The 48,514-nt window shown below is 73.1% G+C and carries 35 protein-coding genes and 3 tRNA genes; 18 read left to right on the top strand and 20 right to left on the bottom strand.

Features of this window, described 5'->3' with window-relative positions; translation table 11 throughout:
- Positions 1-127: 127 nt before the first annotated feature.
- Positions 128-1,771: a M4 family metallopeptidase gene (locus ACFWI4_RS19370; protein ID WP_387197541.1), complete on the bottom strand. Its 1,644-nt coding sequence runs from the start codon at positions 1,769-1,771 to the stop codon at positions 128-130.
- A 176-nt stretch (positions 1,772-1,947) separates the two neighbouring features.
- Here ACFWI4_RS19370 and cutA point away from each other — a divergent pair, with 176 nt between their 5' ends.
- From cutA to ACFWI4_RS19355, 3 genes are all read left to right on the top strand, one after another.
- The gene (cutA, locus tag ACFWI4_RS19365) at positions 1,948-2,274 is read left to right on the top strand and encodes a divalent-cation tolerance protein CutA (RefSeq protein WP_385397056.1); all 327 of its coding nucleotides are present in this window, start codon (positions 1,948-1,950) and stop codon (positions 2,272-2,274) included.
- Positions 2,271-2,747 carry a gamma-glutamylcyclotransferase family protein gene (locus ACFWI4_RS19360; RefSeq protein ID WP_387197538.1) on the top strand — a complete coding sequence of 159 codons (477 nt, stop codon included), beginning with the start codon at positions 2,271-2,273 and terminating at the stop codon, positions 2,745-2,747. Before cutA ends, ACFWI4_RS19360 begins: the two co-directional genes overlap by 4 nt.
- 74 nt (positions 2,748-2,821) lie before the next feature.
- On the top strand, positions 2,822-3,013 hold the full coding sequence (locus ACFWI4_RS19355; RefSeq protein WP_387197535.1) for a twin-arginine translocation signal domain-containing protein: 192 nt from the start codon (positions 2,822-2,824) through the stop codon (positions 3,011-3,013).
- A 144-nt stretch (positions 3,014-3,157) separates the two neighbouring features.
- Here the strand turns inward: ACFWI4_RS19355 and ACFWI4_RS19350 are convergent, their stop codons facing one another.
- A complete protein-coding gene (locus ACFWI4_RS19350) occupies positions 3,158-3,889 on the bottom strand; it encodes a vancomycin high temperature exclusion protein (protein ID WP_387197532.1) in 732 nt (243 codons plus the stop codon).
- A 433-nt stretch (positions 3,890-4,322) separates the two neighbouring features.
- On the opposite strand from ACFWI4_RS19350, the gene ACFWI4_RS19345 reads away from it, so the two are divergent.
- The 5 genes from ACFWI4_RS19345 (at position 4,323) to ACFWI4_RS19325 (ending at position 11,718) form a co-directional block, all read left to right on the top strand.
- Positions 4,323-5,138: a sirohydrochlorin chelatase gene (locus tag ACFWI4_RS19345; protein WP_387197619.1), complete on the top strand. Its 816-nt coding sequence runs from the start codon at positions 4,323-4,325 to the stop codon at positions 5,136-5,138.
- Between the two features lie 127 nt (positions 5,139-5,265).
- On the top strand, positions 5,266-6,747 hold the full coding sequence (locus ACFWI4_RS19340; RefSeq protein WP_387197616.1) for a deoxyguanosinetriphosphate triphosphohydrolase: 1,482 nt from the start codon (positions 5,266-5,268) through the stop codon (positions 6,745-6,747).
- 93 nt (positions 6,748-6,840) lie between these two features.
- Complete coding sequence (locus ACFWI4_RS19335) at positions 6,841-8,106, top strand: NAD(P)/FAD-dependent oxidoreductase (protein ID WP_385397046.1); 1,266 nt, start codon at positions 6,841-6,843, stop codon at positions 8,104-8,106.
- 166 nt (positions 8,107-8,272) lie between these two features.
- The gene (gene dnaG / locus ACFWI4_RS19330) at positions 8,273-10,177 is read left to right on the top strand and encodes a DNA primase (RefSeq protein WP_385397044.1); all 1,905 of its coding nucleotides are present in this window, start codon (positions 8,273-8,275) and stop codon (positions 10,175-10,177) included.
- 236 nt (positions 10,178-10,413) lie between these two features.
- Complete coding sequence (locus tag ACFWI4_RS19325) at positions 10,414-11,718, top strand: sigma-70 family RNA polymerase sigma factor (protein ID WP_387197527.1); 1,305 nt, start codon at positions 10,414-10,416, stop codon at positions 11,716-11,718.
- Between the two features lie 74 nt (positions 11,719-11,792).
- Here the strand turns inward: ACFWI4_RS19325 and ACFWI4_RS19320 are convergent, their stop codons facing one another.
- From ACFWI4_RS19320 to ACFWI4_RS19305, 4 genes are all read right to left on the bottom strand, one after another.
- Complete coding sequence (locus ACFWI4_RS19320) at positions 11,793-13,721, bottom strand: ABC transporter ATP-binding protein (protein WP_387197524.1); 1,929 nt, start codon at positions 13,719-13,721, stop codon at positions 11,793-11,795.
- A complete protein-coding gene (locus ACFWI4_RS19315) occupies positions 13,721-15,454 on the bottom strand; it encodes an ABC transporter ATP-binding protein (protein WP_387197521.1) in 1,734 nt (577 codons plus the stop codon). The genes ACFWI4_RS19320 and ACFWI4_RS19315 overlap by 1 nt, the downstream gene beginning before the upstream one ends.
- Positions 15,455-15,623: 169 nt before the next feature.
- A complete protein-coding gene (locus ACFWI4_RS19310) occupies positions 15,624-17,078 on the bottom strand; it encodes an FGGY family carbohydrate kinase (protein WP_385397036.1) in 1,455 nt (484 codons plus the stop codon).
- Between the two features lie 119 nt (positions 17,079-17,197).
- Positions 17,198-17,503, bottom strand: coding sequence for a YtxH domain-containing protein (locus tag ACFWI4_RS19305; protein WP_387197518.1), 306 nt, complete (start codon positions 17,501-17,503; stop codon positions 17,198-17,200).
- 144 nt (positions 17,504-17,647) lie between these two features.
- On the opposite strand from ACFWI4_RS19305, the gene ACFWI4_RS19300 reads away from it, so the two are divergent.
- The 5 genes from ACFWI4_RS19300 (at position 17,648) to ACFWI4_RS19280 (ending at position 22,465) form a co-directional block, all read left to right on the top strand.
- Positions 17,648-17,720 (top strand) — tRNA-Asn (locus ACFWI4_RS19300).
- Positions 17,721-17,725: 5 nt separating this feature from the next.
- Positions 17,726-17,798 (top strand) — tRNA-Asn (locus ACFWI4_RS19295).
- A gap of 165 nt (positions 17,799-17,963) precedes the next feature.
- Positions 17,964-18,040: transfer RNA gene (locus ACFWI4_RS19290), tRNA-Ile, on the top strand.
- A gap of 275 nt (positions 18,041-18,315) precedes the next feature.
- Positions 18,316-20,991, top strand: coding sequence for a glycosyl hydrolase (locus tag ACFWI4_RS19285; protein ID WP_387197515.1), 2,676 nt, complete (start codon positions 18,316-18,318; stop codon positions 20,989-20,991).
- A 256-nt stretch (positions 20,992-21,247) separates the two neighbouring features.
- Positions 21,248-22,465 carry a helix-turn-helix domain-containing protein gene (locus tag ACFWI4_RS19280; protein WP_387197512.1) on the top strand — a complete coding sequence of 406 codons (1,218 nt, stop codon included), beginning with the start codon at positions 21,248-21,250 and terminating at the stop codon, positions 22,463-22,465.
- 75 nt (positions 22,466-22,540) lie between these two features.
- On the opposite strand, the gene ACFWI4_RS19275 is transcribed toward ACFWI4_RS19280, so the two are convergent.
- The 7 genes from ACFWI4_RS19275 to ACFWI4_RS19245 form a co-directional block, all read right to left on the bottom strand.
- The gene (locus tag ACFWI4_RS19275) at positions 22,541-23,335 is read right to left on the bottom strand and encodes a D-Ala-D-Ala carboxypeptidase family metallohydrolase (protein ID WP_385397028.1); all 795 of its coding nucleotides are present in this window, start codon (positions 23,333-23,335) and stop codon (positions 22,541-22,543) included.
- A 107-nt stretch (positions 23,336-23,442) separates the two neighbouring features.
- On the bottom strand, positions 23,443-23,865 hold the full coding sequence (locus ACFWI4_RS19270; RefSeq protein WP_387197509.1) for a hypothetical protein: 423 nt from the start codon (positions 23,863-23,865) through the stop codon (positions 23,443-23,445).
- A 25-nt stretch (positions 23,866-23,890) separates the two neighbouring features.
- Positions 23,891-24,277 (bottom strand): hypothetical protein, encoded by a 387-nt coding sequence (locus tag ACFWI4_RS19265; protein WP_387197506.1) that lies wholly within the window; start codon positions 24,275-24,277, stop codon positions 23,891-23,893.
- Between the two features lie 38 nt (positions 24,278-24,315).
- A complete protein-coding gene (locus ACFWI4_RS19260; protein WP_385397022.1) occupies positions 24,316-25,662 on the bottom strand; it encodes a GH25 family lysozyme in 1,347 nt (448 codons plus the stop codon).
- Positions 25,663-25,842: 180 nt separating this feature from the next.
- Complete coding sequence (locus tag ACFWI4_RS19255; protein WP_387197503.1) at positions 25,843-26,079, bottom strand: hypothetical protein; 237 nt, start codon at positions 26,077-26,079, stop codon at positions 25,843-25,845.
- A gap of 442 nt (positions 26,080-26,521) precedes the next feature.
- The gene (locus tag ACFWI4_RS19250; RefSeq protein WP_387197500.1) at positions 26,522-28,099 is read right to left on the bottom strand and encodes a GAF domain-containing protein; all 1,578 of its coding nucleotides are present in this window, start codon (positions 28,097-28,099) and stop codon (positions 26,522-26,524) included.
- A 41-nt stretch (positions 28,100-28,140) separates the two neighbouring features.
- A complete protein-coding gene (locus ACFWI4_RS19245; protein ID WP_385397016.1) occupies positions 28,141-29,178 on the bottom strand; it encodes a rod shape-determining protein in 1,038 nt (345 codons plus the stop codon).
- A gap of 341 nt (positions 29,179-29,519) precedes the next feature.
- Between ACFWI4_RS19245 and ACFWI4_RS19240 the strand changes: the two genes are divergently transcribed.
- A complete protein-coding gene (locus ACFWI4_RS19240) occupies positions 29,520-33,179 on the top strand; it encodes a S8 family serine peptidase (RefSeq protein ID WP_387197497.1) in 3,660 nt (1,219 codons plus the stop codon).
- A 177-nt stretch (positions 33,180-33,356) separates the two neighbouring features.
- Here the strand turns inward: ACFWI4_RS19240 and ACFWI4_RS19235 are convergent, their stop codons facing one another.
- Together ACFWI4_RS19235 and ACFWI4_RS19230 are read right to left on the bottom strand one after the other, a co-directional pair.
- Positions 33,357-34,742, bottom strand: coding sequence for a carboxyl transferase domain-containing protein (locus ACFWI4_RS19235; protein ID WP_387197494.1), 1,386 nt, complete (start codon positions 34,740-34,742; stop codon positions 33,357-33,359).
- Positions 34,735-36,264: an acyl-CoA synthetase gene (locus tag ACFWI4_RS19230; protein WP_387197491.1), complete on the bottom strand. Its 1,530-nt coding sequence runs from the start codon at positions 36,262-36,264 to the stop codon at positions 34,735-34,737. The genes ACFWI4_RS19235 and ACFWI4_RS19230 overlap by 8 nt, the downstream gene beginning before the upstream one ends.
- A 387-nt stretch (positions 36,265-36,651) precedes the next feature.
- Between ACFWI4_RS19230 and ACFWI4_RS19225 the strand changes: the two genes are divergently transcribed.
- Positions 36,652-37,305: a toxin-antitoxin system, toxin component gene (locus tag ACFWI4_RS19225; RefSeq protein WP_387197488.1), complete on the top strand. Its 654-nt coding sequence runs from the start codon at positions 36,652-36,654 to the stop codon at positions 37,303-37,305.
- Here ACFWI4_RS19225 and ACFWI4_RS19220 read toward each other — a convergent pair.
- Positions 37,302-38,387 (bottom strand): MerR family transcriptional regulator, encoded by a 1,086-nt coding sequence (locus ACFWI4_RS19220; protein WP_387197485.1) that lies wholly within the window; start codon positions 38,385-38,387, stop codon positions 37,302-37,304. The two genes, ACFWI4_RS19225 and ACFWI4_RS19220, sit on opposite strands and share 4 nt — an antisense overlap.
- A 224-nt stretch (positions 38,388-38,611) precedes the next feature.
- Here ACFWI4_RS19220 and ACFWI4_RS19215 point away from each other — a divergent pair, with 224 nt between their 5' ends.
- Positions 38,612-39,499 (top strand): RimK family alpha-L-glutamate ligase, encoded by an 888-nt coding sequence (locus tag ACFWI4_RS19215; protein ID WP_387197482.1) that lies wholly within the window; start codon positions 38,612-38,614, stop codon positions 39,497-39,499.
- Positions 39,500-39,504: 5 nt separating this feature from the next.
- Here ACFWI4_RS19215 and ACFWI4_RS19210 read toward each other — a convergent pair whose 3' ends face one another.
- Complete coding sequence (locus ACFWI4_RS19210; protein ID WP_387197479.1) at positions 39,505-40,125, bottom strand: hypothetical protein; 621 nt, start codon at positions 40,123-40,125, stop codon at positions 39,505-39,507.
- A gap of 126 nt (positions 40,126-40,251) precedes the next feature.
- On the opposite strand from ACFWI4_RS19210, the gene ACFWI4_RS19205 reads away from it, so the two are divergent.
- Complete coding sequence (locus ACFWI4_RS19205) at positions 40,252-41,025, top strand: IclR family transcriptional regulator (protein WP_339129183.1); 774 nt, start codon at positions 40,252-40,254, stop codon at positions 41,023-41,025.
- Positions 41,022-41,897: an SMP-30/gluconolactonase/LRE family protein gene (locus tag ACFWI4_RS19200; RefSeq protein ID WP_387197476.1), complete on the top strand. Its 876-nt coding sequence runs from the start codon at positions 41,022-41,024 to the stop codon at positions 41,895-41,897. Before ACFWI4_RS19205 ends, ACFWI4_RS19200 begins: the two co-directional genes overlap by 4 nt.
- Before the next feature lie 18 nt (positions 41,898-41,915).
- On the opposite strand, the gene ACFWI4_RS19195 is transcribed toward ACFWI4_RS19200, so the two are convergent.
- The 3 genes from ACFWI4_RS19195 to ACFWI4_RS19185 form a co-directional block, all read right to left on the bottom strand.
- The gene (locus ACFWI4_RS19195) at positions 41,916-44,897 is read right to left on the bottom strand and encodes a beta-galactosidase (protein WP_387197473.1); all 2,982 of its coding nucleotides are present in this window, start codon (positions 44,895-44,897) and stop codon (positions 41,916-41,918) included.
- Positions 44,898-45,358: 461 nt separating this feature from the next.
- Positions 45,359-47,083 (bottom strand): pyridoxal phosphate-dependent aminotransferase, encoded by a 1,725-nt coding sequence (locus tag ACFWI4_RS19190; protein WP_387197471.1) that lies wholly within the window; start codon positions 47,081-47,083, stop codon positions 45,359-45,361.
- 161 nt (positions 47,084-47,244) lie between these two features.
- Positions 47,245-48,387, bottom strand: coding sequence for an aldose epimerase family protein (locus ACFWI4_RS19185; RefSeq protein ID WP_387197468.1), 1,143 nt, complete (start codon positions 48,385-48,387; stop codon positions 47,245-47,247).
- Between the last annotated feature and the right edge of the window lie 127 nt (positions 48,388-48,514).

Raw genomic sequence — 48,514 nt, 5'->3', positions numbered from 1 at the left:
CGGGGGGGGGCGGGGGGGGGGGGCGCTCGCGGGCGGGGGGGGGCTACCCCCGCTCGGCCGCGGCGGGGGTCCCCCCCCGCCCCGCGCCCCCCCCCCCCGCCGACCCGGGGTCCTCGTCCCGCCGGGGTCAGCCCACGGAGACCGCCGACCACGCCGCCGCCACGGCGTCGTACTCGGCGCTGCCCGCTCCGTACAGGTCCTTGGCCGCGTTCAGCGTGGCCGTACGGGCTCCCGCGTAGTTCGTCGACGAGGTCATGTAGACCGTCAGCGCGCGGTACCAGATCCTGCCGACCTTGTCGTGACCGATGCCGGTGACGGTGGCGCCGTTGCAGGTGGGGGAGTCGTAGGCGACACCGTTGACGGTCTTCGCCCCGCTGCCCTCCGCGAGCAGATAGGCGAAGTGGTTGGCCACGCCCGAGGAGTAGTGGACGTCGAGGTTGCCGACCGAACTGCTCCAGCAGTCGGCCGAGTTGCCGTCCTTGGAGGGCTTGTCCATGAAGCGCAGGGCGGGCTTGCCGAAGCCGGGGCGGACGATCTTCTCGCCGATCAGATAGTCGCCGGGGTCCGAGGGATTGTCCGCGTACCACTCCACCATGGTCCCGAAGATGTCGGACGTGGCCTCGTTCAGGCCGCCGGACTCGCCCGAGTACGTCAGCGCGGCCGTCTTCGAGGTCACCCCGTGCGACATCTCGTGCCCGGCGACGTCCAGCGCGACCAGCGGCCCGAACGTCGAGCCGTCACCGTCGCCGTAGGTCATGCAGAAACAACTGTCGTCCCAGAAGGCGTTGTTGTAGTTCTTGCCGTAGTGGACGCGGTTGTACGAGCCCTTGCCGTCGCCCGCGATGCCGTTGCGGCCGTGGACGTTCTTGTAGTAGTCCCAGGTCATGTCCGTGCCGTACTGCGCGTCCACCGCCGCGGAGGAGCGGTCCGAGGACGCGCCCGTGCCCCAGTGGTTGTCCGCGTCGGTGAAGAGCGTCGCGGGCGCCCGGCTGATGCAGATGCCGAAGATGCACAGGTCCGTCTTGTTCGCCGCGTCGCCCGTGTACGTGTTCCCGCGCGTCGGGTCCTTCAGCTGGTACGCCGATCCGGAGGCCGTGGTCTCCAGCGGAACCGTGCCGCTGTACAGCGAACTGCCGTCGCCCGCCGCCGTCTCGACGCTGTCCCAGGCGTCGATCCGCGCGCCGGTGCGGGCGTCGGTCAGGACCGTGCGGGCGACCGGGTTGCCGAGCGAGTCCTGGGCCACCGCGTCGGTGCGCCAGGCGAGCCGCGGGGTCCCGTGCAGGGCGTCGACGATCAGCCGCGGCCTCGCCGTCACCTTCTTCAGTACCTGACCGGGGTGGGCGGCGCGCAGCGCGTCCACCGCGAGGCCGGCCGCCTTCGTGCCGGAGAGCTCCGGGGTGACGCTGGTCAGCGAGATGGCCTTCCGCGTCGCGCGGTCCGCGCCCCGGTACGCTCCGCCGGGCGCCAGGTGGACCACGAAGTCGCCCCCTAGCACGGGGAGTTGACGATAAGTCCGGTCGTAGCGCACATGCTGGGTGCCGTCCTTGTCGACGACGACGTCCCGGACTGTGGTGTGCTGGGCGGAGGTGAGGCCCAGGTTCGCGGCGTGGGCCGCCAGTGCCGAGGCCGCGTTCTCGGCGGCGGTCGCCCGGGTCGGCCGGCTGTCGGCGGTCGCGGCCGGGGCGAGCGCGGCGGCCAGCAGGGTGGCCGTGGTCACCACCGCTCCCGCGGTGGCGAGAGAGGAACCTCGGATGTGCCGTATTCGACTCATCGGTCTCCTTGGAGAGATGCCTTGGGGACGGCATGTGGGGGGTGGGGCCCGTGGGGGAGGCGCTGGAGAGCTGCACCCGATTTAAAGGTGCATGACATGTCATGTCCATAGCGCCCGCATGGTGCGTACGGGATGCGGCGAGAATCGTTTCCGTACCCTCACGAATGGAGGCGATCATGGAACTGCCGGCCTGCCTGGCCGTCCTGACCACGACGGACGCGGTGGAGAAGGCCGAGGCGCTGGCCCGGGGCGCGGTGGCGGCGCGGGTCGCGGCCTGCGCGCAGATCTCGGGGCCGGTCACCTCCGTCTACCGCTGGAAGGGCGCCGTGGAGACGGCCTCCGAGTGGCGGATCCAGTTCAAGACGACCGCGGCGCGCTATCCGGCGCTGGAGGCCTACCTCCTGGGCGCCCACGACTACGACACCCCCGAGATCGTCGCGACCCCGGTCGTGGCGGGGAGCCCGGACTATCTGCGCTGGCTGGCGGAGGAGACGGCCCCGTGATTCCCCCGGAGCGCCTCCCCGAGGCCGGACTGCCCTTCTTCGTCTACGGCACCCTGCGCCCCGGCGAGCACAACCACGACCTCTTCCTGCGCGGCCGCACCGGCTCGGAGGAGCCGGGACGGATGAGCGGACTCGTGCTGTACGAGGGGCCCGGATACCCGTACGCCGTCGACGGGGCCGAGGGCACGGTGTGCGGCGAGATCGTCACCGCGAGGCCCGGGGCGTACCGGGAACTCCTCGCGGAACTCGACGCGTTGGAGGAGTACGTGCCGGGTGATCCGCGCAGCCTGTACGAACGGGTCGCGCGGGACGCCGTGCCGGCGGACGGCGTCACGGCCGTACGGACCTGGGTGTACGTCGCCGCCCCCGCGGTGGCGGCCCGCCTGCGGGCGCACGGCACGCGGATCGAGGACGGGGACTGGCGGGGGAGCCCCCGCCCGGTCCGGGAGGGCTCCCGGCGGCCGCCGCCGTGAGCGGGTGCGCCCGTGCGGGTGGCCGCTCCGTGCGCCCCCGGAGCCGCGGCCGCCGCCGCGCCTAGGGTCCGGCCATGACCGACCGTGACCTGACCAGACGACGTGTCCTCGCGCTCAGCGGAGCGGCCGTCGGTGCCGCCCTGGGCATCGGCGTCAGCTCCTGCTCCGCCGGCGCGCCCGAGCGGGGCGGGCACAAGGGCTCCGGCCCGGCGGACGGACCCGCGTCCCCCGGGCCCTCCGAAGCGCCCGACCGGGACGGCCGCTGACGACGCGCCACCGCCGACGCCTCCTCACGCCGGTCGGGACCGCCGTCGCGCACGGGCCAGGCGGTGCGATGCCCGCGGCCCGGGCGTGCCACGCGTCGCCGGACAGGCGGGGCGCAGCGGGAAGGCGGGACGCGGCGGACGGGCCTAGCGGGCCGCCGCCAGGGCACGGGTCACGCCGTGCTCCTTCGGGCCCAGGAAACGCGGATCCGGCTCGAACACCGCGTCCAGCACGGCCTTGCCCGCGGCGAAGATCTCCCGGGTGCCGCCGTAGTACCAGGTGACGTCGTGCTTCGCGTCCACGCCGATGCCGTACGAACGGACGCCCGCCGCCCGGCACAGCGCCAGGGCGCGGCGGATGTGGAAGCCCTGGCTGATCAGCACGGCCTCGTGGACACCGAAGATCTTCCGGGCCCGGACGCAGGAGTCCCAGGTGTCGAAACCGGCGTAGTCGCTGACGATCCGCCGGCCGGGCACCCCGTGCGCCGTGAGGTAGGTGCGCATCGCGTCGGGCTCGTCGTAGTCCTTGCGGCTGTTGTCGCCGGTGACGAGGACGACGTCGATCCGGCCAGCCCGGTACAGCTTCGCCGCGGCGTCCAGCCGGTGGGCGAGATACAGGGACGGCCCGCTGGCCGACAGACCGGCGCCGAAGACGATCGCGACCTCGGTGCGCGGGGCGTCCGCCGTCGTCCGCAGCCGGTCGCCCGTCGACACGTACAGCCAGGTGATCGGGAGCAGCGCCAGCACACACAGCACCATCAGCGCCTGCACGGCCCGCCGCTGCCCCCTGCGCGTACGCGGCAGCGCCGGGAGGCGGAGCGGACGGAGCCCGCGGAGGCTCGGGCGCTTCGGGCGCTTCGGGCGCGGCAGACGCGGCATGTTCGGTGTCCCCCAGGTGTCGTCACTCGCGACGGTGCGCGGGCCCTGCGTCCGGCGGGCTCGTGCCGGACTCCGCGTCCCCTTCGACGGATGAAGACGCATCGTAGGCTCGCCCGGTTCACGCCCACGCGCCGACCCCGCCCGTCCCGCCGGGGAGAGCCGCAGGTCGGAGCCCTCGCACCCGCCCCAGCACCGGCCCTCACACCGGCCCTCCACCGCCCGGTGAACCACCGGAAAACGCCCGACATGCCCACGCAACGGCCCGGCAACCTCCTCCCGCCAGGATCGACCCATGACGGCCTCGAACCCCGCTCGCGACACGTCCTCCCACCGCCCCGGCGGCCCGCGGCCCGGCGCCGCCGCCCCCGAAGACCCTCTCGGCGGCCACCGCGAGGACCGTCCGGAGGGCCACCTCGACAGCGCGGCGCAGCTCATGAACCGGATCGCCGGCCAGCTCGGCAGCCGGCTCAGCCTCGTCGCGCCGGACGGCACCCGCCGCCCGCCGCCGCCCGCGCTCGTCCTGGTCGCCCACGGCAGCCGCGACCCCCGCGCCCTCGCCACCGTCCGCACCCTGATCGAACGCGTCCGCGAGCTGCGCCCCCACCTGTCCGTGGACCTCGGCCACATCGAGCTGAACGAGCCGCTCCTCGGCGACACCCTCGCCGCCCTGGCCGGCCGTCAGGACGCCGTCCTCGTGCCGCTGCTGCTCGGCCGCGGCTACCACGTACGACGGGACATCCCCGAGGCCGTCGACGCCGTCCCCGGTCTGCGCGCCCGCGTCGCCGCCCCGCTCGGCCCGCACCCGCTCCTGGTGGAGACCCTGTACGCGCGGCTCGTCGAGGCCGGATGGCGCACCCGGATGAGCGACCCGGCCCGCCGCGCGAGCGCCGTCGTCCTCGCCTCCGCCGGATCCCGCGCCCCGGACTCGGCCGCCGACACCCGCCGCACCGCCCGGCTGCTCGCCGAACGCCTCGGCGTCCCCGTCCTGCCGGCGTACGCCTCCGCCGCCGCGCCCACCGTGTCCGCCGCCGTACGCGCCCTCGCCGCCCGGGGCCGCCACCGGATCGCCGTCGCCTCGTACTTCACCGCCCCCGGCCGCTTCGCCACGCACGTCGCCGAGGAGGCCCCCTGGATCTGCGCCGAGCCGCTGGGCGACCACCCGGCGATGGCCCGTCTCGTCCTGCACCGCTACGACCAGGCCGTCGCCGCCCCCGAGTCCGCCCCGGAGCGCACCCTGGTCCCGGCCTGAACCCGGGCCCGGACCCCGGCCCCGGCCCCGGACCGGGTCCCGCCCTCCCCGCCGTGCCCGGCATCGCGCCGTGGGCTCCCCGACCCCGATTGTCACCGCCTGCGTCTACTGTCGGGGCATGGAAGGCATGGCACCGAGGACCGAAGACACCGCACCGCAGGCACACGAGAACCACCAGGACCACGCGAGCCGGACGGGCCACGGCAACCACCCGGCCCCCGCGGACCGGACGGCGTACGAGAACCACACGGCCCACGACGAGTACGACCCGTCGGCCGTCGAGCGCTGGGCCGCCGAGCCCGACAAACGGCCGGGCCGCACCGCCTTCCAGCGCGACCGCGCGCGCGTGCTGCACTCCGCGGCCCTGCGCCGTCTCGCGGGCAAGACCCAGGTCGTCACGCCCGGAACGCTTCCCCAGGTGCTCGGCGCCGCCGGATCGGGCGGGGCGCCCGTCCAGGTGTGGGACGCCTCCCCGCGGACCCGGCTGACCCACTCCCTGGAGTGCGCCCAGGTGGGCCGCGAACTGGGCGCCGCCCTCGGCTGCGACCCGGACCTGGTCGAGGCTGCCTGCCTCTCCCACGACCTCGGCCATCCGCCCTTCGGACACAACGGCGAACAGGCGCTCAACGAATTCGCCGAGGACTGCGGCGGGTTCGAGGGCAACGCCCAGTCGCTGCGCCTGCTCACCCGGATCGAGCCCAAGCGCTTCGTGCGCAGCGACCTGGTCACCCCGGCCTCCGCCGCCGCGGGCGACGACCTCGTCAGCGTCGGCCTCAACCTCACCCGGGCCGCCCTCGACGCCGCCACCAAGTACCCGTGGCCGAGAGGCGCCCGTCCCGCCGATCCGAAGTCGCCGAAATTCGGGGTCTACGAGGACGACCGGCCGGTGTTCGACTGGATCCGCGAGGGCGCCCCCGGCACGCGGACCTGCTTCGAGGCCCAGGTGATGGACTGGGCCGACGACGTGGCGTACTCGGTGCACGACATCGAGGACGGCCTGCACGCGGGCCACATCGACCCCGCCGGCCTGCACGCCGGACCCGAACGGGACGAGATCTTCGCCGTCGCCGTGGGCCGGTACGCGCCCGAGGACACCGATCCGGCCGAGCTGGCCGAGGCCCTGGACCGGCTCCTCGGCCAGGAGTGGTGGCCGCACGGCTACGACGGATCGGCCGTCGCCCAGGCCCGCCTCAAGGACGCGACCAGCCAGCTCATCGGCCGCTTCTGCCTGGCCGCGGAGGGCGCCACCCGCGCGCGGTACGGCAGCGGACGCCTCACCCGGTACGCGGCGGAACTGGTCGTCCCGCGCGCCGCCCGTCTGGAGTGCGCCGTCCTCAAGGCGGTCGCCGACCGGTACGTGATGCAGCGCGCCGAACAGGAACTGCTCCGCGCCGACCAGCGGATCGTCGTCGCCGAACTCGCCGAGGCGCTCACCGCCCGCGCCCCCGAGGTGTTGGATCCGCAGTTCCGGGCACTGTTCGAGCACGCGGCCGACGACCGCGCCCGCAAACGCGTGATCGTGGACCAGATCGCATCTCTCACCGATGCCTCGGCGCGTTCCCTGCACCTCAGACTCACCACGCGTTCCCATGGGGGCGGACAGGTGTGACCCTGCGTGGCCTGATCGGGCCACCACCCCTTCCCGCATCACGCTCCGTGCGGGACGCTCGCATATGGCGACATCCTTACGAGGAGGCATCAAGTGGTCGACGCGGATCAGACATTCGTCATCGTCGGAGGAGGCCTGGCAGGCGCCAAGGCGGCCGAGACGCTCCGAGCGGAGGGCTTCACCGGCCGCGTGATACTGATCTGCGACGAACGCGACCACCCCTACGAACGCCCGCCGCTGTCCAAGGGCTACCTCCTGGGCAAGGAGGAGCGCGACAGCGTCTTCGTGCACGAACCGGCGTGGTACGCGCAGAACGACATCGAGCTGCACCTCGGCCAGACCGTCGACGCGATCGACCGCACGGCGAAGACCGTCCGCTTCGGCGACGACGGCACCCTCGTCCACTACGACAAACTGCTCCTGGTGACCGGCGCCGAGCCGCGCCGCCTCGACGTCCCGGGCACCGGTCTGGCCGGCGTCCACCATCTGCGCCGCCTCGCGCACGCCGAGCGCCTCAAGGGCGTCCTCGCGGCGCTCGGCCGGGACAACGGCCACCTGGTGATCGCCGGAGCCGGCTGGATCGGCCTGGAGGTCGCCGCCGCGGCCCGCGAGTACGGCGCGGAGGTCACCGTCGTCGAACCCGCGGCGACCCCGCTGCACAACGTGCTCGGCCCCGAGCTCGGCGAGCTCTTCGCCGAACTGCACCGCGAGCACGGCGTGCGCTTCCACTTCGGGGCCCAGCTCACCGAGATCGTCGGCCAGGACGGCATGGTGCTGGCCGCCCGCACCGACGACGGCGAGGAACACCCCGCCCACGACGTCCTCGCGGCCATCGGCGCCGCCCCGCGCACCGGCCTCGCCGAGGCCGCCGGCCTGGAGCTGGCCGACCGCGCGCACGGCGGCGGCATCGCGGTCGACGAGCAGCTGCGCACCTCCGACCCCGACGTGTACGCCGCCGGCGACGTGGCCTCCTTCCACCACGGCCTCTTCGGCACCCGGCTGCGCGTCGAGCACTGGGCCAACGCCCTCAACGGCGGACCGGCCGCCGCCCGCTCGATGCTGGGCCGCGGGGCGACGTACGACCGGGTGCCCTACTTCTTCTCCGACCAGTACGACGTCGGCCTGGAGTACTCGGGCTGGGCGCCCCCGGGGTCGTACGACCAGGTGGTGATCCGCGGCGACGCGGGCAAGCGGGAGTTCATCGCCTTCTGGGTGAAGGAGGGCAGGCTGCTGGCCGGGATGAACGTGAACGTGTGGGACGTCACGGACCCGATCCAGCGGCTGATCCGCTCCCGGGCCCGGGTGGACACCGAGGCGCTCGCCGACCCGCACGTCCCGCTGGAGAGCCTGGCACCCTGAGCGCCGCGCGGCACCGGCCGCGGGCTCCGCGGCCGGTGCGCCGCTCCGCCGTGCCGCTCCGGCGGCCGTCCGCCGTGCCGGGATTTCCGGGGTGCGCCCCCGGACCCCGGCCCGGCGGCCGTCCACCTGCCCCGGGAGTGTCGGCGCGGCCCCGTAGAATCACCACGTGGCAGGCAGGATCAATGACGAGGACGTGAAGGCGGTTCGGGACGCGGTCCCGATCGACGCCGTGGTGTCCGAGTACCTCCAGCTGCGCAACGCGGGCGGCGGAAACCTCAAGGGCCTGTGCCCCTTCCACGACGAGAAGTCACCGTCGTTCCAGGTCAGCCCCAGCAAGGGCCTCTTCCACTGCTTCGGCTGCCAGGAGGGCGGCGACACCATCACGTTCGTGATGAAGGTCGACCACCTCACCTTCTCCGAGTCCGTCGAGCGGCTCGCCGCCCAGGCCGGCATCACCCTGCGCTACGAGGAGGGCGGTTACAACCCGGCCCACCAGCGCGGCGAGCGCATCCGGCTGGTCGAGGCGCACAAGGCGGCCGCGCGCTTCTACACGGAGCAGCTCGACACCAGCCCCGAGGCCGACACGGGCCGCGCCTTCCTCGCCGACCGCGGCTTCGACCAGGCGGCCGCCGCCCACTTCGGCGTCGGCTACAGCCCCCAGGGCTGGGACCACCTGACCCGCCATCTGCGCGGCAAGGGCTTCACCGACAAGGAACTGGTCCTCTCCGGCCTCGCCCAGGAGGGCCGCCGCGGCCCCATCGACCGCTTCCGCGGCCGCCTCATGTGGCCGATCCGCGACATCGGCGGCGAGGTCGTCGGCTTCGGCGCCCGCAAGCTCTACGAGTCCGACAACGGCCCGAAGTACCTGAACACGCCCGACACCGCGATCTACAAGAAGTCCCAGGTCCTGTACGGCATCGACCTCGCCAAGAAGGACATCGCCAAGAGCAGCCGGGCCGTCGTCGTCGAGGGCTACACCGACGTCATGGCCTGCCACCTGGCCGGGATCACCACGGCCATCGCGACCTGCGGCACGGCGTTCGGCGGCGACCACATCAAGATCCTGCGCCGGCTGCTGATGGACAACGGCTCGGCCCGGGTGATCTTCACCTTCGACGGCGACGCGGCCGGCCAGAAGGCCGCCCTGCGCGCCTTCGAGGACGACCAGAAGTTCGCCGCCGAGACCTACATCGCCATCGCGCCCGACGGCATGGACCCCTGCGAACTGCGGCTGGCCAAGGGCGACGAGGCCGTCGCCGACCTGGTCGAACCCCGCACCCCCCTCTTCGAGTTCGCGCTGCGCCAGATCGTCCTGCGCTACGACCTGGAGACCCCGGCGGGACGCGCGGCGGCACTCGACGAGGCCGCCCCGGTCGTCGCCCGCATCAAGAACAGCGGCGCGCAGCACGAGGTCGCCGTCCAGCTCGCCGGCATGCTCGGCATCCTCGACACCCAGTTCGTCGTCAAGAGGGTCGCCCAGCTGGCCCGTTGGGCCCGTGACCGCGGCGGCGCCGGTCCCGCGCCCGCCGGCCGCCCCCAGCAGGGCTACACCGCCGCGCCCCAGGCCCCCTCGGGCGCGGGCCCGGCCCTCACCCTGCGCAACCCCGTCTTCGCCACCGAACGCGAGCTGCTCAAACTCGCGCTCCAGCGGCCCGAGTTGGTCTCCCCGGCGTTCGACGCGTACGGCATGGACGAGTTCACCGCGGCTCCGTACGCGGCCGTGCGCCAGGCCGTCATGGACGCGGGCGGCGCCGAGTTCGGGGTCCAGGACCCCCAGGAGTATCTGATCCGGGTCCGCGACGCCGCCCCGGACGACACCGTCCGCGCGATGGTCACCGAACTGGCCGTCGAGGCGATCATGCGCAAGACCGTCGACGAGACCTACGCGGGCGACCAGCTCGTCATGGTCCGCAGGCGTGCCGTCGACCGCCGCATCCGGGACGTCCAGGGCTCCCTGTCCCGGCTCAGCGCGGGCGGGGACCCGGCCCAGCTGGCCGCCGTGCAGAACGAGTTGTGGGTGCTCCAGCAGTACGGCCAGGCACTGCGCGAGCGCGGCGCCGAAGCCCTCTGACACCGCGCCGCGGGCCCGCGCCGACGTTCCGGAAGCGGATCGCGGGGACCGCCGGGACCGGGCGGGCCGCGGAAGCCCCCGGCGCACATGCCAATCCCGTGTTCGCCTTCACGGGTTTGGCCGCCGCTGAACTGCGCACTCGTCCAGGACGGTAATCACGCGGTCACGGACCATACGCAAAAAGTCACCGCACGCCCCTCGTGGCGGCGATGTGTCGTACTCCACACTGGATTCCGGTGCCTGAGTCCTCGGAGCGCGGCCGACCCGCACGCGACGGGTTCCCCATCCCCGCGGTTCCGTCAAACGACTGCGGGATGGACTGCGGCGAGGCCGTCGACCCCATCCCCGACGTACCGCTGCCGCACGCCCCAGCAGCGACATCCCTGGAGGTCGCCCCCGTGCAGACCCAGACCCTCGCCCAGACCGACAGCACCACCGCCACGGACGCCGAACCCGGCGTCGTCGGGGCGGTCCCCGCGCAGCGCCGTCCCGCGCACCACCCCGAGGGCGGGCCGGAGAGTCCTCCCGAGGCCCGCGCAGAGGGTCCCGGGACGGAGCCGGAGGCCGAGGTCGAGACCGAGGCCCCCGAACCCGTGGAGCCGGTCCGGGGCCGTGCCGCCGACACCGGCGGCCCCTCGTCCGACCTGTTCCGCCAGTACCTGCGCGAGATCGGCCGGATCCCGCTGCTCACGGCGGCCGAGGAGGTCGACCTGGCCCGCCGGGTCGAGGCCGGGCTGTTCGCCGAGGAGAAGCTGCGCCTGACCCCCGGCCTGGACGAACGGCTCGCCCTGGACCTGGACAAGATCGTCGTCATGGGCCGGATGGCCAAGCGGCGGCTCATCGAGGCGAACCTGCGGCTCGTCGTCTCCGTGGCCAAGCGGTACGTGGGCCGCGGGCTGACCATGCTCGACCTGGTCCAGGAGGGCAACCTCGGCCTGATCAGGGCCGTCGAGAAGTTCGACTACGCCCGCGGCTACAAGTTCTCCACGTACGCCACCTGGTGGATCCGGCAGGCCATGTCCCGCGCGCTCGCGGACCAGGCCCGCACCATCCGCGTGCCCGTGCACGTGGTCGAGCTGATCAACCGGGTGGTCCGGGTCCAGCGCCGGATGCTCCAGGAGCGGGGCTACGAGCCCACGCCCGAGGAGGTCGCCGCGCAGCTGGAGCTGCCGGCCGAGCGGGTGAGCGAGGTCCTGCGGCTGGCCCAGGAGCCGGTGTCCCTGCACGCCCCGGTGGGCGAGGAGGACGACGTGGCCCTCGGGGACCTCATCGAGGACGGGGACGCGGCCTCTCCGGTGGAGTCCGCGGCGTTCCTGCTGCTCAGGCAGCATCTGGAGGCGGTGCTTTCCACGCTGGGGGAGCGGGAGCGGAAGGTCGTGCAGCTGCGGTACGGGCTGGCCGACGGGCGGCCTCGTACGCTGGAGGAGATCGGGCGGATCTTCGGCGTCACCCGTGAGCGGATCCGGCAGATCGAGTCCAAGACGCTCAACAAGCTGCGGGACCACGCCTTCGCCGATCAGCTCCGGGGCTACCTGGACTGACCGGGGGCGCTGCCCCCGGACCCCCGCTCCTCAAACGCCGGAGGGGCTGAAACGGGTCCGGGGGAGCAACGGGTCTAGTCGACCTCGGCCACCGCCTGGGCGAACTGGGCCTGGTAGAGGCGGGCGTAGGCTCCGCCGGACTCCAGCAGGTCCGCGTGGGCGCCCTGTTCCACGATGGCGCCGTCCTCCATCACGAGGATGGTGTCCGCGTCCCGGATGGTCGACAGACGGTGGGCGATCACGAACGAGGTCCGCCCGTGCGCCAGCTTCGCCATCGCCTTCTGGATCAGCACCTCGGTACGGGTGTCGACGGAGCTGGTCGCCTCGTCGAGCACCAGGATCACCGGGTCCGACAGGAACGCCCGCGCGATCGTGATGAGCTGCTTCTCGCCGGCGCTGACGCCCGTGCCCTCGTCGTCGATCACCGTGTCGTAGCCCTGGGGCAGCGTCCGGACGAACCGGTCCGCGTGGGCGGCGCGCGCCGCCTCCTCGATCTCCCCGCGCGTGACGTCCCGCGAGGCGCCGTACGCGATGTTGTCGGCGATCGAGCCCCCGAACAGCCAGGTGTCCTGGAGCACCATCCCTATCCCGGACCTCAGCTCGTCGCGGGACATGGCGGTCACGTCGACCCCGTCGAGGGTGATCCGGCCGCCCGTGACGTCGTAGAACCGCATGAGCAGGTTCACCAGCGTCGTCTTGCCGGCGCCGGTCGGGCCGACGATGGCCACGGTGTGGCCCGGCTCCACCTTCAGCGAGAGGTCCTCGATGAGCGGCTTCTCCGGGTCGTAGCGGAAGGAGACGTGCTCCAGCGCCACGCGCCCGCGCAGCTCCTCAGGACGGACCGACACCGCCGGGTCCGCCTCCTGCTCCTCGGCGTCCAGGACCTCGAAGACCCGCTCCGCCGACGCGACACCCGACTGCACCAGGTTGGCCATCGACGCGACCTGCGTCAGCGGCATCGAGAACTGGCGGGAGTACTGGATGAACGCCTGCACGTCACCGATCGACAGGGAGCCCGAGGCCACCCGAAGACCGCCGACCACGGCCACCAGCACATAGTTCAGGTTCGACACGAACATCATCAGCGGCTGCATGACACCGCTGTTGAACTGCGCCTTGAACCCCGCCTCGTACAGCTTCTCGTTCTGCTCGGCGAACTGCGCCGCCGACTCGTCCGCCCGCCCGAACACCTTCACCAGGTTGTGGCCGGTGTACATCTCCTCGATGTGGGCGTTCAGCTTGCCGGTGGTGCGCCACTGCTGCACGAAGTGCGGCTGCGAGCGCTTGCCGATCCGGGTCGCCACGAAGAACGACAGCGGCACCGTGACCAGCGCGACCAGCGCGAGCAGCGGCGACACCCAGAACATCATCGCGAGCACGCCCACGATGGTCAGCAGCGAGTTGACCAGCTGGCCCATCGACTGCTGGAGGGTCTGCTGGATGTTGTCCATGTCGTTCGTCGCCCGGCTGAGCACCTCACCGCGCTGGCGCTTGTCGAAGTACGACAGGGGCAGCCGCGACAGCTTCGCCTGGAGGTCCCCGCGCATCCGGAAGACGGTCTTGTTGACGGCCCGGTTCACCAGCCGCGTCGCCACCGCCATCAGCAGGCCGGCCAGCAGGAACGTACCGAGCGCGAACAGCAGGACGTGTCCGACCGCGGTGAAGTCGATGCCCTTGCCGGGGGTGAAGTCCGTCCCCGCGAGCATGTCCGCGACGGCGCCCTTGCCGTGCGCGCGCAGCCCGTCGAGGGCCTGGGCCTTGGTGGCCCCGGCCGGCATCTGGCGTCCGACGATCCCCGCGAAGACCAGGTCGGTGGCCTTGCCGAGGATCTTCGGGCCGACCACCGAGAGCCCCACGCTCATCACGACGGCGACGAGCATCACGTACAGCGTGGCGCGCTCGGGCTTGAACTGGGCGAGGAGCCGCCGGCTCGACACCTTGAAGTCCATCGAGCGCTGGTCGGGGCCGCTCCCGGCCATCATGCGTCCCATGGGCCCGGCCATCAGGCGGCCTCCGCTTCCGTCAGCTGGGAGAGCACGATCTCCCGGTAGGTCTCGTTGTCCGCCATCAGTTCGTGATGCCGTCCGGTGCCGACGACCCGGCCCTCGTCGAGGACCACGATCCGGTCGGCCTCCCTGATGGTCGACACCCGCTGGGCGACGATCACCACGGTCGCCTCGGCGGTCTCCTCGGTGAGCGCCGCGCGCAGCGCCGCGTCGGTCGCGTAGTCGAGGGCCGAGAAGGAGTCGTCGAACAGGTAGATCTCGGGGCGCTGCACCAGGGTGCGGGCGATGGCCAGACGCTGGCGCTGGCCGCCGGACACGTTCGTGCCGCCCTGCGCGATCGGCGCGTCGAGACCGTTGTCCAGCGCTTCCACGAAGCCCTTGGCCTGCGCCACCTCCAGCGCGTGCCACAGTTCCTCGTCGGTCGCCTCCGGGTTGCCGTAGCGCAGGTTCGTGGCGACGGTCCCGGCGAACAGATAGGGCTTCTGCGGGACCAGGCCGACCGTCCTGGCCAGCAGGTTCGGCTCGATGGTGGCGACGTCGACACCGTCGACGAGCACCTGGCCGTCGGTGGCGTCGAACAGACGCGGGATCATGCCGAGCAGAGTGGACTTGCCGCTGCCCGTCGACCCGATGACCGCAGTCACCTCGCCGGGGCGGGCGACCAGGTCGACGGACCTGAGGACCGGCTCCTCGGCGCCCGGGTAGCGGAACCCGGCCCCGCGGATCTCCAGGTGGCCGTGGCGGCGCAGCTCCAGGACCGGCGCGACCGGCGGGACCACGCTGCTCTCGGTGCCCAGGACCTCCTGGATGCGCTCGGCGCAGACCTCCGCGCGCGGCACCATCATGAACATGAAGGTGGCCATCATCACGGACATCACGATCTGCATCAGATAGGCCAGGAACGCGGTCAGATCGCCGATCTGCATGCCGCCGCTGTCGATGCGGTGGGCGCCGAACCAGACCACCGCGATGGAGGACAGGTTCACCACCGTCATGACGATCGGGAACATCAGGGCGAGCATCCGGCCGGTGGCCAGCGACGTCTCGGTGAGGTCGGTGTTGGCGCCCTTGAAGCGGTCCTTCTCGTAGCCGTCGCGCACGAACGCGCGGATCACGCGGTTGCCGGTGATCTGCTCGCGCAGCACCCGGTTCACGGTGTCCAGGCGCACCTGCATGGTGCGGAACAGCGGGCGCAGCCGGCGCACGATGAGCGTCACGCAGATGCCGAGGGTCGGCACGACGGCGACGAGCACCGCGGACAGCGGCACGTCCAGGCCGAGGGCCAGGATGATGCCGCCCACGCACATGATCGGGGCCGACACCAGCAGGGTGAAGGTCATCAGCGTGAGCATCTGGACCTGCTGGACGTCGTTCGTGGTGCGGGTGATCAGCGACGGCGCGCCGAACTGGCCCACCTCGCGCGCCGAGAACGACTGCACGCGGTCGAAGACGGCGGCCCGGATGTCCCGGCCCACCGCGGACGCCGTGCGGGCTCCGTAGTAGACGGCCCCGATGTTGCAGACGACCTGGGCCAGCGAGATGCCGATCATCAGGGCGCCGAAGGTCAGGATGTAGCCCGTGTCACCCTTCACGACACCGTTGTCGATGATGTGCGCGTTGAGCGTGGGCAGGTAGAGCGTGGCGCAGGTCTGGAGGAACTGGAGCAGCACCAGCAGGGCGATGGGTTTCTTGTACGGACTGAGGTGGGTCCGCAGGAGTCGTATGAGCACGCGGGGTCTCTCGGAATCGTGGACGGCGGGGGTGACCGACGGGTTGTGCATGATGCACGCACCACCCCCTATCGTCGGACACTCCCCCCGCGTTACCTCAACCGATTAACCCAAGTGCGGTCCAAAAAAGGACACCGCCTCCGCCTTCGGTCGTACGTCCACACGGACGTTACGCCCGGAACGCCCCGGGATGCGTCTGTTCGCGCACGGAGACGTACTGCTGCCGTACGGCCTGTCCGACCGCGAGTTCGTCCCCGGGCTCCAGCACCTGGGCGACCGGACCCTGCCAGCGGGGCGGGGTCCGCGGGTCGAGGGTGCCCTGGGAGGCGCCGAGGGCCCAGGCCGCCTGGCGGGCCGCGCCGAGCGCCGCGTAGTCCGCGGGCTGCGGTACGACGACCTGCGCGCCGAACAGCGCGGGCGCCACGGCCTGGACGGCGGGCAGCTCGGCCGCCTGGCCGAGGAGGAAGACCCGGCGCACGTCGACACCCCGGCCGCGCAGCACGTCCAGCGCGTCCGCGAGTCCGCAGAGCATGCCCTCGAACGCGGCCCGCGCCAGGTGCTCGGGCTTCATCGACTCCCGGCGCAGACCGGCCAGCGTGCCCGCCGTGTGCGGCAGGTTCGGCGTGCGCTCGCCCTCCAGGTACGGCAGCAGGACGAGCCCGTGCGAGCCCGGCGTCGACTTCATCGCCAGCTCGGACAGCCCCTCCAGATCGGGCACGCCGAGCAGTTCGGCGGCCCCCCGCAGGGCCCGTACGGCGTTGAGCGTGGTGACGACCGGAAGGTGCATGCCGGTCGCGTCCGCCAGGGAGGTGATCATGCCGGAGGGGTCGGCCAGCGCCTCGGGGTGGACGGCCATCACGGACCCGGAGGCGCCCAGCGACACGACCGCGTCGCCGAGCCCGATGCCGAGCCCGAACGCCGCCGCCATGGTCTCGCCGGTGCCGGCGGATATCAGCAGCCCCTCGGGCGTGGTCCCGGCGGCCTCGGAGGGGCCGAGCACGTCCGGCAGCCCGGCCTGGTGGCCGAGCGCCAGTTCGACGAGATCCTGCCGGTACGCGCCGGTCGCCGCCGACCAGTAGCCGGTCGCCGAGGCGCCGCCCCGGTCCGTGGTCCTGCGCACGGGACGCCCCAGGAGCTGCCACACCAGCCAGTCGTGGGCCTGGAGCAGCATGCTGGTGCGCCGCGCGGCCTCCGGCTCCGTCTTGCTCAGCCACCGCAGCTTGGTCACCGGCTGCGCGGCCTGCGGGACGCTGCCCACCGCCTGCGCCCAGGCCTCGCGGCCGCCGAGCGCGTCGATCAGATCGGCCGCGGCGACCTGCGCCCGCTTGTCGCCGCCGACCATCGCGGGGCGCACGGTGCCGCCCTGCGCGTCCAGCGGGACGAGCCCGTTCTGCTGGGCCGACACGCCGATGGCCTGGACGCCTTCGAGCAGCCCGCCGCCGGCGGCCTCGCCCAGGGACAGCAGCCAGGCCTGCGGATCCACGTCGGAGGGACGGCCGCCGCCGTCGCCGCCGTCGACCGGATGTGGCGCGTATCCCTGCCTCAGCACGGCACCCGTGTCCGTGTCGCAGACGACGATGCGAGTGAAATCGGGCGCACTGTCCAGCCCGGCGACTATCCCCATGGCGGAAATTCTGCCGTACCGCGAACGCCGGTGACGCCGGGCGGGCCCACAGACCCCACCCGGCGCCACCCGTCACCGTCCGAACGCCTGGTCCCGGTGCCGCGGCACCGGGACACGACCTAGGTGTTGCTGGTGCCCCAGTCGTCCTCGGCGGTGCCGGACGTGTTCCGCTCGCGCAGGGACCTGACCCGGTCCGAGACCGAGTCGGGGACCCGGTCGCCCACCTTCTCGCTCACGGTGTGCAGCGCCTTGCCCGCGATCTCGCGGCTCTGCTGTGCCGCGGTCTCGGCGGTGTTGCGCACCGCGGGGTTCTGCGCGACCTGGCGCATGGACTTCTTCAGCTGTTCGTAGCGCTCGCGTCCGGCCCGCGTGCCGAGCACGTAACCCAGGGCCAGTCCGGCGACGAACGTGAGCCGGTAGCGCATGACGGCCACCCTTCCCTTGCGTCGGGATCGGTACGGAGGGAACCGATTGGCGGAGCACCCCCCTGCTTGCGCTAATGTATGTGTCGCAGCAAGCGCACGCCCCCTGGCGAATACCCAGGTGGGTGCGTTCGATGCAAAGATCAATCCCCTGTAGCTCAATTGGCAGAGCAGCCGGCTGTTAACCGGCAGGTTACTGGTTCGAGTCCAGTCGGGGGAGCTCGATCTCCTGTAGCTCAATTGGCAGAGCAGCCGGCTGTTAACCGGCAGGTTACTGGTTCGAGTCCAGTCGGGAGAGCAACGAAAGAGGACCCTTCGGGGTCCTTTTTCATGTCCGCAGGAACCGCCCAGGGCATGCCGAAGGCGTCATGGTCGCGTGAAGCCGGCCAGCCGGAGCAGGAGATCGTATGAGCGGCTATGCTGCGGCAGACGGCGCGCACAAATGTGCGCGGCGCGCCGTAACGGGGCGGTAGCTCAGCCGGTTAGAGCAGCGGACTCATAATCCGTCGGCCGTGGGTTCGAGTCCCACCCGCCCCACCACTGGCTACGCGAGAAGAGCGTGACGCGGCCAGGGACGGTACGGCAGCCCCCTCCAGTGAGAGGGGGCTTCTTTGTGTCCGCGAGCCCCGAGCCCCGAGCCCCGAGCCCCGAGCCCCGAGCCCCGAGCCCCGAGTCGCGGGCAGTCGACCGTGTCGCCTTCCGGCCATGCGAAGTGACAGGTTCTGGTCAAGGACTGTCCAAATGCCGGATGTTTCCTCCCGCCGGTGGTCGGGTCGTCCCCGACCGCTGTATCCGTGTGCGCTCGGGAGGTCCTGGTGTCGGCACCAACCCGCAAGAGACGATGGCTCACGATCTGCGCCATCACCGCGTCCGCCGCGCTCGTCGCGATACCCGCAGGCGCGGCGTCAGGCCCCGGCGGCACCCCCTTCGGTGCCCGCGCCCTCGCCCGGCTCGCCGCCGAACGCGCCCACCCGGCTGGGGCCGTGACCCCTAGGGCGACCGCGAAGGCGAAGGCGAAGGCCGAGGACGACGGGGGCGACGACGGCAACGAGGCCGACGAGATCGCCGAGGGCGCCGACCAGTACGCCGAGGCCCGCACCTCGCCCGGCGTCGTCGCGCCGGGCGCGTACGGAGCCGCCTGGAGCGGTCTGACGGGTCTGCGGGCCACGGGCGGTGACTGGCACGACATCACTGACCTCCCGTACGACTCCGACGATCCGCGCTACCGCGACTACGACTCCAACTCCAGCGGCGGCTCGGGCCGGGTGACCGGCCGGATGGCCGCGATGGCCGCCGACGACGACGGATACGTGTACGCGGGCAGCGCCGGCGGCGGTGTCTGGCGCTCGCGCACCGGCGGCGGCCACTGGCGGCCGATCAGCGACGGCCTGTCCTCGCAGTCCACCGGCGCCCTCGCGCTCGACGGCAGCGGACGGCTGTGGCTGGGCACCGGTGAGGCGACGACCAACGCGGACGCCTACCTCGGCAGCGGCGTCTACGTCCTGTCCGACCCGCGGCACGGCACGTTCTCCGCGCGCGGCCGGGTCGGCGGCGACGAACTGGAGTCGACCACCATCCACGAGCTGCGCTTCGGCGGCGGCACGGTGTGGGCGGCGACCAGCGAGGGCGTGTGGAGCCACTCCACGAAGAAGCTCGGCGGGCCCTGGAAGCTGGAGTTCGCGCCCAACCCCGACTATCTGCCGGGCGGTTCCCTCGCGAACGACGCCTCGGCCGCGTACAAGAACATCGCCAACGACATCGCGATCGACCCGAAGGACCCCTCCAAGGTCGTCCTCGCGGTCGGCTGGCGCAGCGGTGACGACTACAACGGCTTCTACACCAGGGTGAACGGTGCCTGGACGCGGATCACCAGTGGCCTGGGCGACCTGCCGGCCGACCCCGACAACGTCGGCAACGTCACCTTCGCCCGCTCCGCCGACGGCTCGCGCTACTACGCCGTCGACCAGTCGCCGGAGCAGCTGAACACCAACCCGGACAGCGGCCTGGAGGGCATCTACGTCTCCAAGTCCGGCTCCCCGCGCGGACCGTGGACGAAGATCGCCGACTACCAGGGCCTGGCCGCCGACGGTTCGGCGCTGACCTCCAGCGGCTACATGCCCGGTGTGCAGGCCTGGTACAACCAGTTCCTGGCCGTCGACCCGGCGAACGCGAAGCACGTGTACGCGGGCCTGGAGGAGGTCTACGAGACCAAGGACGGCGGCGGCACCTGGTCCACCGTCGGCCCGTACTGGAACTTCGGCTTCTCCTGCTGGAGCATCGACCCGGCCAAGCAGACCGGCGACTGCAACCCGACCACCCACTCCGACCAGCACGGGGTCGCGATCGGCCGCTACCACGGCAAGAGCTTCGTCTACGTCGGCAACGACGGCGGCGCCTACAGGCGGCCGCTCGACGGCTCCCAGGACGCCTCCGGCCACGCCACCGACTGGACCTCCCTCAACGACGGCACCATCGACACCCTCCAGTACTACTCGGTGGGCATCGGCAAGGACCTGACCCACGGCGGGGTCTCCGTCACCGGCGGCCTCCAGGACAACGGCCAGTCCGTCCTGCGCGGCGACGACACGGTGATGGGCTCCGACTTCGGCGGCGACGGCGGCGACACCCTCACCGACCCGGCCGACGGCTGCAACATCGCCGAGGAGTACGTCTACCTCGCGATCCAGGTGACCCAGAACTGCGCCGTGAACGACGGGAGCTGGGTGACCGACCCGGGCAAGGTCACGTCGTACAACGTCGCTCCCGCCGACAACGCCACCGGTGAGGCCCGCTTCATCGCCCCGATCACGGCCGACGCGAAGAACAGCTCCACCTGGGTCGCGGGCGGCCGCCACATCTGGGTGCAGACCCACGGCTACGCCATCCGCAGCGGCTCCGAGTGGACCAGCGTGTACGACCTCGGCGCCGGCCGCACCGCGACCGCCGTCGCGGCCTCGGGCGGCAAGGTGTACGCGGCCTGGTGCGGCCCCTGCAACAACCAGGGCTTCGCCCGCGGCATCTCCGTGGGCAACGCGGACGGCACCGGCTGGCACGACATCAGCCTCCCGGCCACCGGCGCGGACGGCACCGTGCCCAACCGCTACCTCAGCGGCTTCGCCGTCGACCCCGGGAACGCCGACCACGTCTATCTCGCGGTCAACGGCTTCTCCCGGCACTGGACCGAGGGGCCGGGCGCCGGCGTCGGCCACGTCTTCGAGTCCAGGGACGGCGGCACCACCTGGAAGGACATCTCGAAGAACCTCCCCGACGTGCCGGCCGACTCCGCGGTCGTCACCCCGGGCGGCGGCCTCGCCGTCGCCACCGACCTCGGTGTCGTCTACCGCGCGCCGGGCCGCACGGACTGGCGGCGGGTCGGGAACCTCCCGGCCGTCGCCGTGCTCCAGCTGAAGCTCGGCCCGGACGGCAGGACGCTGTACGCGGCCACCCACGGCCGCGGCATCTACACGGTCAAGGTGCGCGACCTCCGCTGACCTGGCGGACGACAGGGGTGATCCCGGGCCTCCCGGGGTCACCCCTGTGACGTTTCTCGTGACGTTTCCTGTGACGTTTTCGGTGCCGCTCCATTGCCGTTCCGGTGCCGTTCCGACCGGTCCGCAGTCGGACGGTTTCTCAAATGCCGTCATTCACAGGAGAGTTGACCGTCCCATTCCGCGACTCAAAGGGCGGACACAGGTTTCGGCGGTGTAGCTTCTACCCGTCAGTAGAGGCTTGAGCAAGGGTGGAGACGTGGCTGCGCCTTCGCATACCGAGAAGTTCGCCGCCTGCCTTCGGATGCTGAAGGACCGCAGCGGCAGGGGCTATGACCGCCTCGGCAAGGAGGCGGGAGTCAGCGGCTCCAGTCTGCACCGCTATTGCTCGGGCCTCAGCGTCCCGGCGGACTACCGGGTGGTGCACTCCTTCGGGAAGGTCTGCGGCGCCAGTCCGGAGGAGCTCCGTGAACTCCACCGGCTGTGGGCGCTCGCGGACACCGACCGTGACGCGCCGGCCGCCGCCCCGGCCGCCACCGGGGACGAGCCGCCGCGGGAACCGGATCCGGAACCGCAGGCGGACGAGGAAGCCCGGGCGGACCGGGAACCGCGGGCGGACGAGGAAGCTCGAACGGGCAAAGAAGCCCGGACGGGCAAGGAACCGCTGCCGGAACCGGGGACGGATCGGGCCGCGGATCCGCTGTCGGAGCCGGGCGCCCCCGAAGTGCCCGGGCAGGCCGGTCCCCTTCCGGAGCCCACCCTCCCGCCGGAGAACGCCCCCGCCCGGGCCGGCCGGTTCCGGCTGCCCCAGATGCCCCAGAAGGTGTCCTCCCGGTTCGCGGTGCTGGCCGCCGCCGTCGTGGCCGTCACGGGACTCGTGGCCGGCTTCGTGTGGATACCCGCCGAGGACACGCCCTCGGCCGACGACGGGCTGCTGTACTCCTCCGCGTGCAGGACCGTCAGCATGGGCCAGCACGACGAGTGCGTGCGCGAGGTCCAGACCCTGCTGGTGCGGGCCAAGGGCAGACTCGCCGTCGACGGGGACTTCGGGCCCGAGACCCTGCGTCGGCTGACCGCGTTCCAGGTGCTGGCGGGCATGCCGGCCAGCAACGTGGTCGACGAACCCACCAAGAAGGCGCTCTACGCCCGGAAGGTGAGTATGGCGACCTGGTCGCCGGACCGGGTGGCCAGGCGGATCCGCGAGGTGTTCCGCGAGGATCCCCGCACCGCCGTCGCCATCGCCCGCTGCGCCTCCTTCCTCGACCCGCTGTGGGTGCTTCCCAACACCAACGGCAGCCGCAACTGGGGTGTGTTCCAGATCTCCGACGTCCGCCTGCGCGAGCTCGGCGGCACACCGCTGCGGGCGTTCGACCCGGAGTGGAACATCCAGGCGGCCCACCGGCTGTGGAGCGCCCGGCACGACTTCCACGACTGGCCCTCCTGCGAGGCGGCGCGCAAGGACGAGCCGAAGGGCTGAAGCCCGGAAGGCCCCGGACACCGCCGCCGCGGTACCCGGAGCCTTCGGCCCCCCCCGTGGTCACCCGGGACGGTGTCAGACCGTGCCGCTCTCCCACCACCAGTCGCGGTTGAGGTCGGCCCGGCTGTCGACGTGCTGGTGGTCGACGGTGTACCGCTCCAGACCGGAGAACCCGCAGGTCTCCGCCTTCTGGTAGACGGTCTTGGTGGCCACGCCCGGGACGTCGAGGTCGGCCGCGGTGCCGTAGAGGTGCATGCTGTCGCTGGCCCCGCCTATGTCCGCGTTGTGCGCGATGCTGCGGAAGCCGGAGTTGACCGTGATCGGCTTGTCGCCCAGCTTCTTGCGCAGCGCCTCCAGCTTGTACATGCAGCGCCGCGCGTTCTCCTTCGTGAGCGCCACGCTCAGCTTGCCGCCTTCGAAGGTGCCGTTCGACTGGTCGACGAACTCGCTCCAGTTGAAGTGGAGCGTGGAACCGTCCGACTGCTCCAGCGCGTTGAGCTTGGCCTGCGTGTTGGGACCGACGATCCCGTCGTTGTCGAGACCGTAAGCGGTCTGGAACCGCTTCACGGCCGCGGCCGTGCCGGGGCCGAAGTCGCTGTCGAGGCCGACCCGGGTCTGGCTGGCGCTGTCGGCGGCCCAGCCCGAGACGCGGATCTGGAGTTCCAGCACGTCGGCGCCGCTGTCGCCCTGCTTCAGGGTGCGCGACCACGAGTAGGCCTGCGCGACACCGGAGAGGAGCAGCGGGCCGAACGCGACGCCGGCACCGACGGCCAGCGTGCCGCGCAGCATGCTGCGGCGGTCGAGGGAGCGGCTGCCCAGCGAGCGGATGCCGGCGGAGCGGCTGTCGGCGGAACGGAAGAAGGAAGTCATCGTCGTCCTTTCGGAACGTCGGAAAGTCGGTGCGGTGGTGCGGTGGTGCGGTGGTGCGGTGGAGCCGTGGTGCATTGATGCGGTGGTGCGAGACGTGCGGGCGAGGCTCAGTAGGCGAGGTGGAACGTCACGTCACGCGCGTCCTGGTCGTAGGCGTGGATCCGCAGGATGAAGTGGGTGCCGTCCTTGACGTCGGTGGCGACGGTGCCCCACTCGGTGCCGTGGGTGGTGTACGCGTCGTCGTTGTTGCACTTGGTGGTGTGGTCGACGAACACCACGCAGGCATCCAGGTACCACCCCTCCGGCGTGCCCGAGTCGAGCCGGATGTTGATGTCGCTGCACCGCGAGGACGTGGTGTACGTCCCGTACTCCTTGGCGGCCGTCTGGTAGTGGTACGTCAGCGTCTTCTCGCCGCCGTAGCAGCTGGTCGCGGCGGCGGCCGAGGTGTGCGCGGAGGCGGGCGCGACACCCACGCCCAGCAGCGCGGCCGCGGTGAACAGAACCGAGGCGAACGCCCTGCTTCGGGTCATGGTGGTCTCCGTTCGGTGAGGGGGGTCAGAAGGCGATCTGGAGGGTGGCGGAACTGCCTTCGAGGTCGACGCCGTTGGGCACCGTGAACCGGGTGCCGTTCAGGACGTCGGTGGCGATGGTCGTCCAGCTCCGGCCGACCTTGGTCCAGTAGTTGCAGACGCCGGTCTTCTCGAACTTCACGCAGGCCCAGACGAACGCGGCGTCGCCCCCGGTCATGCGCATGTTGATGTCGGTGCAGCGGCTCGTGGTCACGTACGGGCCGAAGTCGAGCACCTCCCCGTAGTGCACCGTGACCGCGCCGCCGTAGCAGCTGGTGGCGGTGGCCGTGGCGGCCGACGCGTGCGCCGGTGCGGCGGTGCCGAGGGCGACGAGCAGGGCGACGAGCGACGCGCGGGCGAACCGGGCGGTCACCGGGGTCCTCCCGGGTGCGGCGCCGGCGAGGGCCGGGATCACCGGTTCGCCAGCCGGTCCAGATCGGCCTGGGTGCCGTTGAACACGTCCCCGGTGGCCGGAGCGCGCAGGCCCGGGAAGACAGCGGCGTCGGTGTACTGCCACATCGTCCAGGTCGACGAGCCGTTCGGCACCGGCGGCTGGGTGATCGACTGGCGGTAGTCCGCGAGCTGGAGCGGATACCGCGCGAAGGCGGTGGTCGACGCCATGCAGTCGTCCAGGAAGGACTTCTGAGTGTAGATCATCGGGACCCGGCCGAAGGCGGACTCCACCTTGTCGAGCCAGGCCTTGGTGTCGGCCACCGTGCCGTACGTGGGACAGCGTCCGCTGCCGTCGTCCATGCGCTCCAGGTCGAGGATCGGAGGCAGGTCGCCGGCCCGCTTCCCGGTGTAGCCGGTCGCCTTCACGGCGGCGATGAACCGGTCGGCCTGCGCGGCACCCGTGTCGGCCGCCGTCCCCGTGTAGAAGTGGTACGGGGCCACGGCCAGCCCCGCCGCCCTGGCCCCCTCGAGGTCGGTGGCGAGGTACTCGTCGGTGACGTTCAGACCCCGGGTGGCCTTGACCGTCGCGAACTCGGCGCCCGAGGCGCGCACGGCCTTCCAGTCGATCGGAGCGCCGCCCGGGTGCTGGTACTTGGCCGTGTCCAGCCCGTCGATCGGGTGGCCGGCCGGGTGGGGCGGGGTGCAGTACGCGTTACGGCTGGACCAGTCCACGAGCTTGGCCCAGGTGTTCGGGCCGACCGTGCCGTCGGCGCTGAGGTTGGCGCAGTGCTGGAGCTCGACGACCCGGTCCGCCGTGCCGCCCCCGAAGTCGCCGTCGATGGTCAGCGGCGGATAGTGGAACGGCTCCATGGCCAGGTTCAGCCGGCACTGGACCTCCTTGACCTCGTCACCCTTCGCCCCCTGCTTCAGGGTCGGGCGGGTGTCGGTGTGGCCGCACACGGTCGCCTGCGCCGTGTCCGCGGTGCCCTGGGTCGCGCAGGTGTGCGGCTGGGCGGCCCAGGTGTTCAGCGCGGCCCAGGTGTTCGGGCCGAGCACGCCGTCCACGCTCAGCCCGGCGCAGCGCTGGAAGTCCTTGACCCGGGCCTCCGTCCCCGATCCGAACGAGCCGTCGGCCGCGATCGGCGTGTACCGGCTCGGCTTCGTCGCCAGGTCGAGCTCGCACTGCGCCTCGACCGTGGCGTCCCCCGTCGACCCCTGTTGCAGCGTGGGCTGCGCGCTCGTGTGCCCGCAGACGGCGACCGCGGCGGCCGCGGCCCCCGTCGCCTGCGCCGACACGGGCCCGTACAGGGGCAGGACCGCTGCCACGGCGAGGGTCAGACCCCGCAGAAGCGTCCTTGTTCCCATCTGGTGTTCCCCCTCTGGTCAGTCGCCGGGAACTCCCGGCCGCCGCCATGCTGGCAGCGCCCGTACCCCGGCGGAGCCTCCTGGTCCGCCTCGGGACGCCGGGACGGTCCCAGGCTCCTGACCTGTGCGAACACCTCACCTCTGGGACGGACTTGGGACATGAGGACGGTGCCGGGACGCTCAGGTGCCCGCGTCCCGCTTCCCGGCGAGGAAGGCCACCAGCTCCCCGGGCACGAGGTGCCCGGCTTCCGGCTCCTCCCACTGGACGGGGTGGATGCCGTGCTCCGCGAGCCCCCGTACGAACTCCTCGGGCAGCCGGTCGCCCTCGACCAGCCGGAGATCGAGGAGGGCCTTGCGCGCCGAGGGGTCCAGGGCTTCCCACCACTGCGCGACGCGCGTTTCGTGTGTGCTGTTCATGCGTCCCAGGTGACCACGGGCGGACCCGGGAGGCAGGGACCGCGACCGGGCGCGTTGCCCCCGTGCCCGGGCCGGCGGCGGAACATGCTGCTCGGAGGGTAGGAGAGGCGCATCCGTGGGCACCATGCGTCTATGCGCGTCGACGAGGACGCCGGTCTCATCAGTCATGAGGAGGGGTCATGAACCGTCAGATCCGGATTCGCGTCAACCGTCGGCCCGCCGCTCCGCGCGAGATGCCGATCGACCGCAGGACGCCGTCGGGGCGCGTGCTGCCGTACTGACCCGTCGTCCGCACGCGCGGCGCCACGACCCGTCCGCACGCGCGGCGGCACGGCTCGTCCGTACGCGCTGCGCCACGGCCGGTCCGTACGCGCTGCGGCACAACCCGTCCGTACGCGCTGCGGCACGGCCCACCCGTACGCCCGGCAGCCCTCAGTGACCGCTAGAGCGGTGACTGCCAGAGGACGTCCGTGCCGTCGTCGCCGGGGTCCTGGCCGGCCGGGTCCGCACGGCGGCCGTCGTCGTGGACGGTCAGCCGGACGCCGGGGCGCCCGTCCCGCAGGGGCACCGTCACGTCCACGGCGACCTCGATCCGTGACACCCCCGGGCGCCGCGAGGCCGCGGCCAGCGCACGCCGCAGCGCCGCGAGCAGCCGGCCGGCCACGGGCTCGCCGATCCGGTTCTCCACCGGGCCGGTGAACCGGGTGGACGGCTGGAAGCCCAGGACCGCCGCCGCGCCCGCCGTCTCGCGCAGCACCCTGCCGCGGAAGGTGGTCGGCGCGTCGGCCGGCGGCTGCTGGAGCGCGAAGATCGCGGTGCGCACCTCCTGGACCGTGGCCTCCAGTTCGTCGACCGCCCGGCCGAGGGTCGCCGACACCTCCGCGATCTCGCCGTCGGCGTCGTCGTCGCCGTTCCCGTGCGCCGCGTTCCTGCGCTGTGCCGACTCCAGCATCATGCCGGTCGCGAAGAGGCGCTGTACGACCAGATCGTGCAGGTCGCGGGCGATGCGGTCGCGGTCCTCGTACACCGCGAGGAGTTCACGTCGGTGCCGGGCGGCGGCGAGGACCAGGGCCAGCGCGGCCTGCGAGGCGAACTGGAGGGCCAGCAGGCGTTCGGTCCGCGTGTACGGGCGGTCGCCCCGCCCGCGCGGCAGGGCCAGGGTCCCCACGAGCCGGCCCTCGGCCCGGAGCGGCAGCATCATGCTGGGCCCGAACCGGGACCGCACCGGGCTCGTCAGTCTCGGGTCGGTCGCCGAGTCCTCGATGAACAACGGCTCCCCGCCGAGGAGTTGTTCCACGACGGGACTGCCGGGCGCGATGGCCGTGCCCACGAGACCGGTGGGGTCGTCCGGGGTGGAGGCGACCACGACCTCCATGCCGCCCTCGTCCGTGGGCGTGAGGATGATTCCCGCGGAGGCACCCGCGAGGATCCTGGCGCGTTCGGCGACCGTCGTCAGCGCGTCCGCGCCGGTCCCGCCGCCGAGCAGGGCGGTGGTGACGGCGGCGGCGCCCTCGATCCAGCGCTCCCGCTGCCGTGCCGTCTCGTACAGCCGGGCGTTGGCGATCGCGATCCCGGCCTGGGTGGCGAGCAGACGCACCAGCTGCTCGTCCTCACCGGTCACCGGACCCGTGGACTTGTCCGCGAGACAGAGATTGCCGAACACCTCGTCGTCGACCCGGATGGGAACGTCCAGACAGATGTCCGCCTCGGGAGGACCACCGGGTTCCCGTGCGCCGGGGGAGCCGGGGGAGCCGGGGGAGCCGGGGGAGCCGGTGGGCCCCGGAGGCCTCGGCTCCTTCCCGGGACGAGGGCCGTCCGCCGGGGAGGACGGGCGTGCCGTGCGGATGTGCACCAGCCCGTCCCGCCCCGGGTCCCGCATGCCCAGCGCCGCGTACCGGGCCCCGGTCAGCTCGGCGGCCGCGTCCACGATCCGCTGGAGGGTCGCCCGCAGTTCGAGTTCGGTGCCGACGCTGAGCACCGCCTCCAGGAGCGGTGGGAGCCCGGGCACGGGATCGGTCATACGGGGACCCCGGACGCGGGGTTCGCCGGGCCGCCGGCCCGTCAGCCGGCCAGCGGGTTCAGGATCAGCGGCTCGATCTTGCCCTCCAGCATGTAACCGAGGCCCTGGACGGCGCACACATCGGGCCGCTCGGCGATGTGGACGGGCACCCCGGTCGCCTGGCGGAGCATCTGGTCGAGCCCGGGGAGCAGCGCGCTGCCGCCGACCATCATGATCCCGCGGTCGGCGACGTCGGCCACCAGATCGGGCGGGCAGGACCGCAGCACCTTGCCGACACCGTCGAGGACGGCGGTGAGCGGCGTCGCGATCGCCATGCGCACGGCGGCGGTGTCCACCTTCACCGAGCGGGCGAGACCGGTCGCCACGTCCCGCCCGTGGATCTCGGTCAGGGCCGGTCCGTCCGGGCTCAGCCCGTTCCCGGAGAGGGCCAGTTGCAGCGGCCGTACGGCCTGGCTCGGCAGCATCAGCTCGTGCTGGTGACGCAGGTGCTGCACGATCGCGTGGTCGACCGCCTCACCCCCGACCGGGATCCGCTCGGCGGTCACGATGGAGCCGAGCGACAGCACGGCGAGCTGGGTCGCGGCCGCGCCGCAGACCATGATCATGGTGGCCTCGGGCCGCTCGACGGGCAGTCCGCAGCCGACCGCCGCCGCGATCAGGGTGTCGACGAGCTCGACCCGCCGCGCCCCGAGACCCACCAGCGTCTCGATCGTGGCGCGCTGGGCCAGCGGGTCCGCGTCGTGCGGGGTGCAGGCCGCGGCCCGCAGCCGGGGCTTGCGGCGCAGCGTGCGCCGCACCTTGTCGCCCAGCAGGTTGCGCAGCATCCGCTGCGCCATGTCGATGTCGACGACCGTGCCGCCCGACACCGGGCGCACCACCCGGATGTAGTCGGGGGTGCGGCCCGTCATCCGCTCCGCGAACTCCCCGACCGCGATCAGCGCGCCCGTCTTCGTGTTGATGGCCGCGACGCTCGGCTGGTCGACGACCAGGCCCGCGCCCCGCACCCACACCCGGGTCCTCGACGCGCCCAGGTCGACGGCGAAGTGACAGCGGCGCAACTGCTCCAGACTGGCGGTCATGGCAGGTCCTCCCGAGGCGCAGACCGTGGGCTCCGCCGGGCGGCGGTCCTCTCTGAACATCCTGCGCGCGTGACCCGGAGGCCGCCCCTTTTGGGCGGCCGGGCGAGGTTCCGCCGGACGGGTGGCGGGGGCGGCGGGAGCCAGGACCGGGGCGGGCGGGGCAGTTGGAGGCGGCCCGGTTTCTGCCGCTCGTACCGGCATGTCCTGGCGGGAAGCCGCCAGGGCGCCTTCCCGCCAGGTCGCGTCGGCCTTCCGGCGGCACGGGCCGCCGAGACTCTCTTCGCAAGCACCGGGCGCCACCCCTGCCCGTCACGCGCACGGCCGACGAAGAGAGGCCATGAATGACCAGAGGACCACTGAGACGACCGGCGGCGCTGCTGTCCGCCGGGCTCGTGCTCGCCGTGCTGCCCACGGCACGGGCGGGCGCGGACACCGGGTCCACCGCCGGCCCGTCCCCGGCGGCCACCGCCTCCGTCCCGGCTCGGGCGGGGGCCGCGTCCACCGCGTCCACCGTCACCCTGGTGACCGGTGACAAGGTGACCGTCACCGACGTCGGCGGCGGGAAGAAGACCGTGTCCGTCGTACGTCCCCGGGGAGCCACCGGGGCCGTGCGCACCCAGGTCGCCGACGGCAGCGTCACCGTCGTACCGGACGAGGCGCTGCCCTATCTGCGGGCCGGCACCCTCGACCGGCGGCTGTTCGACGTGAGCGAGCTGATACGCCAGGGACTGACCGACCGGCAGACCGGTGAGCTGCCGCTGATCGTGACCTACGACCCGAAGGCCCGCGCGGCCGTCCCGGGAGGCGCCGAACGCACCCGGTCCCTGCCGAGCATCCGCGGCGCCGCGCTCGACGCGGACAAGGGCCGGACGTTCTGGAAGGCGATGACCCGTCAGCTGACCGGGACGGCGGGGATCGGCAAGGTCTGGCTCGACGGGCGCGTCAAGGCCGACATGGCCGAGAGCAACGCGCAGATCGGCACGCTGAAGGCCTGGGAGGCGGGGCTCACCGGCAAGGGCGTGACCGTCGCCGTGCTCGACACCGGCGTCGACACGAGCCACCCCGACCTGGCGGGCCGGGTCTCGCAGACCAGGAGCTTCATCGACGGCGAGGAGGTCGCCGACCGCAACGGGCACGGCACGCACGTCACCTCCACCGTGGGCGGCACCGGCGCCGCCTCCGACGGCAAGGAGAAGGGCGTGGCACCCGAGGCCACGCTCGCCGTCGGAAAGGTCCTCAGCGACCAGGGTTCGGGCAGCGAGTCGCAGATCATCGCGGGCATGGAGTGGGCCGCGCGGGACGTCCACGCCAGGGTGATCTCGATGAGCCTCGGCTCGACCGAGCCCAGCGACGGTACCGACCCCATGGCCGCCGCCGTCGACACCCTCTCCAAGGAGACCGGCGCCCTCTTCGTCATAGCCGCCGGCAACACCGGCGCCCCCTCCTCCATCGGCTCGCCCGGCGCCGCCGACTCCGCGCTGACCGTCGGCGCGGTGGACTCCGCCGACCAGGCCGCGTACTTCACCAGCGCGGGACCGCGCTACGGCGACAACGCGCTCAAGCCCGACCTCTCCGCGCCCGGCGTCGACATCCTCGCCGCCCGCTCCCAACTCGTGGACGGCAGCGGCTACTACACCTCCATGAGCGGTACGTCGATGGCGACACCGCACGTCGCGGGCGTGGCCGCGCTGCTCGCCCAGGAGCACCCGGACTGGACCGGAGCGCAGCTCAAGGACGCGCTGATGTCCACGTCCAAGGAACTCGACGCCTCCGCCTACCAGTTGGGCGCCGGCCGGGTGAGCGTCCCGGACGCGGTCGACGCGAAGGTCACCGCCACGGGCAGCGCCGACCTCGGCTTCCACGGCTGGCCGTACGAGGACGACAAGCCCGTCACCAGGACGCTCACCTACACCAACTCCTCCGACGCGGCGGTGCGGTTGAGCCTCGCCGCGGAGGGGGCCGGCGAGGGTGTCGCCACCCTCGCCGACACCACGCTCACGGTGCCCGCGCACGGCACCGCGTCCACCACGCTCACCGGCGACGCCTCGAAGGCGCCCGTGGGCCAGACCTCGGGCCGGATCGTGGCCTCGGTGGACGGAACCCCGGTCGCGCACACCGCGTTCGGGCTGGTCAAGGAGGAGGAGCGGTACACGCTCACCGTCCATGTGAAGGACCGGGACGGCGCACCGGCCGCCGCGGACCTCGCCGTCCAGCAGCTCGTGAAGGACACCGACGCCTACCCGGTGTCCGTCGGCGACTCCGGCACGCTGAAGCTGCGCCTGCGGCCCGGCACGTACAGCCTCACCTCGTTCCTCGACGTGCGCGGCAGCCACGGAGCCGACTCGCTCGGCCTCGGCTTCCTCGCCGCACCCCAGATCGCACTCGACCGGGACCGTGAAGTCACCCTGGACGCACGGACGCTGAGAGAGATAAGCGCGAAGGTCGGCCGGCGTGCCGAGACCCGGCAGCTGATCATGGAGTACGACCGCGCGGGCGGCGGTGCGGACCTGTTCGGCGCCGTCCAGGTGCCCGTGAAGTACGACAGCGTCTTCGCCGCCCCGACCGGGAAGGTCACCGAGGGCACCTTCGACTACCGGACCGTGTGGCGGCTCGGTAAGCCGCTCCTCGAGGTCGCCGGCGTCAAGGACGCCCTCGTCCAGCCCGGCACCAGCCTGACCGAGGGCCGCAGCAGGCTGCCACTGGTCGACGTCGGAAGCGGACCGTTCACCGGGGTGCGCGGCAAGGCCGTCCTGGCCCGGCTCGCGGACGGAGCCGATCCCGCCGCGCTCGCCCAGGCGGCCCAGGACGCGGGCGCCAAGGCCCTGTTCGTCACCGACGACACGGCGGGCCGTCTCAACGCATGGTTCGGCACGGACGCCTACGAGGACCGGCCGCTCCAGGTCGCCACGGTCGACGCGGCGGACGCGGCACGGCTGCGAGCACGGCGGACCGTCGACATGACCGGCACCCGCAACTCGCCCTACGTGTACGACCTTTCGCACGGCTACCGGGGAGCCGTCCCGGACCGCAGCCTCACCTACGAGCCCAGCCGCGGTGAACTGGCCGTGCTGGACGCCAGGTTCCACGCGGCGAAGCCCGTCTCCGGCAGCGAGTTCCGCTACTCGATCGCCGACCCCTTCCCGATCGGGCTCGGCTTCCAGGAGCGGATCGACTACCCGGCCGAGCGCACCGACTACGTCTCCACCGGCACCGGACAGACCTGGTCGGAGTCCGCGTACGCCGGGACGGGCACGCTGGAGGAGCGCAGCGGCCTGGTCGCCTACAAGGGCGGCACCCACCGGGTCCTGAACTGGTTCAAGCCCGTCTGGCACCCCTGGCTCGGCACCGGACTCGGCTGGGGCCAGCAACGCGCGGGCGACGTCGTCCAGTTCAACACCCCCGGCTGGGGCGACTCCGGGCCCGACCACACCGGCTTCGGCGACGTGTGGAGCGACGACAGCGGGATGACCCAGTTCACCGAGGTCTACCGGGACGGCGTGCTGCTCGGACGGCGCCAGGGCTCCGCCGGCTACGACTGGGACGCGCCCGCCGACGAGCACACCTACAAGGTCGTCACGGACACGACCCTCGACCCCGAGCGCTGGAAGCTCTCCACCAGGGGCCACACCGAGTGGACCGTCCGCTCGGCGGCCACCCCCGACGACCGCTGGACCTTCCTCCCGCTCCTCAACCTCGGCTACGACATCGACACCGACCTCGCCGGCGACGTGCGCGGCGGCAAGGTCCCGGTCAGCGTGTACGCCGAGTACGTCAAGGGCGCGCCGGACACCGGCCGCATCTCCGGCGGCGGCCTGGAGGCGTCGTACGACGACGGGAAGACCTGGAAGGCGGTACCGCTGACCGGCGGGGGCGGGGCGCGCTGGAGCGGCACGCTGAACGTGCCCCGCGGCACCGCGTTCGTGTCGCTGCGGGCCTCCGCCCACGACGACCGGGGCGGTTCGGTCGGTCAGGAGATCATCCGGGCGGTGGGTGTCCGGTGACCGGTCGCCGGGTGGCGGGCCGCCCGGGGCGGGAGCCCGCCACCCGGTCCCTCCCCTCCGGCCCGCCGCGGACGCCGCGGTCCGGGGAGCGGGCGGCCACCGTCGTGGCGCCCGCGTGAGCAGGCGGCCGCCGGTCCTCTTGGGAGGGAGGAACCGGCGGCCGCCGTCCGTCCGGGCTCACGGGCGGTGCGGCGAGATGCCCCGGATCACCCCGAGGTCCAGCAGGTCCTGCGGGCGGAGCCGGAGCTGACCGGCCGTCGCCCGGATCTCGCCCTCGGGCCGTTTGAGGATCGCGGCCGCCGACTCCGGCGCGATGACCGAGAAGTAACTGTCCGGCGTGGCCCAGGTGTTGCCGGGAGCGGCCAGCGCCAGCGCACCGCCCGAGCCGCCCTCGCCGATCACCAGGGTGGTGACGGGCGTCCTGGCACCGGCGATCGCGGCGAACAGGTCGGCGATCGCCGGGCCCGCGCCCCGCCGCTCGGCGTCCGCGTCGTTCGCGGCGCCCGGGGTGTCCACCAGGGTCAGGACCGGGATGCCGAGCCGGCCCGCCGTCCGCACCAGCCGGGCCGCCGTGCGGTAGCCGGCGGGACGGGTCGGGGTGCCGCGCTGCGCCGCGTACGCGACGGTCCGCCCGTCGTGGGCCCGGCCGAAGCCGCACAGCACGCCGTCGTCGGTGCCGCCGCAGCGGTCCCCGCCGATCGCCGCCCGCCGGGTGAAGTACGCGTCCAGATAGGCCTCGGCGCGCGGGCGTCCGCCGGCCCGGGCACGCCGTACCGCGTCCCAGCCGGTCGCCGGCAGGTCGGCCGCGTCCCCCAGCGCCGCCGGGACGGGCGCCGCCCCGGACGAGCGCCCGGTGAGCAGGTCGAGCCACAGGGCGAGCGCCTCCCGCAGTCCGTCCTTCGGTACGAGCGCGTCGACCGAGCCCGCCGCGACCTGGGCCTCGGCCGTGTACGCGGCCGGATCCGCGCCGGGCGGACGGACCCGGGAGCCGGCGAAGGCGACCTGGGCGCCCGGCAGCGCCAGCGTCACGTCGGCGCCCGCGCCGAGCGTGGCCCAGCCGCCGCCCGTCGTCGGGTCCCGCAGGACCGCGAGCTGCGCGAGCCCCGCGTCCCGGGTGAGCGCCGACTGCCGTGCCACCCGCTGGAGCTGGGTCAGGGCGAGCATGCCCTCCTGCATCCGACTGCCGCCCGTGGCGACGAGCGAGACGACGGGCAGCCGGTGGGTCCTGGCGTAGTCGTGGGCGGCCTCCAGGCGGTCACCGGCGCGCCGGCCGAGGGAACCGCCGAGGAAGCCGAACTCGAAGGCGACGAGGACGGCGGTGACCGGCCCGAGCGGAGCCCGGCCGTCGATCGTGGTGCCGAAGCTCGCCGTCCCGAAGGTCGCCGTCCCGCAGACGACGGACTCCTGCTCGCCGGTGCGGGCCGCCGCGCGCGCCCGCGCGTCACCGTACCCCTCCCACGCGAGCGGGCCGTCGTACGGGAACTCCTCTTCCGGGCAGGGGAGTTCGGCGAAGCTGTCGGTGACCAGGGCGATGGCCTCGCGGGCCGAGATCCGTTCAGTCACGCGGGAGCTCCCGCTTCAGGATCTTGCCCATGTCGTTGCGGGGCAGCGCCGCCAGGAAGCGCACGGTGCGGGGCCGCTTGTGCGGGGCGAGCCGGTTCGCCACATGGCCGGCCAGCTCCTCGGCGGACGGCGGCTCCCGGAGGTCGAGCGGGACGATCCAGGCCGCGACGCGCTCACCGAGGTCGGCGTCGGGCTCCCCGGCCACGGCGGCCTCGCGCACCCCGGGGTGTTCGAGGAGCGCGTTCTCGATCTCACCCGCGCCGATCTTGTAACCGCCGCTCTTGATCAGGTCGGTGGCCTTGCGGCCGACGATACGGACCGAGCCGCCGGGGTCGAGGACCGCCATGTCGCCGGTGCGGAACCAGCCGTCGGCGCTGAACGCGGCGGCGGTGGCGTCGGGCCGGTTCAGATACCCGGTGAAGAGGTTCGGGCCGCGCACCTGGATCTCGCCGACGCTCTCGCCGTCGTACGCCCCGGCCGGGGTGCCGTCGGCCTCGTACCAGGCGATCGTCGTCCCGTCCTCCTCCACGAGCCGCAGACCGACGCCCGGCAGCGGCACCCCGACCGTCCCGGGCCGGACCTCCCCGTCCGCCCGCACGCTCGTGTTCATCAGGGTCTCCGTCATGCCGTACCGCTCGACGACCCCGCGCCCGGTCGCCGCCCTGATCCGCTCGTGGTCGTGGAGGGGCAGCGCGGCGGAACCCGAGACGAGCAGCCGCGCCCGGCCCAGTGCCCCGGCCAGGCCGGGGTGCTCGTCGAACGCCTCGGCGAGCCGGTGGTACATCGTCGGCACCCCGAACAGCATGGTCGCGCCCGCGTCCAGTTCGCGCGCCACGCCCTCGGCGCCGAACCGGCCCAGATGGCGCACGGAGCCGCCGCGCCGCAGCGGGCCCAGGACGCCGATGATCAGTCCGTGCACATGGAACAGCGGCAGGCCGTGCACCAGGACGTCGTCGCCGGTCCACTGCCAGGCGTCGGCCAGCGCGTCCAGCGTCGCGGCGATCGCCCGGCGCGGGATGACCGCGCCCTTGGGCGGACCGGTGGTGCCCGAGGTGTAGACGACCAGGGCGGGGGAGCCGGGGTCGGTGACCGTGCCGGGAGCGGCGGAGCCGGGTGCCGCCGTGCCGCCCGGAGCCTCCTCCTTGGTCCCGGCCGCGAGACCGGGGTCGACGGTGACGTCGACCCGTTCCAGCGCCCCGAGCGGGGCGGGCAGCACGTCCCCCGGGGCCGCGAGCACCAGCGACGGCGCGCTGTCGCCCACGATGTGCCCGAGTTCCGCCTCCCCGGACCTCGGGTTCAGCGGTACGGCCGGCACACCGGCGAGCAGCGCGGCGACGACACCGACGGCCGTCTCCAGGGTCGGCGTTGCCCAGACGGCGACCCTCGCGGCACCGTCGAGCCGTGCGGCCAGCGCTCCCGCGGAGGCGGCCAGTTCCGCGTACGTCAGGGACCGGTCGCCGAAGCGCAGCGCGGACCGGTCCGCGACCGAACCGCTCACCAGGGCCGGGAAGAGGGAGAACACGAGGACTCCTTGCCGAGAGGACACACCGGGAGGGACCTGCCCTTCCTACACGATCGGGCCCGCGGACCGGGCGGCCCGCGGCCCGATCGCGCCGGTGACGTGGAGGCAGAGCGCAGGCGCCGTAAGGATCGTCCGGAAACCGGGAACGATCGTTCGGGAACCGTGGCGTGGACGGACCCGGACACGTAGGGTCGGGCTCGCGTCACAACTTGACGAGTCAACTGCCGGGAGACCTTTGGTGAGTCAGTCCCCGCCGGACCTTCGCGAGACACTCGAACGCCCCGGCCCCGTCCGGGAACGAGTGCGGGGTCCGCACGAGGCCCACCGGGCGAAGAGCGGGAGGCGGCCCTCCCCGCGGCACGTCCTGGACGGCGGGGAGGCGCGGCGATGACGACGCGACCGACCGGTTCCGTCGGACGCCTCATGGCGGCACTGCGTCCGCGCGGCACCCGCTCCGAGATGCGGGCGCTGGCGGTCGACCTCGGCCGGGTACTGGGCAGAAGGATCGATACGCCCGTCGGCGTGCGGGAGTTGGCCGACGCCCTCTGCGCGGAGATGAGCAGGCGCCGGGGCGGCCGTCCGGTGCAGCTGCGCTTCGAGCGTTTCCCGGACGAGATCGAAGTCACCGGTCTGTGGATGGAGTTCAGCGACTTCGACCTCGTCGTCGTCGAGGAGCGCGCCGAGACCGTGCAGCAACTGGTCATCCTCGGGCACGAGTTGTGGCACATGAAGGAAGGCCACCGCGATCACCACGTGGACGGCGCCACGGCCGTCGCGCGGGCGGCCCTCTCGGACCGTTCCGGCTGGCGCGAGGCCGGGGCGCGAGCGCCGTTCCGGCAGGAGGTCGCCCGTTCGGTCGCCGCCCGTGACGGATCGCGTCAGGCGGACGAGGCGCGGGCCGAGGCCTTCGGCCTGCAACTGGCGAGCGTCTTCCGCTCCTGGGTGACCGGCCCCGGCGACGGCGCCGCCGTCGACCCGGTCGGCCGTGCCATCGAGGCCTCCCTCGGGTACCGCAGGCCCCAGGACCCCCGGTCCTCCTAGGCGACCCGGGCGGTCGTCTCGACCACGTCCGCGACCACGCAGCTGACGTTGTCCGGCCCGCCGGCGTCGTTCGCCGCCGCCACCAGTGCACGGACGGCCGCGTCGGGACCCGCGGCGGAGGCGAGGAGCCGCTCTATCCCCTCCTCCGGCACGACGGTGGACAGGCCGTCCGAGCAGAGCAGATAGCGGTCGCCCGCCCGGACCTCGTGGAGCCGCATGTCGGGTACGGGAGCCACGGTGCCCAGCGCCTTGAGCAGGATGGAGCGCTGGGGATGCGTCGTCGCCTCCTCCGGGGTGAGACGGCCCTCGTCGATCATCGACTGGACCACGGTGTGGTCGTGGGTGATCCGGAACAGCCCGCCGTCGCGCAGGACATAGGCCCGGGAGTCCCCGATGTGGACGAGCGCGAGCTGCGAGCCGGTCCACACCAGCGCCGTGAGCGTGCTGCCGGTGCCGTCCCCGTCCTCGTCCCCCGACGTGGCGGTCCCCAGGCCGGCGACGGCCCGGGCCGCGCCCTCCACGGCGTCCTCCAGCAGGTTGAGCACCCCGCCGGCCGGCAGCGGGGCGTCGTCGAGGAACGTCAGGGCCCGGACCGCGGCGGTGCTCGCGGGTGCCCCTCCGGGCCCGCAGCCGTCGGCGACCGCGAGGACGCGGGCGCCCGCGTGGACGCTGTCCTGGTTCGCCTCACGGACCAGACCGATGTCGGAGAGCGCGGAGTGGTGGAGTTCCAGCATGCTGGTGTCCTTCCCTTCGGACGGTGACAGATGGTCCACGAGGAACGCGGCCAGGTCCCGGCGGGCGGCCGTCTCGGCCTCGACCGCGGCCCAGTACGCGCTGATCTCCCGCGCGGCCGGCCCCGGTTCCAGGGCGCACACCGCGCGGATCCGGGCGAGCGGCATGCCGAGCCGCCGCAGCCAGGCCACGAGCCGGGCCTGTTCGAGCTGCTCCGCCGCGTAGTACCGGTAGCCGGTGCCGGGGTCGACCCGGGCGGGGCGCAGCAGGTCCAGTTCGTCGTAGAGCCGGAGCGCCTTGGGCGACAGCCGGGAGGCCCTGGCGAAGGCGCCGATCGTCAGCATGTCCACGTGTACGTCCCGTCGTTCCCGTGCCCGGCTCGCGCCCGGCCCCGCTTCCTCGTTCCTCGTTCCGTCACCGATGCTGGGCCCTCCCCCTTGGTGAGGGTCAAGCGTGGGCCGCACCGGGCGCGAGCCGGGTTGTTAACCTGCGGCGGGTTGCCCAGGGACGGCGTGCCGACGGAGTGCGCCGGAGACCGTGCGCCGGTGCCTGCCCGCACCGGTGCCGTACGAGGATGGAGTCCGTCGTGGCCCGTATAGCGCTCGTCACCTACGACCCGGGCGGGGAGCCCGGCACGGACCGGGACCTGCCCGTGCTGCGGGCGGCCCTGGAGGACGCGGGGGCGGTGGCGGACATCGTGCACTGGGACGATCCCGCGGTCGACTGGGCGGGGTTCGACCTGGCGCTGATCCGGTCGACCTGGGACTACAGCCGACGGGTGCCGGAGTTCGTGGCCTGGGCCGAGCGGTGTGCGGGGCTCACGCGGCTGCTGAACCCGGCGCCGGTCGTGCGGTGGAACACGGACAAGCGGTACCTCGCGGACCTGGCGGAGGCGGGGGTGCCGGTCGTGCCGACCCGGTACGTCGCCCCGGGGGACCCCCTCGAACCGCCCGGCGGCCACGAGTTCGTGGTGAAGCCCACGGCGGGGGCCGGGGCGCGTTACGCCGCCCGGTACACGCCCGGCGAGGCGGACACGGCCCTTCGGCATCTCGCGCGGATGCACGCCGAGGGACTGACCGCGATGGTCCAGCCGTATGTGAAGGACATCGACACCCGGGGCGAGCGGGCGCTCCTGTACTTCGGCGGACGGCTGCTCCACGCCAGCCGCAAGGGAGCCGTCCTGGAGCCGGGCACACCCTACGACGGAGACAGGATGCCGCATCCGCGCCTGGAGGTCTGGGAGCCGACCCGGGCCGAACGGGCGGTGGCGGAGCAGGCGCTGGCGGCGGTGCCGGGCGGCCCGGACGGGGTGCTGTACGCCCGGGTCGACCTCGTCGACGGCGAGGACGGCGAACCCCTGCTGATGGAGCTCGAACTCGTCGAGCCGAACCTCTTCCTGTGGCTCCACCCCGGGTCGCTGCCCGTCGCCGTGGCCCGGATCATCGAGGCCGCCACCGGCTGACGGCCTCATCCCGCCTCCGGCCCCTCGGCCGCGCCCTTGACGCCCACGCGTTGCAGCAGCCCCCAGGTGAACTCCGCCGCGCACGCGTGCGGCACACCCGACGCGTCGGGAGCGGTGAACGCCAGACCCCACCGGGTGGGGGCCGTGCCCTCCAGGGGCCGGGCGGGGGCGAAGGCGCGGGCCGCCTCGTCGACGGTGCAGGACCAGGGAGCCAGATCCTCCAGGGTCTCCAGTACGGGAGCGGGGGCGCCCGGGGCCCGTACCAGCCACTCGTTCCAGACGACCCCGTCCGGGGCGAGCAGGACCTCGAAGCGCAGCCCGGGCCACAGCGGCACGGGCCAGCGCAGGGCCTCGCAGGTCAGATCGCCGATCCGGCGTTCGCGCGCGGACTCGGGGGCGCCGAGGACGGAACGGTAGCGCGAGGCGGCGGACCGGGAGCGCGGCGCGCGCAGCATCGCCTGCCAGCGCCTGTTGGCCTCGCGCATGTCCGCGACGGACACCCCGAGCGAGAGACGGGCGTCCTCGACCAGACCGGGATTGTGGTCGGCCATGCGGCGCAGCAGGACGAGCTGGAAGTCGAGCGCGGTGAACGGGGCGGCGGGGCGTCGGGCCGGCATGGCACCCATGATCCCGCACCGGGCCCTCGGCGGCGGGGGCACGCAAACCATTGCCCGCCCCAGGGGGAATGACTAGCCTGTGTTCGTCATCCCGATCGTCTGTTGAAATTTCGAACAATAGAGAGGGGGCCGGTTGTGGGACGCCTCGTACCTGCCGTGACCCGGGCTCTGGACATACTGGAGCTCTTTCTCGACGGGGACGGGACGCTCTCCGCCCCCGACATCGTGCGCCGCCTCCAGCTGCCGCGCACGACCGTGCACGAACTGGTGACCACGCTGGCGGCCCGGTCGTACATCGTCCAGGTGCCGGGCCAGCCGGGACGCTACCGGCTCGGCGTACGCCCGTACCAGCTCGGCAGCCGCTACGCCGAGCAGCTCGACCTCGCCGCCGAGGGCCAGCAGGTCGCCCGTTCCGTCGCCGAGACCTGCGACGAGACCGTGCACGTGGCGATCCTCGAAGGCACCGACGTCATCTACATCGCCAAGGTCGACTCCACGCACGCCGTGCGCATGGTCTCCGCGGCCGGCCGCCGGCTGCCCGCGCACTGCACCTCCGTCGGCAAGATGCTGCTCGCCTCCCTCTCCGAGCCGGAGCTGACCTCGCGCGTCCCCGACGACGCCGAGCTCGTCGCGATGACCCCGAACAGCATCACCGAGCCGGGCGCCCTGCGCGAGGCCCTCGCCGAGATCCGCCGCCGCGGGATCGCCGTCGAGAGCCGCGAGTCCAACCCGGACGTCAGCTGTGTCGCCGCCCCGGTCCGGGACCGCGCGGGACATGTCGTCGCCGCGCTCTCCATCTCCGTACCGATGATCCGCTGGAGCGACGAGCGGCGCGCCGAGCTGGAGCAGCTCGCGGCGAAGGGTGCGGCCGAGCTGTCCGAGCGGCTCGGCCACCGGAACGCGCGGTGAGCGCCGTCGAGGTCGCGGTCCCCGCGCACGCGGCGCTCGGCGAGGGCCCGACCTGGGACGCCCGGGCCGGACGGCTCCTGTGGGTCGACATCCTCGGCTCCCGGGTCCACACCTACGACCCCGTCTCGGGGCACCGCACGGTGCTGGCCACCGAGCAGCACGTCGGCGCGGCCAAGCCCGCGGCGGGCGGCGGGCTCGTGGTCAACCTCCGTGACGGCGTCGGCCTTTACGGGCCGCCGGGCTCCGCCGGGACCGGGACCGTCGACGGCGGCCGCTCGTTCCGCTGGCTGCACCGGGAGCCCGTGTCCGGCCGGCGCGCCAACGACGCGGCCGTCGCGCCCGACGGCTCCCTGTGGTTCGGCACCATGCGCTACGACGAGGCGACGGGCGGGGGCACCCTCTCGCGGATCACCCCGGACGGCACGGTCCACGCGATCCTCGACGACGTGAGCGTCAGCAACGGCACGGGCTGGAGCCCCGACGGCCGCCGGGTGTACTACATCGACTCGCCGACCCGCCGCGTCGACGTGTTCGACCTCGGGGACGACGGACTCCCCGTCGGCAGGCGCCCGTTCGCCACCGTGGAGGACGGATTCCCCGACGGTCTGACGGTGGACGCGGAGGGCGCGGTCTGGGTGGCCCTGTGGGACGGCGGAGCAGTCCACCGCTTCACCCCGGACGGCAGGCTGGACCGGGTGCTCGCCCTCCCGGTCCGCCGCCCCACCGCCTGCGCGTTCGGCGGCGCCGATCTCACCGACCTCTACATCACCACCGCGCGTACGGGCCTCACGGCACCGCACCCGATGTCCGGCTCCCTGCTGGTCGTCCCCGGCGTGGGCAAGGGCCTGCCGCAGTCGGAGTTCGCCGGCTAGCCGGACACCCCTGGCGGCCTACGCGCCCGCGGGGCCGGGGGAGGGCACCGGCGTCACCGGTACCCCTCCGGCCGCGCGGCCCAGCAGCGTCAGTTCCACCCGGCCCGGTCCCGCGGGTGTCGTCCCGTCGGACAGGACGGCGAGGGCCAGCGTGTTGCGCCCCCGGGTCCGCAGCACCCCGTTGGGCAGGACGAACGTGTGCTGCGGTCCCACGTCGTTGATGTACTGGCCCATGTTCCAGCCGTTCAGGAAGATCTGGACGCGATAGGCGCGGGCCGGGTCGTCGGTGAGGGTGAGCCCGATCGATGCGTCCAGGCCGCTGTCCACGGCGAGCCGGAAGCCGGTGCGGTACCAGGTGACCCCCTGGCGCCGCTCGTTGCGCGGGAAGGCCACGGGCTGCCAGCCGCCGTCCGCGAAGCCGGGCAGATGCCAGCCGTGCCGTTCCCCGTGCAGCCCGCCGGTGTTGAGCGGTCCGCGCACCGGGTCGGGGGCCGCGGCGCCCTGGATGCGCCAGCGGACCGCCGGGGCGGCCCCGGTGAAGGCGGCGGCCGTCAGTCCCCGGGCCGCCTTGTGCGTGTCGTCGGCCCGGCCGTCCTCGTCGTGCTGCATCGGCCGGACCAGGACGGACAGCACATGCGCGCGTCCCTTCCGCGGCCGGACGGGGAAGGTCGCGGTGGCCGTCCAGGTCCCCTTGCGCACGGTCTTCGCGTCCGGCACCGGCATCCTGTGCGTGCCCAGCGGCTCTCCGTCCAGCCAGGCCATCAACAGGCCCTGGGTTCCGGCGACATAGGACAGGGACACGGAGTCCGCGCCGTCCGCGTCCGCGAAGTGCCCCCGGTACCAGACGTCTCCGTAGTGGAAGCCGTAGTCGTCGGCGAACAGCACGGGCTGCCCGTCGGGCACCGCGGTGACGCTGTACGAGGCCGTCCTGTCGGTCACGCGCCAGGCGGTGTCGTCGTGACCGGGGGCCGACTCGGGGTTGCCCTCGGCCCGGCGCCAGCCCGTCAGGGCGGGCAGCCGCACCCGGCCCGCACCGGCCAGCCGCCGGCCGGCCAGCAGACTTCCCGAGGCGGTGACACGGGACGGCAACGCGCCCTGGTTCCAGACGAGTTCACTGATCCCGCGCGGCCCCCACACCTCCAGGTCCGCCGCGTCCGCGGTGTCGCCGGTGAGATGCGCGGTCGTGCCCCGCACGACGGCCGTGCGCAGCAGCGCGGGGCCGCGCACCAGGACCGGACCCGACGGGGTGTCGTGGCGCCACAGCAGCCGGGAGCTCTCGTCGTCGGCGAACAGCAGCAGCAGGGGAGCCGCGGTCCCGCCGCCCTCCACCCGGACCCGGGTGATGCCGCCGAGCACGGTGTCGACGCTCAGGACTCCGTCCGCGTAGCCGTGTGCGGCCTCCCCGTCCAGCACGGTGACCTTCGGCTCGTCCGTCGCCTCCAGACAGGTGCGGGTCGATTCGCCCGCCCGGCCCGTGAACACGGCGACGTCCTGTCGTCCCGCGGCCAGCCACAGCATCGGCTGGGCGGTGGACCAGCTCAGCTTCCGGCGTCCCAGGGCGATCCCCGAGGCGAGCAGCCGCGCGTCGAGACCGGGCACCGGCACCTCGGCCCGCGTCCCGCCGAGCGTGACGGCCGCGACCGCCTCGGACGGCGTGTCGTTGCGCAGCACCAGGAAGCGCGCCTCGGTGTCCGGGTTGACCAGGTGGTACGCCTTGATGCCGGGGCCCGGCTCCGTGGTGTCGCCGGGGGGAGGACCGGCGGGGTCGAGCTTGGCCAGGTCGGGCACCGACTGGAGCAGCCGGCCGATCTGCCGCATCGGGACGAGCTTGTCGGTCGGCTGCCGCGCCTCGTCGATGGCGGCCCCGTAGTCGTACGACGTGTAGACGATCGGCGCGGGCAGCCAGCCCCAGGAGGTCCCGCCGAAGGTCATGTAGACGTTGTGGACGGTGATGCCGTTGGCGAGGTTGGTGAGGTAGAAGCGCCGCTCGTAGGCCGCGTCCCGGGTGCGGCGGGACTCGGCGTACCCGAGGCCGCCGAACTCCGCTCCGCCCCAGGGATCGAACCAGCCGCCGCCGAACTCGGGGATGAACCCCGGGGTGTCCGGGCTGGCGGTGGATCCGCCCTTCGGGCCGCCGGGACCGAAGTACCCCCAGTCCGGCGGGGTCTTGAAGGGCGAGGGGTAGCCGTCGAAGCCGTACAGGTAACGCCCGCGCTCACCGCCCGTGTCGAAGGTGCCGGGGGCCCAATGGCCGTTCCTGCCCTTGTCGTTGTGGAACAGGGGGACGTCGATGCCGTCCGCGCGCACCTTGGCGTACAGGTGCGCCATGTAGTCGCGGCCGGCGGGCTCGGCCACGTGGTTGTCGTACTCGTTCTCCAGCTGGTACAGGAGGACCGTGCCGCCGCCGTCGGTGTACTGGTGCCGGGAGACGATGCGGTCGACGGCGGTCAGCCACTGGTCGGCGTGCCGCAGATAGGCGGGGTCGGAGGTGCGGGCGACCCCGGGGGCGGCCGTCAGCCAGCCGGGGAAGCCGCCCGCGTCGACCTCGGCGTTGATGTACGGGCCGGGGCGCAGGATGACGTACAGCCCGGTCTCGGCGGCGGTCCGCAGGAACAGGCCGAGGTCGCGGACCCCGGTGAAGTCGTGCTGTCCGGGTGCGGGGGAGTGGTAGTTCCAGGCGACGTAGATGCTGACGGTGTTGTAGCCGTGGGCGCGCATCTTCTGGAGGACGTCCCGCCACAGGGACGGGCTCGGCAGCCGGAAGGGGTGGAACTCGCCGGACCAGATCACCAGGCGTCTGCCGTCGACGATCATCGAGTAGCGGTCGAAGCCGACGGTGTGCGGGCGGCCGTCGGCGGAGGGCGGCGCGGGCGCGGGTCCGGTGGGTGCGAGGACCGTCCTTCCGGCCGCGCAGGCCACGTCGCTCCCGCTGCCGCTCAGCGAGAGGCCGAGGGCGGCGGTACCGGCGAGTGCGCTGAAGGTACGTCTGCTCAACACCATGCGGGTTCTCCCGGGGGACGGCGACGGGGGCACCCCCGGTCCGGTCCGAGCCCGGAACCGGGGAAGGTGCGGCCATTGTCCACAGGGGCGGCCCGTTCGGCGGCCGTACGACGGCCCCGGCACGGGGGATTACCCGGTATGGGCGTGATCACCCCACCACGCCCGGGCGTCCCCGCCCGACCCGCCGTGGGCAGGCGGCCCGCGGGGCGGGACGGGTGGGCACGGCCACCGGTGCCGGGTGCCCGGGAACGTGGCTTCGGGGCACCCGGGGTGCCGCGGGGGGCCCTGGTCGTGGGCGGGTCCCCGCGCCCGGCCCGTGGGGAGGCCGGACACGCGGGGGTCCCGCCCGGCCTGTGGGGAGGCCGGCCGCGCGGGGTAGGCGCGCGGCGGTACGAGGAGGCCGGGGGACCGGCCGGCGGTTCCCGCCGTCGCCCGGCGGGCGGACGGGAACGCCGGTGGTCCTAACCGGCCTGGTTGTAGAGCATGGCGCCCACGGCGCCCCAGCCTCCACTGTTGCCCGACTGCTGGGGTGGTGGTGGTTCGGGCTGCGTCCTGCCGCGGACCTGGGCCGCCGTCAGGCCGCCCTGCGCGCCCATGGAGGCCGCGCCCGCCATGCCGGGCACACCGGTCTGGGCGGCGGCCGGCCGCAGACCGGGCGTCTGGGCCGGCGCCTGCATCGCGGCGGGCGGCATCTGGGCGGGCATCACACCGGGGCTCTGCGCCGGGGCGGGCCAGGTGGCGGGCTGCGGGGCGGGGTAGGCCGGGGCCGCCAGAGGCTGCTGGGCGGCGGGATAGACGGGGGCGGGCTGCTGGGCCGGGTAGGGCGAGGCCGGGGCGGGACGCGGCGGCGGGACGGACGGCAGGCTGGGCTGCGGGGCGGCGGCGGCCACCTGCTGGGGGGCCGCGGCGGCGACCGGCTGGGGCGTCTGCACGGGCTGTCCGGGCCAGGCGTTCGCCTGCGCGGCCAGACCCTGCATGCCCCCTCCGTTGGTCGAGCCGACCAGCCGGTCCACCATGGCGGTGCCCGAGCCGTAGCCGGTGCCGGGGGTCAGCTCGGGCACGGGGGCCTCCTGCCGGGACCCGAACAGCACCTGTTCCAGGCCCGCCACCAGACGGCGTACGTCCGTCTGCGGACGGACCACGAGTCTGAGGAATCGGCTGGAGGAGCCGACCTTGTTGCCGCACTCGCGGACCAGGATGCGGTGCTCGGTGAGCAGCCGGTCCCGTACCACCGTGCCCTCGGCGCCGACGGGGAGGCGCACGAACAGGAAGTTGCCCTGCGAGGGGTAGATCGTCAGACCGGGCAGCGCGGAGAGCTGGCGGGCCATGTCCAGCCGGTCCCTGCGGACCATGTGCAGGCTCTCCATGTACTCCTTGCCGTGGTTCTTGAGCATGAACACCACGGTCTCCGCGAAGGAGTTGAGGTTCCACTTCGGCAGCATCGAGCGGACCTTGCCCGCGAGCGAGGGGTTGGCGACCATGTAGCCGAAGCGGATGCCGTGCAGGCCGAAGTTCTTGCCGAGGCTGCGCAGCACGATGACGTTGGGTCTCATCACCGCGTCCTCGACCACGCTGGGCTCCGACTCGGCGTCGGCGAACTCCAGGAACGACTCGTCGATGACGATCAGGTCGAGGTCGGCCATCTCGTCCATGAACTGGATGACCGACTGGCGGGGCAGGAAGCCGCCGTCGGGGTTGTTCGGGTTGCAGATGACGGCGACCTTGGTGCCGCGCTGGCGGATGAACTTGGCGTACGCGGCGAGGTCGAGCGCGAAGCCGGTGGACTCCTGGAGCGGGAACATGTCGACCCGCTTGCCGGTCTCCATCGGCTGGTCGGTCCAGCGGCCGAACGTGGGGACGGGGATGGCGAGGGACTCCCGGACCAGCAGATGGTCGATCCAGGTGATGAGTTCGGTCGAGCCGTTGCCCATCGCGACGCACTGCGGCGGGAGCTGGAGCAGCGAGCACAGCTCGCCGGTGATCGTGTCGGCGCTGCTCGGGTAGTAGGTGATGATCTCGCGGAGCCTGCTCGCGAGTTCGTCGAACATGGCGGGGGTGGGGAAGTAGGGGTTGCAGGGGATGCAGAAGTCAACCGGGCCGGCTCCGTCGCCCTCCCGCGTCAGTGCGGCCATCGACGGGCTGTGCGCCGCGGTGCCGCGAAAGAGCGAGGTGACATTGCCGGCCATGGAACCTCCGTATAGGGCGAGCCCGTTGGGGAGGACGGGCCCCCGTTTTCTGGGTGGCCCGCGCGGGGGAGCACGGGCCGCCCTCTCATACGGATACGGATGTGACGCTGTTCAATCGTTGTGAGGTCGTGCGGACTTCGTGAACCGGCTGTGAGGTTCGGTCACGCGCCGAACGTGTGGACCGTGCTGGTCCGGTAGGTCTGCCCCGGCCGCAGCACCGTCGAGGGGAAGGCGGGGTGGTTCGGGGAGTCCGGGAAGTGCTGGGTCTCCAGGCACAGGGCGTCGCCCTGGCGGTAGATGTGACCGCCGGTGCCGACCAGGGTGCCGTCCAGGAAGTTGCCCGAGTAGAACTGGAGGCCGGGCTCGTTGGACGCGATGCTCAGGGTGCGGCCGGACGAGGGGTCGCGGAGCGTGGCGACGTGCTCGGGTCTCGCCGTGATCCCCTTGTCGAGGACCCAGTTGTGGTCGATGCCCTTGCCGTACAGGAGCTGCTGGTTCGCGACCCGGATGTCGCGGCCGACGGTCTTGGCCCGGCGGAAGTCGAAGGGGGTGCCGGCGACCTGCGCGAGTTCCCCGGTGGGGATCAGGCCCGAGTCGACGGGGGTGTAGCGGGAGGCCGCGATCCGGAGCTCGTGGTCGTAGACCGAGCCGCTGCCCTCGCCGGCGAGGTTCCAGTACACATGGCTGGTGAGGTTGACGACAGTGGCCCTGTCGGTGGTGGCCTCGTAGTCGATGCGCCAGTCGCCGTGCCGGGTCAGGGTGTAGGTGACCTTCGCCCGGAGCGTTCCGGGGTAGCCCATCTCGCCGTCGATGCTGGTGTAGTGCAGGACGAGTCCGACGTCGGATCCGGAGGCGAAGCCCTCGACGTCCCAGACGTGCTTGTCGAAGCCCTTGGCGCCGCCGTGCAGGCTGTTGACGCCGTCGTTGACGGAGAGCTGGTAGCTCGTGCCGTCGAGGGTGAATCGCCCCTTGCCGATGCGGTTGCCGTACCGGCCGATCAGGGCGCCGAAGTACGGGCTGGAGGCCACGTAGGAGGCGAGGTCGCCGAAGCCCAGGGCGACGTTGCGGTACCTTCCGTGCCGGTCGGGGATCTCCAGGGACTGGACGATCCCGCCGTACGACAGGACCTTGAGCCGGGTCCCGCCGTTCTCCAGGGACCACCGGTGGACCTTGGTCCCGTCGGCGAGTCTGCCGAAGAGTTCCCGGACGGGCTTCTTCCCGTCCGAGGCGTGCGCCGTGCCGATGCCGGCCGCGGTTAAGCCCGCTGCCGCCGCTGCGATGACCGTACGTCTGCTCGTTTCCATTTCGCGGCTCCTGCCGAATGGAGGGGGGGGGGGGCGCCGGCGGGGGCGCCGCGCCCGGTAGCACCACCCCAGACGGGGGTGGGGCACCAACAAGCACGACCCGCCCGGCCCGCCCCGCGGCGGATGA

It is taken from the genome of Streptomyces sp. NPDC127038, from assembly GCF_042725875.1.
GTDB lineage: Bacteria > Actinomycetota > Actinomycetes > Streptomycetales > Streptomycetaceae > Streptomyces.
The sequence above is the reverse complement of the archived record's forward strand: the minus strand, read 5'-3'. Positions and strand labels throughout refer to the sequence as shown.

Bases quoted from the DNA above. Each gene is read 5' to 3' on its own strand.
- ACFWI4_RS19270 (WP_387197509.1), bottom strand. From the start codon at position 23,865: ATGACCCGAAGCAGGGCGTTCGCCTCGGTTCTGTTCACCGCGGCCGCG.
- ACFWI4_RS19275 (WP_385397028.1), bottom strand. From the start codon at position 23,335: ATGACTTCCTTCTTCCGTTCCGCCGACAGCCGCTCCGCCGGCATCCGC.
- ACFWI4_RS19225 (WP_387197488.1), top strand. From the start codon at position 36,652: ATGACGACGCGACCGACCGGTTCCGTCGGACGCCTCATGGCGGCACTG.
- cutA (WP_385397056.1), top strand. From the start codon at position 1,948: ATGGAACTGCCGGCCTGCCTGGCCGTCCTGACCACGACGGACGCGGTG.
- ACFWI4_RS19305 (WP_387197518.1), bottom strand. From the start codon at position 17,503: ATGCGCTACCGGCTCACGTTCGTCGCCGGACTGGCCCTGGGTTACGTG.
- ACFWI4_RS19195 (WP_387197473.1), bottom strand. From the start codon at position 44,897: ATGGTGTTGAGCAGACGTACCTTCAGCGCACTCGCCGGTACCGCCGCC.
- ACFWI4_RS19345 (WP_387197619.1), top strand. From the start codon at position 4,323: ATGAACCGGATCGCCGGCCAGCTCGGCAGCCGGCTCAGCCTCGTCGCG.
- ACFWI4_RS19255 (WP_387197503.1), bottom strand. From the start codon at position 26,079: ATGAACAGCACACACGAAACGCGCGTCGCGCAGTGGTGGGAAGCCCTG.
- ACFWI4_RS19215 (WP_387197482.1), top strand. From the start codon at position 38,612: ATGGAGTCCGTCGTGGCCCGTATAGCGCTCGTCACCTACGACCCGGGC.
- ACFWI4_RS19340 (WP_387197616.1), top strand. From the start codon at position 5,266: ATGGCACCGAGGACCGAAGACACCGCACCGCAGGCACACGAGAACCAC.
- ACFWI4_RS19245 (WP_385397016.1), bottom strand. From the start codon at position 29,178: ATGACCGCCAGTCTGGAGCAGTTGCGCCGCTGTCACTTCGCCGTCGAC.
- ACFWI4_RS19240 (WP_387197497.1), top strand. From the start codon at position 29,520: ATGACCAGAGGACCACTGAGACGACCGGCGGCGCTGCTGTCCGCCGGG.
- ACFWI4_RS19250 (WP_387197500.1), bottom strand. From the start codon at position 28,099: ATGACCGATCCCGTGCCCGGGCTCCCACCGCTCCTGGAGGCGGTGCTC.
- ACFWI4_RS19320 (WP_387197524.1), bottom strand. From the start codon at position 13,721: ATGGCCGGGCCCATGGGACGCATGATGGCCGGGAGCGGCCCCGACCAG.
- ACFWI4_RS19190 (WP_387197471.1), bottom strand. From the start codon at position 47,083: ATGGCCGGCAATGTCACCTCGCTCTTTCGCGGCACCGCGGCGCACAGC.
- ACFWI4_RS19210 (WP_387197479.1), bottom strand. From the start codon at position 40,125: ATGGGTGCCATGCCGGCCCGACGCCCCGCCGCCCCGTTCACCGCGCTC.
- ACFWI4_RS19350 (WP_387197532.1), bottom strand. From the start codon at position 3,889: ATGCCGCGTCTGCCGCGCCCGAAGCGCCCGAAGCGCCCGAGCCTCCGC.
- ACFWI4_RS19260 (WP_385397022.1), bottom strand. From the start codon at position 25,662: ATGGGAACAAGGACGCTTCTGCGGGGTCTGACCCTCGCCGTGGCAGCG.
- ACFWI4_RS19310 (WP_385397036.1), bottom strand. From the start codon at position 17,078: ATGGGGATAGTCGCCGGGCTGGACAGTGCGCCCGATTTCACTCGCATC.
- ACFWI4_RS19370 (WP_387197541.1), bottom strand. From the start codon at position 1,771: ATGAGTCGAATACGGCACATCCGAGGTTCCTCTCTCGCCACCGCGGGA.
- ACFWI4_RS19355 (WP_387197535.1), top strand. From the start codon at position 2,822: ATGACCGACCGTGACCTGACCAGACGACGTGTCCTCGCGCTCAGCGGA.
- ACFWI4_RS19185 (WP_387197468.1), bottom strand. From the start codon at position 48,387: ATGGAAACGAGCAGACGTACGGTCATCGCAGCGGCGGCAGCGGGCTTA.